At 62.2% G+C, this 57671-nt stretch carries 53 protein-coding genes and 1 riboswitch (2 of these 54 only partly in view); of the genes, 11 read left to right on the top strand and 42 right to left on the bottom strand.

Annotation, left to right across the window (positions count from 1 at the left end; all coding sequences use genetic code 11):
- The 6 genes from HMPREF0291_RS06450 to lspA all read right to left on the bottom strand — a co-directional run.
- A protein-coding gene (locus HMPREF0291_RS06450) for an ABC transporter permease (protein WP_040423604.1) crosses the window boundary here: on the bottom strand, positions 1-1096 show its 5' portion. The gene continues 203 nt to the left of window position 1, outside the view; only the first 1096 of its 1299 coding nucleotides appear in the window; it begins with the start codon at positions 1094-1096; its stop codon lies beyond the left edge, outside the window.
- Positions 1083-1772 (bottom strand): ABC transporter ATP-binding protein, encoded by a 690-nt coding sequence (locus tag HMPREF0291_RS06445; RefSeq protein ID WP_040424334.1) that lies wholly within the window; start codon positions 1770-1772, stop codon positions 1083-1085. Before HMPREF0291_RS06445 ends, HMPREF0291_RS06450 begins: the two co-directional genes overlap by 14 nt.
- A 71-nt stretch (positions 1773-1843) precedes the next feature.
- A complete protein-coding gene (locus HMPREF0291_RS11310) occupies positions 1844-3319 on the bottom strand; it encodes an efflux RND transporter periplasmic adaptor subunit (protein ID WP_156774821.1) in 1476 nt (491 codons plus the stop codon).
- 66 nt (positions 3320-3385) lie between these two features.
- The gene (locus HMPREF0291_RS06435) at positions 3386-3910 is read right to left on the bottom strand and encodes a hypothetical protein (RefSeq protein ID WP_005289611.1); all 525 of its coding nucleotides are present in this window, start codon (positions 3908-3910) and stop codon (positions 3386-3388) included.
- Entirely contained in the window at positions 3907-4830 is a 924-nt protein-coding gene (locus tag HMPREF0291_RS06430) for an RluA family pseudouridine synthase (protein ID WP_005289610.1), read from the bottom strand. The genes HMPREF0291_RS06435 and HMPREF0291_RS06430 overlap by 4 nt, the downstream gene beginning before the upstream one ends.
- Positions 4823-5353: a signal peptidase II gene (gene lspA, locus HMPREF0291_RS06425; RefSeq protein ID WP_040423602.1), complete on the bottom strand. Its 531-nt coding sequence runs from the start codon at positions 5351-5353 to the stop codon at positions 4823-4825. Before lspA ends, HMPREF0291_RS06430 begins: the two co-directional genes overlap by 8 nt.
- A 44-nt stretch (positions 5354-5397) precedes the next feature.
- Between lspA and HMPREF0291_RS06420 the strand changes: the two genes are divergently transcribed.
- Together HMPREF0291_RS06420 and HMPREF0291_RS06415 are read left to right on the top strand one after the other, a co-directional pair.
- Entirely contained in the window at positions 5398-6282 is an 885-nt protein-coding gene (locus tag HMPREF0291_RS06420) for a hypothetical protein (protein WP_156774820.1), read from the top strand.
- Between the two features lies 1 nt (position 6283).
- The gene (locus HMPREF0291_RS06415; RefSeq protein ID WP_005289607.1) at positions 6284-7963 is read left to right on the top strand and encodes an ABC-F family ATP-binding cassette domain-containing protein; all 1680 of its coding nucleotides are present in this window, start codon (positions 6284-6286) and stop codon (positions 7961-7963) included.
- On the opposite strand, the gene HMPREF0291_RS06410 is transcribed toward HMPREF0291_RS06415, so the two are convergent.
- On the bottom strand, positions 7960-8667 hold the full coding sequence (locus HMPREF0291_RS06410; RefSeq protein WP_005289606.1) for a WKL family lipoprotein: 708 nt from the start codon (positions 8665-8667) through the stop codon (positions 7960-7962). The two genes, HMPREF0291_RS06415 and HMPREF0291_RS06410, sit on opposite strands and share 4 nt — an antisense overlap.
- An 87-nt stretch (positions 8668-8754) precedes the next feature.
- Between HMPREF0291_RS06410 and HMPREF0291_RS06405 the strand changes: the two genes are divergently transcribed.
- From HMPREF0291_RS06405 to HMPREF0291_RS06395, 3 genes are all read left to right on the top strand, one after another.
- Positions 8755-9666, top strand: coding sequence for an asparaginase (locus HMPREF0291_RS06405; protein ID WP_005289603.1), 912 nt, complete (start codon positions 8755-8757; stop codon positions 9664-9666).
- Between the two features lie 252 nt (positions 9667-9918).
- On the top strand, positions 9919-10893 hold the full coding sequence (locus tag HMPREF0291_RS06400; protein WP_156774819.1) for a hypothetical protein: 975 nt from the start codon (positions 9919-9921) through the stop codon (positions 10891-10893).
- A gap of 14 nt (positions 10894-10907) precedes the next feature.
- The gene (locus HMPREF0291_RS06395; protein ID WP_156774818.1) at positions 10908-11105 is read left to right on the top strand and encodes a hypothetical protein; all 198 of its coding nucleotides are present in this window, start codon (positions 10908-10910) and stop codon (positions 11103-11105) included.
- A gap of 1344 nt (positions 11106-12449) precedes the next feature.
- Here HMPREF0291_RS06395 and HMPREF0291_RS06385 read toward each other — a convergent pair.
- Together HMPREF0291_RS06385 and HMPREF0291_RS06380 are read right to left on the bottom strand one after the other, a co-directional pair.
- Positions 12450-13292, bottom strand: a complete 843-nt coding sequence (locus HMPREF0291_RS06385) for a trypsin-like serine protease (protein ID WP_005289594.1) — start codon at positions 13290-13292, stop codon at positions 12450-12452.
- Complete coding sequence (locus HMPREF0291_RS06380) at positions 13289-14218, bottom strand: hypothetical protein (protein ID WP_005289592.1); 930 nt, start codon at positions 14216-14218, stop codon at positions 13289-13291. The genes HMPREF0291_RS06385 and HMPREF0291_RS06380 overlap by 4 nt, the downstream gene beginning before the upstream one ends.
- 51 nt (positions 14219-14269) lie before the next feature.
- On the opposite strand from HMPREF0291_RS06380, the gene HMPREF0291_RS06375 reads away from it, so the two are divergent.
- On the top strand, positions 14270-14941 hold the full coding sequence (locus tag HMPREF0291_RS06375) for a response regulator transcription factor (RefSeq protein WP_005289590.1): 672 nt from the start codon (positions 14270-14272) through the stop codon (positions 14939-14941).
- The gene (locus HMPREF0291_RS06370; protein ID WP_005289588.1) at positions 14932-16002 is read left to right on the top strand and encodes a sensor histidine kinase; all 1071 of its coding nucleotides are present in this window, start codon (positions 14932-14934) and stop codon (positions 16000-16002) included. The genes HMPREF0291_RS06375 and HMPREF0291_RS06370 overlap by 10 nt, the downstream gene beginning before the upstream one ends.
- Here HMPREF0291_RS06370 and HMPREF0291_RS06365 read toward each other — a convergent pair.
- The 23 genes from HMPREF0291_RS06365 to HMPREF0291_RS06255 form a co-directional block, all read right to left on the bottom strand.
- Positions 15947-17338, bottom strand: a complete 1392-nt coding sequence (locus tag HMPREF0291_RS06365; RefSeq protein WP_005289586.1) for a DNA polymerase IV — start codon at positions 17336-17338, stop codon at positions 15947-15949. The genes HMPREF0291_RS06370 and HMPREF0291_RS06365 overlap by 56 nt on opposite strands.
- Positions 17335-18156 carry a hypothetical protein gene (locus HMPREF0291_RS06360; protein WP_156774817.1) on the bottom strand — a complete coding sequence of 274 codons (822 nt, stop codon included), beginning with the start codon at positions 18154-18156 and terminating at the stop codon, positions 17335-17337. The genes HMPREF0291_RS06365 and HMPREF0291_RS06360 overlap by 4 nt, the downstream gene beginning before the upstream one ends.
- Before the next feature lie 48 nt (positions 18157-18204).
- Positions 18205-21378, bottom strand: a complete 3174-nt coding sequence (ileS, locus tag HMPREF0291_RS06355; RefSeq protein ID WP_005289582.1) for an isoleucine--tRNA ligase — start codon at positions 21376-21378, stop codon at positions 18205-18207.
- A 461-nt stretch (positions 21379-21839) separates the two neighbouring features.
- Complete coding sequence (gene wag31, locus HMPREF0291_RS06350; RefSeq protein ID WP_005289580.1) at positions 21840-22697, bottom strand: DivIVA-like cell division protein Wag31; 858 nt, start codon at positions 22695-22697, stop codon at positions 21840-21842.
- A 117-nt stretch (positions 22698-22814) separates the two neighbouring features.
- Positions 22815-23102: a YggT family protein gene (locus tag HMPREF0291_RS06345; RefSeq protein WP_005289578.1), complete on the bottom strand. Its 288-nt coding sequence runs from the start codon at positions 23100-23102 to the stop codon at positions 22815-22817.
- Positions 23103-23119: 17 nt separating this feature from the next.
- A complete protein-coding gene (locus HMPREF0291_RS06340; protein ID WP_005289575.1) occupies positions 23120-23554 on the bottom strand; it encodes a cell division protein SepF in 435 nt (144 codons plus the stop codon).
- Between the two features lie 53 nt (positions 23555-23607).
- Positions 23608-24312 (bottom strand): YggS family pyridoxal phosphate-dependent enzyme, encoded by a 705-nt coding sequence (locus HMPREF0291_RS06335; RefSeq protein WP_050748802.1) that lies wholly within the window; start codon positions 24310-24312, stop codon positions 23608-23610.
- Positions 24312-24977 carry a peptidoglycan editing factor PgeF gene (gene pgeF, locus HMPREF0291_RS06330; protein WP_005289572.1) on the bottom strand — a complete coding sequence of 222 codons (666 nt, stop codon included), beginning with the start codon at positions 24975-24977 and terminating at the stop codon, positions 24312-24314. Before pgeF ends, HMPREF0291_RS06335 begins: the two co-directional genes overlap by 1 nt.
- 33 nt (positions 24978-25010) lie before the next feature.
- A complete protein-coding gene (gene ftsZ, locus HMPREF0291_RS06325; RefSeq protein ID WP_005289571.1) occupies positions 25011-26300 on the bottom strand; it encodes a cell division protein FtsZ in 1290 nt (429 codons plus the stop codon).
- A 148-nt stretch (positions 26301-26448) separates the two neighbouring features.
- Positions 26449-27102 carry a cell division protein FtsQ/DivIB gene (locus tag HMPREF0291_RS06320; RefSeq protein WP_232210288.1) on the bottom strand — a complete coding sequence of 218 codons (654 nt, stop codon included), beginning with the start codon at positions 27100-27102 and terminating at the stop codon, positions 26449-26451.
- A gap of 5 nt (positions 27103-27107) precedes the next feature.
- Complete coding sequence (gene murC, locus HMPREF0291_RS06315; RefSeq protein ID WP_005289567.1) at positions 27108-28505, bottom strand: UDP-N-acetylmuramate--L-alanine ligase; 1398 nt, start codon at positions 28503-28505, stop codon at positions 27108-27110.
- Positions 28502-29590 (bottom strand): UDP-N-acetylglucosamine--N-acetylmuramyl-(pentapeptide) pyrophosphoryl-undecaprenol N-acetylglucosamine transferase, encoded by a 1089-nt coding sequence (locus tag HMPREF0291_RS06310; protein WP_005289565.1) that lies wholly within the window; start codon positions 29588-29590, stop codon positions 28502-28504. The genes murC and HMPREF0291_RS06310 overlap by 4 nt, the downstream gene beginning before the upstream one ends.
- A 21-nt stretch (positions 29591-29611) precedes the next feature.
- Positions 29612-31075 (bottom strand): FtsW/RodA/SpoVE family cell cycle protein, encoded by a 1464-nt coding sequence (locus HMPREF0291_RS06305; protein WP_156774816.1) that lies wholly within the window; start codon positions 31073-31075, stop codon positions 29612-29614.
- Positions 31076-31102: 27 nt separating this feature from the next.
- Positions 31103-32533, bottom strand: a complete 1431-nt coding sequence (gene murD / locus HMPREF0291_RS06300) for a UDP-N-acetylmuramoyl-L-alanine--D-glutamate ligase (RefSeq protein ID WP_005289560.1) — start codon at positions 32531-32533, stop codon at positions 31103-31105.
- Positions 32530-33639 (bottom strand): phospho-N-acetylmuramoyl-pentapeptide-transferase, encoded by a 1110-nt coding sequence (gene mraY / locus HMPREF0291_RS06295; protein WP_005289559.1) that lies wholly within the window; start codon positions 33637-33639, stop codon positions 32530-32532. Before mraY ends, murD begins: the two co-directional genes overlap by 4 nt.
- Entirely contained in the window at positions 33639-35156 is a 1518-nt protein-coding gene (locus HMPREF0291_RS06290; RefSeq protein WP_005289557.1) for a UDP-N-acetylmuramoyl-tripeptide--D-alanyl-D-alanine ligase, read from the bottom strand. Before HMPREF0291_RS06290 ends, mraY begins: the two co-directional genes overlap by 1 nt.
- Positions 35153-36649, bottom strand: a complete 1497-nt coding sequence (locus HMPREF0291_RS06285) for a UDP-N-acetylmuramoyl-L-alanyl-D-glutamate--2,6-diaminopimelate ligase (protein WP_005289555.1) — start codon at positions 36647-36649, stop codon at positions 35153-35155. The genes HMPREF0291_RS06290 and HMPREF0291_RS06285 overlap by 4 nt, the downstream gene beginning before the upstream one ends.
- Before the next feature lie 18 nt (positions 36650-36667).
- Complete coding sequence (locus HMPREF0291_RS06280) at positions 36668-38617, bottom strand: peptidoglycan D,D-transpeptidase FtsI family protein (RefSeq protein WP_370687004.1); 1950 nt, start codon at positions 38615-38617, stop codon at positions 36668-36670.
- 191 nt (positions 38618-38808) lie between these two features.
- Entirely contained in the window at positions 38809-39504 is a 696-nt protein-coding gene (gene ftsL, locus HMPREF0291_RS06275) for a cell division protein FtsL (RefSeq protein ID WP_050748800.1), read from the bottom strand.
- Between the two features lie 11 nt (positions 39505-39515).
- A complete protein-coding gene (gene rsmH, locus HMPREF0291_RS06270) occupies positions 39516-40517 on the bottom strand; it encodes a 16S rRNA (cytosine(1402)-N(4))-methyltransferase RsmH (RefSeq protein WP_005289550.1) in 1002 nt (333 codons plus the stop codon).
- A 165-nt stretch (positions 40518-40682) separates the two neighbouring features.
- On the bottom strand, positions 40683-41117 hold the full coding sequence (mraZ, locus tag HMPREF0291_RS06265; RefSeq protein WP_005289548.1) for a division/cell wall cluster transcriptional repressor MraZ: 435 nt from the start codon (positions 41115-41117) through the stop codon (positions 40683-40685).
- A gap of 455 nt (positions 41118-41572) precedes the next feature.
- Positions 41573-41965 (bottom strand): DUF3040 domain-containing protein, encoded by a 393-nt coding sequence (locus tag HMPREF0291_RS06260; RefSeq protein ID WP_040423594.1) that lies wholly within the window; start codon positions 41963-41965, stop codon positions 41573-41575.
- 114 nt (positions 41966-42079) lie between these two features.
- Positions 42080-42517 (bottom strand): SAV_6107 family HEPN domain-containing protein, encoded by a 438-nt coding sequence (locus HMPREF0291_RS06255; RefSeq protein ID WP_005289544.1) that lies wholly within the window; start codon positions 42515-42517, stop codon positions 42080-42082.
- Between the two features lie 157 nt (positions 42518-42674).
- On the opposite strand from HMPREF0291_RS06255, the gene HMPREF0291_RS06250 reads away from it, so the two are divergent.
- Genes HMPREF0291_RS06250 through HMPREF0291_RS06240 form a run of 3 tightly spaced genes read left to right on the top strand, consistent with a single transcriptional unit; the run spans position 42675 to position 45767 of the window.
- Complete coding sequence (locus HMPREF0291_RS06250) at positions 42675-43262, top strand: GNAT family N-acetyltransferase (RefSeq protein WP_005289542.1); 588 nt, start codon at positions 42675-42677, stop codon at positions 43260-43262.
- Positions 43256-44362 (top strand): polyprenyl synthetase family protein, encoded by a 1107-nt coding sequence (locus tag HMPREF0291_RS06245; RefSeq protein ID WP_005289540.1) that lies wholly within the window; start codon positions 43256-43258, stop codon positions 44360-44362. Before HMPREF0291_RS06250 ends, HMPREF0291_RS06245 begins: the two co-directional genes overlap by 7 nt.
- Before the next feature lie 10 nt (positions 44363-44372).
- Positions 44373-45767, top strand: coding sequence for an alpha-(1->6)-mannopyranosyltransferase A (locus HMPREF0291_RS06240; protein WP_005289537.1), 1395 nt, complete (start codon positions 44373-44375; stop codon positions 45765-45767).
- Here HMPREF0291_RS06240 and HMPREF0291_RS06235 read toward each other — a convergent pair.
- Positions 45739-46113, bottom strand: a complete 375-nt coding sequence (locus tag HMPREF0291_RS06235) for an Rv2175c family DNA-binding protein (protein ID WP_005289534.1) — start codon at positions 46111-46113, stop codon at positions 45739-45741. The genes HMPREF0291_RS06240 and HMPREF0291_RS06235 overlap by 29 nt on opposite strands.
- A 52-nt stretch (positions 46114-46165) precedes the next feature.
- Between HMPREF0291_RS06235 and HMPREF0291_RS06230 the strand changes: the two genes are divergently transcribed.
- Positions 46166-47476: a protein kinase domain-containing protein gene (locus tag HMPREF0291_RS06230; RefSeq protein WP_005289532.1), complete on the top strand. Its 1311-nt coding sequence runs from the start codon at positions 46166-46168 to the stop codon at positions 47474-47476.
- A gap of 7 nt (positions 47477-47483) precedes the next feature.
- On the opposite strand, the gene HMPREF0291_RS06225 is transcribed toward HMPREF0291_RS06230, so the two are convergent.
- From HMPREF0291_RS06225 to qcrA, 9 genes are all read right to left on the bottom strand, one after another.
- Positions 47484-48872, bottom strand: a complete 1389-nt coding sequence (locus HMPREF0291_RS06225; RefSeq protein ID WP_005289530.1) for a class II 3-deoxy-7-phosphoheptulonate synthase — start codon at positions 48870-48872, stop codon at positions 47484-47486.
- Positions 48873-48905: 33 nt separating this feature from the next.
- Positions 48906-49421: a polyadenylate-specific 3'-exoribonuclease AS gene (locus HMPREF0291_RS06220; RefSeq protein WP_005289528.1), complete on the bottom strand. Its 516-nt coding sequence runs from the start codon at positions 49419-49421 to the stop codon at positions 48906-48908.
- A 3-nt stretch (positions 49422-49424) separates the two neighbouring features.
- The gene (locus HMPREF0291_RS06215) at positions 49425-50177 is read right to left on the bottom strand and encodes a lysophospholipid acyltransferase family protein (protein WP_005289525.1); all 753 of its coding nucleotides are present in this window, start codon (positions 50175-50177) and stop codon (positions 49425-49427) included.
- Between the two features lie 8 nt (positions 50178-50185).
- Positions 50186-51124: an ROK family protein gene (locus tag HMPREF0291_RS06210; RefSeq protein WP_005289522.1), complete on the bottom strand. Its 939-nt coding sequence runs from the start codon at positions 51122-51124 to the stop codon at positions 50186-50188.
- A gap of 6 nt (positions 51125-51130) precedes the next feature.
- Complete coding sequence (locus HMPREF0291_RS06205; protein WP_083770277.1) at positions 51131-52273, bottom strand: glycosyltransferase family 4 protein; 1143 nt, start codon at positions 52271-52273, stop codon at positions 51131-51133.
- A 19-nt stretch (positions 52274-52292) separates the two neighbouring features.
- Positions 52293-53321 carry a C40 family peptidase gene (locus HMPREF0291_RS06200; protein WP_408639918.1) on the bottom strand — a complete coding sequence of 343 codons (1029 nt, stop codon included), beginning with the start codon at positions 53319-53321 and terminating at the stop codon, positions 52293-52295.
- A 225-nt stretch (positions 53322-53546) separates the two neighbouring features.
- Positions 53547-54290: a C40 family peptidase gene (locus HMPREF0291_RS06195; RefSeq protein ID WP_005289516.1), complete on the bottom strand. Its 744-nt coding sequence runs from the start codon at positions 54288-54290 to the stop codon at positions 53547-53549.
- Positions 54291-54299: 9 nt separating this feature from the next.
- Positions 54300-54466: riboswitch (cyclic di-AMP (ydaO/yuaA leader) on the bottom strand.
- A gap of 367 nt (positions 54467-54833) precedes the next feature.
- Positions 54834-56465: a cytochrome bc1 complex cytochrome b subunit gene (qcrB, locus tag HMPREF0291_RS06190; protein ID WP_005289514.1), complete on the bottom strand. Its 1632-nt coding sequence runs from the start codon at positions 56463-56465 to the stop codon at positions 54834-54836.
- A protein-coding gene (qcrA, locus tag HMPREF0291_RS06185) for a cytochrome bc1 complex Rieske iron-sulfur subunit (RefSeq protein WP_005289512.1) crosses the window boundary here: on the bottom strand, positions 56465-57671 show its 3' portion. 17 nt of this gene lie beyond the right edge of the window; 1207 of the gene's 1224 nt are visible here — the last part of the coding sequence; its start codon lies beyond the right edge, outside the window; the stop codon is at positions 56465-56467. Before qcrA ends, qcrB begins: the two co-directional genes overlap by 1 nt.

Raw genomic sequence — 57671 nt, 5'->3', positions numbered from 1 at the left:
GCACGCCAATGATTCCACCGAGCAGACACACCATCACTGCCTCTACGATGAACTGGGTGCGGATGTCGCGGCGGGTCGCGCCGAGCGCCTTACGCACACCGATTTCCCGGGTGCGTTCGGTGACGGTGATGAGCATGACGTTCATCACGCCGATTCCGCCGACGAGCAGAGAAATACCACCGATGGACGCGATCACCGAGCTAATGGCGCCAAAGATGGCTGTGAATCCCTCGAGGGACGACTCCATGTCGATGACTTGCGCTTCGGCGTTGTCATTGTGCGCGTACTGGCGGTCCATGTAGCTCTGCAGCTCGTTGCGGAACTCAGCCGGGTCCTCATCACCCGTGGTCTGCACGATGAACATGTTGACGCTTTCAATGGGTTCGGCGATCCGCTCGAGTGAGCTCAACGGGATATAGATCTGACCATAGGCCTGCATCTGACCGAAGCTATCGGCATTTTCTTCCTCGGCTTCGGCGACACCGATCACGGTGAACACCCCGGTGGAATCGCCTTCGATATCGATGCGCTCACCGAGGGCGGCGGCTGCGTCGCCGTCAAAGAATGCGTCGACAAGCTCCTGCGAAATCACCGCGACGGGACGCTCGGTATCAATGTCCTGTTGCGTCACTCCCCGACCGAATTCAACGTTGATGGCGCGAACGCCCAAGGAATCCGCAAGCACCGGATTGATATCGGCAGATGCTGTCTTCTCGCCGTATTTCGTCTCCGCAGGAACCATCTCGGAGATATCCACACCGATGACCCGCTCACCGAAATGCTCCCGGATCTCGCCGAGCTCGTCGATAGAAACCATGTCGGACTCATCATCGACCGGCATGTCCATGCCGCCGGAGAACTCGTCTTCCGGCATCGCTTCTTCTTCGTCTGGAGTTTGGGCGATCATCACCACGTGCCGGGACGCGCCAATGTCTTCCAGACCACTCATCACCTGGTTCTGCAGGCCGCGGCCGAGCGTCATGATGATGATCACGGCCATGATGCCGATGATGATGCCCAGCAGGGTCAAAATGGAGCGCAGTTTATTCGTGCGCAGGCTGCTTGTGGCCAGGTTGATTGATTCACGCAGCTCCATGGGCACCTCCTGCGCGCACATCCACAACGTGGCCGTCCTTCATTTCCACAATCCGCTGCGTCTCTTCGGCTAGGTCTGGGTTGTGGGTAATGAAGACGATGGCTTTGTCGTAGTCCTGATTGAGACGGTGGAAAAGATCCATGACCATGCGTCCGGTTTGGGAGTCGAGGGCACCCGTCGGTTCGTCCGCAAGCAGCAAATCCGGGTCGTTCGCCAGACTGCGCGCAATGGCCACGCGCTGCTTCTGACCACCGGAAAGCTCATTCGGTTCATGCGTGAGGCGGTCACCCATGCCGACAATCTCGAGCAGCTCTGCGGCGCGTTCTTCGCGCTCGCGCTTGCCGACGCCCGCGTACATCATCGGCATGGCAACATTTTGCAGCGCATTGATGCGGCCGACCAAGTTGAAGTTCTGGAAGATGAAGCCGATGTTTTGGGAGCGGTACGTCGCCAGTTCCGTGTCGTTTTTCTGGAAGACATCTTCACCGTTGAAGGCGTAACCGCCGTGGGTGGGCTTATCCAGCATGCCGATCAGGTTCATCAGGGTCGATTTACCGCAACCGGACGGGCCCACAATGGAGACGAACTCACCCTGTTTGGTGTCGAAGTCGATGCCGTGAAGCACCGTGAGCTCGGTGTCTTTGCCCTCGTTGTACTTCTTGATGATGCCGCGCATGAAAATGAGCTGGTCAGGATCGATCTTGACCAGCTGCGGCTGGTCAGCTGCGGGAGTTTCCGTCACGGTGGTTACTCCTGCGCGGACTTATCGGCGGGTTTGTTACCGGACTTGTCAGCGGATGTGTCATCGGCGATGGTCACTTCTTCACCGATGCGATCGCGATAATCGTCCGGCCAGGCGATGACCGTGTCGCCCTCCTTCAGGTCTCCTCCGGTGATAGCGATGTCGGTGTCGTTCTTCACACCGGTTTCCACAGTGCGCTCTTCGATCTTGCCCGTGGTGGCGTCCTCGTTCTCGCGGGCGAGCACGAGCACCTTGTTGCCGTCGAACACAGCGTCGCGTGGGATGCTCAATCCATCCGGGCTTTCATCGGTGATGATCTCCACCCGCGCGGACGCTCCCAAGCGCAAGTCCTTGGTATCGCCAGTGACCTCAATCTCCACCGGGAAGGTGACACCGGTGTCCTTCTTGTCGCCGCCCTGGCCCTGCATCGCACGCGCGGCGGCTTCAGCACCCGCGCCGGCGGGATCCCCGTCAGCCATAGGGGCGACACGGCGCACGCGGCCCTCAAACTCCTTGTCATCCGTCACCGGGGTGGTGAAGGTGACGCGGTTTCCTTCGCGCACATTGGCCACATCGGACTCGCGCACGTTGGCGCGGACGAGGAAGCGCGAGGTATCGGACACGGTCATCAGGCCACCCGCGGCCGGCGATCCCTCCTCCGCCTCGATCTTGGTCACCACACCGTCCATGGGGGCGTAGATTTCTGGATCTGGCGTCTCGTATTCCTGGATGCTTTCTTCAGCCTGGGCCTGAGCCTGCTGCTGCATGAGCATTTCTTGTGTGGCCGGATCAGCTGCCGGATCGCCCATTCCTGGGCCAGGAACGCCTGGGGCACCTGGGGCACCCGGAGCCCCCTGCGCGTCCATCATCTGCTGCTCAATGGCCTGCTGTGCTTCGCGCTGCCCCTGCTCGCGGCCTTGCGCGTGGGCTTCACCCAGCGCACGCTCGACCTCTTCCCTGCTCGGACCAGAATTGCCCGGCTGTGCCGGCTGTCCCTGCGGGGGCGGAGGCGGGGCGCACGGTTTACCGGGTTTCGGGTGGCCCGGCAGCAACGGTTTCAGGCAGTCCTCGATGGCACTGCCGGCATCCAAGAGGGTCTCGTGCAGGCTGCCCGCAGCATCCATTTCAAGTGCTTCCGCCCCAGCACCCTGGCTTTGCAGCTGCGGGCCGGCAGAGGTGTCCATGGTGACCAGGAGCTGGCCCTTTTTCACCTTGTCGCCCAGCTGCACGTGAATTTTCTCAACGGGTGCTGCCATAGCGGAGGAGATGCCAGCCTGCTTGATCGGCGCGACGGACCCGTCGACGACAATGCTGTTGACCACGCCTTCTTTCGCAACGACCTGGTAGTCGCCGGAGCCGAGGTCACCGGAGGCGGCATCTCCCCCGCCGCCCATGCCGCAGGCCGAGGCAAAGAATAGGGTCGAGGCAACAGCCAGGGACACTCCAGTTTTACGGGCAGTGCGGAAAGAAGACAATGTCATCTCCTGATCATCGATCAAACAGGGTCGCTTGGGCTTCAAGCTCTTCTTGACATTACACCGTCATCCTTATAATTCACCCCCGAGAGTATCGACGGGGCGAATGGCAAAGGCTCCCCACACGGCATCGGGAGGAAGCGCCTCGACGGACCACACCCGCTCGTTGTCGGCGAGCTGGCGCAACGCGTCGCCGGTGTCCCACACGACTACTCCAGCAAGGTCTTCTTCGGTTGCCACGGTGAAATTGTGCGCGCGGTCGCCCTCCCCGACAGGCAGCGGATGCGACTCGGGCGGCAGAATCGCGTTCACTCGACCAATGGGCTCCAAGACATCCGCGGCCTCTTCCGCGCTCAACGCCGGTGAGAACGTGACCAGGGCGAAGACACGCTCGTCGCCCGGAGCGCTGCGCATGCTTATCGACGCTCGCTGCGCATATTCCTGCGCACTCTCCCCCGCGTCTGGACCGAGCTGGTCGCCTTGGGGCGCCGGTTCAAATCCGGTACGGGTTCCCAACAGCCAGATCCCGGTGATGAGAACCACCGAGACAGCGAGCACCCCGATGACGGCGGTCAGTGCAGTGGGGAACTTTCTCATGCCCGCAGCACGTCCACTGCGTGCTGAAGGTCGGGTGGATAGGGTGACTCCACTTCCATCCACACACCGGTGCCGGGGTGGACGAAACCGAGTGCAGTGGCGTGCAACCACTGCCGGATCAGCCCCAGCCGCTTGCCCAAGTTCGGGTCGGAGCCGTACATCGGATCCCCCACGCAGGGGTGGCCCACCGAGGACATGTGGACGCGGATCTGGTGCGTGCGTCCCGTTTCCAAGTGGACTTCCAGCAGGCTTGCTTCCCGGAACGCCTCGAGAACCTCGTAATGGGTGACTGAGTGACGCCCGTCTGCGGTGACGGCGAACTTCCACCCCGACGACGGGTGCCGGCCAATCGGCGCGTCGATCGTTCCCACGATCGGATCGGGCAAACCCTGCACGACGGCGTGATAAGTCTTCTCCACCGTGCGCTCTTTGAACGCGCGCTTGAGCACCGAGTACCCCGGGATCGAGTTGGCCACGACCATGACACCCGAGGTACCCACGTCGAGCCGCTGCACAATGCCCTTGCGCTCCGGCGGGCCTGCATCGGGCAATTGGTAGCCCATGGCTTGCAGCCCGCCCACCACCGTGGGGCCGTCCCAACCCAGCGTCGGGTGCGCGGCAACGCCGACGGGCTTGTCCACGACAATGACGTCATCATCGTCGTACAGCACCGTCAGACCTTCAACGATCTCCTCCTTCGGCATCGGCGCCTGCTTCGGCTCCGGCAAGGTCACCTCGAGGCTATGCCCGGTGGAGACGCGGTCGGATTTCGTCACTCGGGAGCCGTCGATAAGCACCTCGCCCGCTTCAATGAGCTCAGCCGCGACAGTGCGCGACAGACCGAATGCTTTGGCCACGGCAGCGTCGACACGCATGCTGTCGAGCCCCTCCGGAACAACGAGCGAACGGTACCTACTCATTGCTGCCCCCGTCTTTGTCCTCATCCTTATCTTCATTGTTGTCCCCCAGGAACAAGGAGAGCACGAAGACCGCTACCCCGACATTGATGGCGATGTCCGCGACGTTGAACACCGCGAAGCTGCCGACGGAGATGTAGTCCACCACGTGCCCGAACCAGAATCCCGGATCGCGGAACAGGCGGTCGATGAGGTTGCCCAGCGCGCCGCCGGCGATGAGCGCGATGCCCAGCGCCTCCCACTTATCGCGGATCCGCGGGGCCACAAGGAGCGCGCCGACAACGAAGACGAGCTGGATCGTGGTGAAGATCCACGTGGAGTTTTGGCCCATGGAGAAGGCCGCGCCGGGGTTGAACAGCAGGTAAAGACGGAACCAGTCGCCGATCAGATACACCGGCTCACCCGGGGTGAGCACCGTGACCATGGTCTGTTTGAGGATTTGATCGATCACACCGACCGCGGCCATGACGCTCACGATGAGCGGAACATAAGGGCGGGTGCGGGTAGCTCGGCTTTCTGTGGTCATCGTCGCCTTACTGTAGTCGCTTGGCAGTGCGGTAGGTTCGATGTGTGAGATATCGGTTCCTTTCCCTGCTGCTTGCCGCATCGCTCGGGCTGAGCGCATGCGCGAAAACCGACCCGATGGACGATGTCCCAGCCTTCGAGGTCGACACCGCCACCGTGACTCTGGAAGACCAGGGCGACGGTGAGAAGCGTCAGCTGGTGTATTCAGGCGGGGAGCAAACCACGACCGTTGAGGTCTCCTACGGCGTGGCTCAAGGCGCAGTAGCCACCGACAGCGTCGACCCCGAGGCCCCGGCCGGCGGTGACGTGGACAAGGTCACGCTGCCGTTGACTATCTACATCGCAGACGATGCCTCCGAGGCGAGGGTCGGTGAGCCGAAGCATTCGAACTTGGATGCCGGCACGGACTCCCTGACTGCGGAGGACTTCCGCATGCGGTGGCAGCACGACGTCCACGGCAATATCCAGGACATCAAGCTGCTTCCACCGGAGGGCAGCTCCGACGAAGGGCGCGCGATTGTTGAGGGTGCTCTGCTCCAGGTTCTTGCCGCCCAACCGGTGTTTCCCATTGAGCCCGTCGGCGAGGGAGCGACGTGGACTGTGCAAACGCGCACGATCGGCGGTGCCCACATGCTGCGCACGACGCGCTACACCGTGGACTCCCTCGATGGTGACACCGTCGTCCTGTCCCTCGACATCGAAGACGAGCCGACGGAGACAGAGCTCACCATCGACGACACCCAGGCCGGCGGCACGTTGACGGCTGATGAGTGGTCGACCACGTCCGACGCGACCATCACAGTGGACCTCACGAAACCGCTGCCCACGCAGGGCCAGAACGCCGCGACGACCCGCACCGTCTACAACGGCCCCAACCCCGATTTCAAAGTGGTCCAGGACGTGACCACCGCAACGACCTACGGGAAATAACATGCCTGCCCCGCTGCACATCGGACTTGACGGAGTCTCCTTTTCCTACCCCGACGGCCACCGCGTACTCACCGATATCTCCTTTGCAGTGCCGTCCGGTTCTGTCACGGGGCTGATCGGTGAGAACGGCTCCGGCAAGTCGACGTTGCTCTCCCTTATCGCCGGCGATAACAAGCCGACCGCAGGCACGATCATCACCCCACCTGTGACGGGGTTCATCGCCCAAGAGACTTCACTGCCGTTCACGTCCCCCGCGTCGGAGCTTATCGACGCCGCCGTGGACGAACTCCGCGGCGTTGAGCGCGAGATCGGAGCCTTGTCGGAGCAAATGGCGGACAACCCCGCTGATGCCGGTCTAGCGGAACGCTTCGATGTGGCTCTGACACGCGCGGAGAATTCCGGCGTGTGGGAACTGGATGCGCGCATTGCCACCGTGCTGGCCGGTTTAGGTCTGGCAGGGGTAGATCTGGCGACTCCGCTCGGCGAGATGTCCGGCGGGCAGCGACGCCGCTTCGCGCTGGCCACATTGCTGCTGCGCCCGGTGGACGCCATGGTTCTCGACGAGCCAACGAACCACTTCGATGACGAAGCAGTGGACTTCCTCGTCGACGAGCTCACCTCATTCAAAGGGCCTGTGCTGGCTGCTTCCCACGACCGCTACTTCCTGGACACCGCCTGTGACAGCTTGGTCGATCTCGACCCTGGGCTCGGCCCTGAAGGCGGTATGGGTGAAGAGACAAAGCAGGGAGCGAAATTCTCCGGCTCCTTCTCCGATTACCTCGAGGCCCGCGAGAAGCGCCGCGCCCGCTGGGCCACCGACTACGCAGCTCAGGAACACGAGCGTGAGCGGCTGGAAAAGGCCGCCCACCAAACCGAGGACGACGTGTTCCACTCGCATGAAGCTAAGACGGAAACCCGCGCAGCCGCGAAGTACTACGCTGACAAGGCTGCGAAAACGGTGGGAAACCGACGAAAAGCAGCCGAATCGCGGCTGGAGAAACTCGAGCGCTACCAAATCCCGGCACCGCCGAAGCGGCTGCGCTTCCAGGGCCTGCCGGAGCACACCGCGACATCGCTGGGAGTCCCTGCCGTAGTGACGAAGAACCTCTCCGTCCCGGACCGGCTCGCTCCGCTGAGCATCAAAGTTCAGCCGGGCCAGCAGCTACTTGTCGAAGGCCCGAACGGGTCGGGCAAGTCGACGCTGCTGAAAATCATCGACGGCGAACTCACCGACTACAACGGCGAAATCATCATGCCCGATGAAATGACTGTTGCACGCCTGGAGCAGGACGACGACTGGACCGATCTGTCGCGCACCCCCGCCGACATTCTGCCGAACATCGTCGAGATGGGACTGATGACGGAAGACCAGGCCGCACAGCCCCTCGACGACCTGTCCCTGGGTCAACGCCGCCGTGTTTCGCTGGGCCTGATCCTGTCCAACCCGCCGGATCTACTGCTTCTCGACGAGCCGACCAACCACCTCTCCCTCGTCCTCGCCGAAGAACTCGAAGAGGCATTGCTGGATTTCGAGGGCACAGTCATCATGACCTCCCACGACCGGTGGGTCCGCCGCAACTGGCGGCGGCGCATTGAGCAGAAAGACAATCGCGCCACGATCCTCACCCTGTCCACGCTGTGGACGGAAGAGGTGTGGCGCGAAGAAAACCCGGAAGCTTAGAGGGCCGGTGCCGGAGCACCTTCAGGAGCAGGTGCCGGTGCCGGAGCACCTTCAGGAGCCGGTGCCGGTGCCGGTGCGCCGCCTGGTGCGGGTGCCGGCGCACCCTCCGGAGCAGGTGCAGGCGCACCCTCCGGAGCAGGTGCAGGCGCACCCTCGGGCGCAGGTGCCGGAGCAACGCCCTCACCTTCCGGAGTTGCCTCGCACATCTGCGGGACCTGTTCCGGGGCCACGGTGTTGCGGATCAGAATGCACGCCCACGACTGGGACAGCTTCCAGGCCCCGTTCTCATAGACGAAGGACACGTTCTCTGCGACGGAGGGGCCTTGCTCCGGCTGGGTGAAGTTCACGGCTGCGAGAACTTCGTTCGGGGTGTAGCCGGGCAGAATCGGCTCGACGACCTGGAAGTCGGCGCCGGACTCCTGCTTGGCCTTCGTCATGACGTCGAACAGCTCGACAGCGTTCTCGCCGCCCTGGACGGTGCGGGTGCGCTCCTCCATCGGCAGGTTCGGGTCGGTGGCGCGGGCCAGGATCTCGTTGAGCTGCACAGCATTGGGCATCTCAGCAGGAGCGGCCTGCTCGGTGGCCACGTTGGTTTCGGTGGCCACGGCAGTCTCTTCTGCGCCGTTCTCCTCGTCGGAGCAGGCTGCCAGGCTCAACGCTGCACCGAACGCGGCGGTGACGGCGATAAGTTTGCGTGCTTTCACTATCTCTCCTTCTGTTCCCTTAACTGGGTCAACGTTACCGCTTGTGCATGCCAGCTCAAATTGGCACGCCTGTGGCAACCTTGAGATATGAGCACAATTGCCGTGATTGCCACCGGCGGGACGATCGCCTGCGTCCCGGATGAGACCGGCGCGCTCGTGCCCAAGCTGACCGCGGCGGATCTCATCGAGCGTGCCGCGCCGAACATCGAAGGCGTATGCCGCCCGGTGGATCTGCGGGCGGTGGACTCGTCGTCGATGACGTTGGAAGACGTGGACAGGCTCGTTGCGGAAGTGCACGCGCAGCTTGACGACGCCTCCGTGAGCGGCGTCGTCATCACCCACGGCACCGACTCTTTGGCCGACACGGCGATCGTGCTGGACATGTTCCACACCTCGGACAAGCCGCTTGTGGTCACGGGCGCAATGGGTGCCGACGACGGGCCGGGCAACCTGCGCCGAGCAATCGAGCTGGCTGCGCGGGATACCGTGGCGGGTGATGCCGAGGGTGTCACGGTGTGCGTGGGCGGCGTGCTCCCGGCGCGGGGGTTGTTCAAACAGGACACGGCGGCGATGATCCCGTTCGCGCTGAACCCGGCCACCCGCCCGCAACCAGTTCCCCCGGTGGCATTGGCTGGCGTGAACATCCCCATTGTGCGGGCGTGGCCTGGCGCTGGCGGTGAGCTCATCGACTACGCGGTGAACTCCGGCGTAAATGGCGCGGATGGCGCGGACGGCCTTGTGGTGGAAGCGCTCGGCGCCGGCAACGTCTCCGACGAGATGGGCGCGGCGATTGAAAGAGCACTGCGGACGATCCCGGTGGTGGTCACCACCTCGGTGCCGTTGGGCTCCGTCGAATTCGCCTACGGCGGGCCCGGTGGCGGCAGCACCTTAGGCGCGTTCGGCGCGATCCCGTCCGGGCCCCTGCGCGCAGGCCAAGCCAGGATGGCCTTGGCGGTCGCGCTGCGGGTGGGGTTGGACCCTACGAGCGTGCTGGGCTGAAAACCTGCCAACGCTTAAAAACAATCTCGAAAAGCAACTCGCCCCCTCACTCAACCGATGCTCCAGTGGCGAGTTTTCATATTTCGTCTCGAACACCACTTCGAACCTTCAACACCACCGCAAAACTACCCCTCAAGATCACCCCCATACTAAATTAGTTTTCTCAAGCTACTCTTTGTCGCGCACCAATCGTTTAACATCTTACATAGTTTGGTTTTTTCGACCAAACTAGTAGAGGCCAGAAAGGGACCAGTGATGGTTATGTTTCCGTATCGCACATCTGCCACAGTGTTGGCAATAGGCTTGACCTTTACCACGGTGCTCGTTCCAATCGTTTCAGCCAGCACACCAACACCGGAGGTTGAAGCGCAGCACCCATACATGTCAGAAGCCCACGAGAGCGTGCTCAAAGTCAAAGATGCCAACGATACCGCCGCGGACCCGTCAGCAACAGCGGGGCTAGAAAACGGAGTGATCACAAATCTCGCGATTGCGGACGACACTCTGATTGCTGAAACAAGCTTCGGCGAAATTCGGGTATCCAACCCTGAGGGGGTGCACCTGGAACAGGTTAACTCCCAATACTCATCGAATGGCCAGGTTGTTTTGGAGCAATCAGACGAATACGTCGCCGGTTATCAGATCCTCCAGCCTGGTGAGCACAAAGCTGAATGGAATTTCGATTTGCCAGAGAACGTCAGCCTTGGTCAGGGAGAAGACGGTGCTATCGATTTGGTCTACACAGATCCATACGAAGGAACGATGAGGGTTCAGTCGTTCATTGAGCCGCCTACCGCCGTTTCAGTCGACGGGGATTTGCAAGATACTAGCTACCGTATCGAAGGGGACAATCTTCTACAGATCACGGAAAACGGAGCTTCCGAAGTGGTGGCAGATCCCAAGTTAACTTTTGGTCGGAATATTTACCTTAACCTTTGGGGATATGAGGCCGAAGGAGCGGGGAGAATGCTAGCAACTCTAGGGTTCGGGGCCCAGATCGCACTATGCACTGTCGATGACAAGATTCCTGGCATATACGGGAGAGCCGCCAAAGCGCTTTGCTACGCGGTCCCTGGAATGACGTTCGGGCACTTCAAACGCATCATAACCGCACCTTCTCGGTTCGACTTTCGCAGCTGCTACCAAATCCCGCTGGTAAATTCTCCACAGCGCAGGTGGGTTAAAGTGGACAAGAAGAACTGCAGTCAACCGTCAGCCTACCGATGAAAGATGGCAGATCGATGAAGCGTGATAAACCGATGAAAGCAATCGTTATAGAACGTTTAGCCATTGGATTCTCGCTCATCGCCTTGGCTCTTCTGATAGGGATATTGTCCGACAACCTGCGATTAGCCGCCCAAATTAGCGCCTACGCCGGCCTAATCTGGGCGTTATCGCTGGTGCTCAAGTTGGCGATGAAGAAAAACGCGGAAAGATGATCGGGCGTTAACCCTGCTCGCTTCCTTGGCCCCTAGCTCAACTAGGTTCGAACGCCCGCCCCAAGCAACCACCGTGAAACCAAAGACAGTGTTTACGGCTAGAAAAATCGCAGGTGTCTCTTTACACTTGTAAGGTTTTAGGGAATTGGTTCCAAGGAAGAAATCACGCCACCAGTCCGCCCCGCTTGGCTCGCCTAGAGGATGCGAGCGTGTTTAGTCTCGCTCACCATTTGGACTACTGGTCTCGGTCAACGGCCCGGCGAACGTACAACGTTGGTAGTACGGCCATCTGAGAAAGTCGTAGTATCTCTCATCCCTATCCTGCCTCAAAAACCGGCCAGGCTCTATCGCTCAAGTTGGGTTTTATGGTGTCCCCCAGCGGGCCGCGCTCGAAGAGTCGCTTCCTCGCGAACGCGAAGACGGCGATGTCGCTGACCAAGAAGCCAGCTGGAAACCCCATCCACTGCGCGGTGAGGATGTGCAGGTGGTAAACCGTTAGTGGCATGGACCCGAGCGGCTGCAGGAAACGGGGGTTAGAGGGAAGGAGAGACTGTAAGCCGCCGCGTCCAAGTGCAATGGTCCAATGTCCAGTACGCCACCAGTGTGACCGAGGGGTTCGAGCCGATGGAAGGGTCCACTCAGATCGAGCTAGGATCACGCGAGGATGTTGCCCCCACGAGCGCACCGCCGAACACCCTACCGAGCACGCATTGGAGCAAGGGGGGTAGGTGCCAGCGAGTACGCATGCCCGCCACCATGCGCAGAGCCAACACCGCCGCAGGTACGGGTGACCGTGGATGTCCACGGGCGCGAGCACGAACCGTCAGATAAGCGCGGACACCGCGATGAACGACAAGCAACACGGTGAAATCGCGCGATGACCGTGTTGTTACCCGCCCCAAGGCGATCATGCAGAGCTGGAAGTGAAGCAGGAAAAGGGAAATATCGCACGAAAACTGCAGCAGCACTAGGTACAGAGCAATGAGACCAGCCCGCACACGGTGAACTTCAGCGGGTCAGCCGTCATGAGCGTCATCTGATTCCGGCCAGCACCACAAACAGCACTGGGGAGAACCTTAGAGCAATTAGCCCACGATCCTGAGCGTCAGCGCCAAGTGCGCGGAGTGAAGTCCCTCTAGCCGTTTCGCGATGGTTCTCAGCGCGCCTCCAATCAATCCTCCCACGCTAACGAGTTGACCGGATGTGCGCCCATTCTCCAATGAAATCACCCATCCAATCTTTTTCGGATGGGCTACTTTTCGAGGAGCGTTTTGGGCTACTTTTCAAAGAGCGCTGACAGCGGGTTTCAAACCGCACGGTGACAAACCCTTGGCCCGCTCGACCCTAGGACCGTGTTCGGCTAATCCCGAAGGCCGCCAGGGCGGCGACGAAGACGCCGAAGGCGATGACCACGCCGAGGGGGAACTTGCTTCTCTCTTCTTCCGGCATACGCTCCTCCGGGCTGGGCTCGGGGGCGGAGATCACGCTCTTGATCCACTCCACCTGGCTGGCCACGGGTGCCACGGCGACTTTGGGGTTGCTCAGCAGCTCCTCTTCGGAGGGGTTGTCGGGGTTGGTGAACAGGCCGGCGGACATGACGGCGGCGATGCGCCCGTCCTGGAAGATCGGGCCGCCGGAGTCGCCCGGCTGGATGCGCGCGCCGTTGGCGAGGGTGACCACGGCGGCTGAGGGGGCGTCGAAAAGCGCGGGCGCTTCGTCGCTGACCTCCGAGGTGCCTGTGGCTACCGGCAGTTTCTCGGATCCGCCGGAGCCGTCGGAAGACCAGCCATAGACGGTGACCTCCCCGTTGGCCAGCTCAACGTCGGGCAGCGTGGCGTAGGTGCGCAGCTGCATGTCCTCCACGGTGTGGATGAGCCCGATGTCGCCGATGGGCGCTTTTTCCCACCGGTCCACGGCGTAGGTGCGCTGCTGGTCGCCCTGGAGGGTGCGCACGCTGCCGCCGGGTGTGTCGAACATCTCCATGCAATGGCGCGCTGTGAGCACCCAATGCGGGGCGATCGCGGTGCCGGTGCAGGTGCCGTCTTCCGGTTCGTCGTCCTGCATGCGCAGGGACACGACGGTGTCGGCTTCGGGGGTGTCGCCGGCGAAGTCGGTGCTTTCCATCGCCAACGCGGCCGACGGGTTGAGCAGTGCTGCGGTGATGATGGCCGGCAGAATCTTCTTCATTTCTTCTCCTGTTCAGGTTGGTGGGACGTGGTCAAAGGGGTATGCGGGGTGAGGTCGGTGATGCGCTTGACGGCTTCTTCCAGCGGGCCACGGTTAAAGAAGTGCTTCCAGGCGAACGCGAACGCTAACGCGGTGATGACGCTGATTAGGAAACCGCCCGTGAACCCCATCCACTGCATCCACTGTGCGGTGAGGATGTGCAGGCTGTAGATAGTCAGCGGCATCGACCCCAGCGGCTGCAGGAAGCGGGGGTTGAGCAGGCAGCAGAGGCTGTAGACTGCCGCAGCCATTCCGATGGAGCCGATGATGTTCAGCACTCCGCCGGTGTGGCCGAGGGGTTCGAGCCACTGGAGGGCTTCGCCCGGGACGAAGTAGTACCGTGCGACGATGTTGCCTGCGACAAGCGCACTGCCGACCACCAGGCCGAGCACGTAATGCCGCACACTGTGCAGGTGCCGGCGCATGAGCATGCCCGCCACCATGAGCGTGGCCCACACCGCCAGCGGGTACGGGTAACCGAGGATGTCCACGGGCGGAACCACGAACTGGTGGATGAGCGCGGACGCCGCGGTGAGTGCGACAAGCAGCACCGCGAGATTGCGCGACGGCCACGCAGTCACCCACCCCAGCACGATCATGCAGATACCGAAATTGAGCAGGACCACATAGATGTCGCCCGAAAACAGCTGCAGCACGAAGTGCAGCGCGATAAGCACCAGACCGCGCACGGTGAACTTCAGCGGGTCCGGCTGCATGAGCGTCATCGACATTCCGGCGAGCACCGCGAACAGCGCTGAGGGAAAACCGTAGAGCAGCTGGCCCACGATCCCGAGCGTTTGCGTGCCCGCCAGCGTCAGGTGCGCGGCCATCATCGCGATGATCGCCACGGCACGTGCGGCGTCGAGTCCCACTATCCGTTTCGGCATGGTCCACAGGGTAAAACGGCCGATGTTGCGAGAGCGTTAAGATCGGCAACCATGAATCTGAGCGTGCTCATTGTCGACGACGAGGTCTACCTCGCCGACGCCCTCCAGGTCGCGTTGAACAGGGAGGGCATGAAGGCACATGCGCTTTACGACGGCACCTCGGCCCTGCTGTACCTCCACGCCCACGCCCCGGATGTGGATGTGGTCGTCCTCGACCGCGACGTACCCGGCGTGCACGGCGACGACATCTGCGCCCGCATTGTGGCCGACTACCCGCACCTGCGGGTGATCATGCTCACCGCCGCGGGCACCTTGGACGACCGGTTGAGCGGCTTCGGTGCGGGGGCCGACGACTATCTGCCCAAACCGTTCGACGTCCCCGAGCTCATTGCTCGGGTGCGTGCTCTGGGCCGGCGCTCGTCCCCGGCGCGCAGTACGGTGCTGGTCTGCGGCGATGTGCGGCTGGACACGGCACGCCGGCGCGTCATGCGCGGTGAGGAAGAAATCGCGCTATCGCCGAAAGAGTTCGCGGTACTGGAAGTGCTCATGGAAGAAGACGGCGCCGTGATCTCCGCCGAGGAGCTGCTTGAGCGCGCCTGGGACGAAAACGCCGACCCCTTCACCAACTCCCCGCGTGTGACCATTTCCTACTTGCGCAAGAAGCTCGGGGAACCGCAGATCATCCGCACCAAGCCCGGTGAGGGGTATTACGCATGTCCTTGAGAGCCCGCATCGCAGCCATGTTCGTGCTCACCACGTTTCTCGCCGGTGCGGCATTGACCGCCCTGGTGTACGCCTACTTGAAGCTCACCCCGGTGCCGTTCCGGGCTGAATTCCCCGGCGGGGATGCAGGGGATGCAGGGGGTGCAGAAGGTGCTGCGGGTGCCGTCATCGACGGGGCGGTGCCCGTCGCCGACGAAGTGTTGCGGGTCGTGCTCATTGTCTCCGTTGTGGGCCTTCTGCTGCTCACGGCCTTGTCCGGCCTGATCGGCTGGTTCGTGGCCGGTTGGGTGATCACTCCGCTATCCGGCCTGGCGCACACCGCACGCCAGGTCACCGCGGGCGATCTGGAGCAGCGCACCGGGTATGACGGCGCCGACGACGAAGTCGGCGACCTCGCCTCCGCCCTCGACACGATGCTTGATTCGCTCGAGGACTCGATCACCGCCCAGAAGCGGTTCGCGGCGAACGCCTCCCACGAGCTGAAAACGCCGATTGCCACCATCCAGACTGTCGCAGACGTCGCGCTGGCTACCCCTGAGGATGCCGAGCATCTGCGCACAGCCCTGACCCAGATCCGTTCCGTCAACGCCGACAACGCCGCGATGGTCAGTGCGCTTCTCGACCTCGCACGAGCGGAGAACCCCGAACTCGCCCCCGTCGACCTCGGTGAGATCTGCGGGGGCGACGACCACGTGGCCGTCATGGGCGACGCCGTCCTGCTGCGCCACGCTGTGTCGAACCTGGTGCGCAACGCGCAGACTCACGGTGAGAACATGCGGCTGAGCTTGACCAGCGACGGCCATGAAGCCCGCGTGGTGGTGACGAACGACGGCGCTGTGCTCGACCCTGATGCCGTCGCGACGTTCACTGAACCGTTCACCCGCGGCACCAACCGCGTCGGCGACGGCCACGGACTCGGCCTTGCGCTCACCGATGCAATCGCCCGGTCCCACGGCGGCCGCCTCGAACTCCACGCCCGGGCAGAAGGCGGGCTGACCGCCGGTCTTATTCTCCCTGTTGCTCCTGCAGCTCCAGCCACTCCTCCCACGCGAGAGAATTGACCGGGTCAGCAGGAACAAGATCCGGGTCGTCCGCACGGAAGTTCTTCACCTTCCCCGGGCCCGTGGCGCGGGTTTCAAACCGGACGGTGACAAACCCGTGGCCTGCCCCTTGGATCCAGCCGTGGCCGTACTCGGGGTGGAACACATCCTGGGTGGCCGCCCAACCGGTTTTCGCCGCCTCCTCAAATGCGGGCAAGGGTGCGTCGGCAAGGTCACTCACTCCCGTTTCTTCCGGGATCACCCGGTGCGGGATGATCGCCTGGTCCAACTCCGGGAACAACGTGTCCTGCATGACGTCCTCCAGGCCAGAAAAACCCACGCCTACCAGCCGGATCGGTCCGAGCTCGTCCGGGTAGCGGGCGATACGAAAGGCCGCCGCAACCAAGGTTTCCAGGTCGTCCGTCGCGTACGGCAGCGTTGTTGAGCGGGACTCAATATGAAAGTCGGCCATTTTGAGTTTGACGGTGGCGGTGCGGGCGCCGCGGCCGTCGATAAGCAAACGGCGGTGCGCGTCGGATGCCGCGCGCCTGATGGCGGCCTCAACTTCTGCTGTGGTGGTCAGATCCTGCGGATACGTGTGCTCCGCGGAGATCTGCTTCGACTCGGCGCGCGGTTTGACGTCGCGGTCGTCGATGCCGCGCGCCAACATCCACAATTGCTTGCCGACGACTCCCCCCAGAGCAATATCCACCTCCCTTTCCGTCATGGCCGCGAAGTCTCCGATGGTCTCGATGCCAGCGCCAGTGAGCTTCGCCCCTGTCACCGGCCCTACACCCCACAGCTCCTTGACGGGCAAAGGGTGGAGGATATCCGTTTGCTGGGCTTTCGGAATGATGTACGTGCCGTCGGGTTTGGCCAGGCCCGAGCCGATTTTGGCGTACTGCTTGCCGCTGCCGGCACCGATCGAGCTGGGCAAACCAGTCTCCTCGCGGATCTGGTCGCGCAGGGTGTTCGCCCAGTCGCGGACCTCATCAGGCGTGGCGCCTTGGAGCTCGTGCGGCTCCATGAATGCCTCGTCGATGGACAGCTGCTCCACGACGTCGACGTGGCGGGCGATGATCTCGAACACGCGCCGTGAGGCGGTCGTGTACACCTTCCTTCGTGGTGTGACCAGAACTGCCTGCGGGCCGACGAGCCGGGTGGCGCGGTAGGTGGGCATGGCGGAACGCGCCCCGAACTTGCGGGCCTCGTAGCTCGCTCCGGCAACCACTCCCCTGCCCGTGACACCGGCGACAAGGACGGGCCGGCCCTTGAGCGTGGGACGGGTCAGCTGCTCGCACGACGCGTAGAAGGCGTCCATGTCGATGTGGAGGACCCAGCGGGAGTGTTCTGTCATCCTTCAGGCAGGTGGTACTCGAATTCGGAAGTGGTGAGGTCTGCATCCAGCGGGTGCCAGTCCGGCAGGATGCGCATGTTGTCATCGGGGCTGACAACAACGAGGTCGGTGGTCTGCTCGCGTGCGCTGGCCAGTTCAGACGGTACCAAGTGGATCGCTTGAGTGTCGGACGCTTTGACCATGACACGCTTTTCCTCCCCGTCCTTCCGGCACAGAAAGTTATGCGGGTGGCCGACGTGAATGACATTCCATCCCTGCGACTCGTAGTGGGCCCGCGCTTCATCCTCGGCGCGGGTCACCAGCGTATCGATCGCGCGGAACGGGAATGATTTCGCGCGCTCCAACTCCGCCCAACTTCCGAACCAGAAGTTTCTGGCGACGGTGTCGAGATCCTTCCGGGAGGCCTCGACCTTGCGAGGGGTGGCGTTTTTGCCGGAGCGGCGGAGAGCGTCAAAAAGCGGGGCGAGCTTAGTCGCGTCATTGTCGCGCTGCTCCGCGAAAAACGACACCGGCACCCGGCGGATGTACTTCCGCTTGCGTTCTTCCACCTCAGACGGCCACGACAAATTGACCGGCGGGATCTCCTTGTCGGGGTGGAAAGGCGCGCTCAAAACGGAGGCGACAAGAACGTGCTCGACGGCCTTGCGTTTACCTCCCTTCACACCGGCACACAGCATGAGGATGTCGCCCACCTCAGGCTGGTCCCGAAAACGGCTGGCGAAGCCGAGCACCGAATGCTTGCGCGCCCACTGGAGATCCTTGTGGGCCCGCGCGTCGTCCGGGAGGTTGACCACGAACAAAGACGGAGACCTACCCATGCCGCCATTCAAGCAGAATTCAGCCCGCTCATGGCTCGCCGCGGTCACTTAGCCGTTCTTAGCCACCGATGCTGTGACGCCGTCGAGCACCTCGTGGGCACCGGCACCGTCGGTAGCGACAGACAACTGCGTGGCCAAGGTCTCTGCCGCAATGTGATCGGCGTGCTGGTTCGCCCACTGCTCCTTATCGGCCGGAACGTAGAGCGTGACGGTGATCCGGTCGGAAACGTCCAGTCCCTCCTTCTTGCGGGCATCCTGCAGGCCACGGATCACGTCAGCAGCCCAGCCTTCGGCCTCGAGCTCTTCCGTGACCGTGTCATCCAGCACCACGAGCCCGTCCTTGCCCTCGATGCGTGCGGTCGAATCCGGGTCCGCAGCAACAAGACGCTCGGTGTAGAGCTCTGGAGTGAGCACGATATCGCCGTCGACAACGACGTTTGCGCCGTCGTGAACGTAATTGCCGGCCTTGACGTTCTTGATCGCGCGTTGCACATCCTTGCCCAAGGTCGGGCCCGCCACCTTGGCGTTCACGACGACTTCGAACGAGCCTGCAGAGTCGACGTCCGTGGTCAGCTCGACGTTCTTCACGTTGACTTCGTCGCGGATCACATCAGTGAACGGCTCCAAGGACTTCGCCTCCGGTAGCGCCACCTTCAGCGCAGGCAGCGGCAGGCGGTTGCGCAGCTTCTTCGCCTTGCGTAGCGACGACGCCGCCGAGCACACCGAGCGCGTCGCGTCCATTGCAGCAACGAGCTCGGCATCGGCCGGGAACTGGTCCGCGTCCGGGTAGTCGGTGAGGTGGACCGAACGCTCGCCCGTGAGACCGCGCCACATGACCTCCGTGATGTACGGCAAAAGTGGGGCAGCTGCCCGGCACAGGACCTCCAGCACCGTGTAGAGCGTGTTGAATGCCTCCGGGTGCTCGTCCTGGCCCGCCCAGAAACGGTCGCGGGAGCGACGGACGTACCAATTGGTCAAGGTGTCGGCGAAGACGCGGACCTCATCGCACGCGCCAGAGATGTCCGTTGCGTCAAGCGCTGCGCGCACGTTGCCCACCATGTCGTGGAGCTTGGCCAGGATGTAGCGGTCCAGCACGTTATCCGAGCTGGTGTCCCACTGCGCCTCCCGATCAGAGTAGAGCTGGAGGAAGGTGTAGGCGTTCCAGATCGGCAGGATTGCCTGGCGCACGCCGTCACGGATCCCTTGCTCGGTGACAATGAGGTTGCCGCCGCGCAGAATCGGCGAGGACATGAGGAACCAGCGCATGGCGTCAGAGCCGTCGCGGTCGAAGACCTCGTAGATGTTCGGGTAATTGCCTTTCGACTTGGACATTTTCTGTCCGTCGTCGCCCAACACGATGCCGTGCGCAACGACCTGTTTGAACGCGACTTGATCAAACAGTGCGGTAGACAGCACGTGCTGGACGTAAAACCAGCCGCGGCTCTGGCCGGAGTATTCGACGATGAAGTCGGCCGGCTGGCGGGTGTCGAACTCTTCAACGTTCTCGAACGGGTAGTGGTACTGCGCAAACGGCATGGAGCCGGATTCGAACCAGCAGTCGAGTACATCCGGTACACGACGCATCGTGGACTGGCCTGTCGGGTCGTCCGGGTTCGGGCGGGTCAGTTCGTCGATGTACGGGCGGTGCAGCGACTCGGGGCGCATGCCGAAGTCCGCCTCCAACTCGTCGAGTGAGCCATAAACGTCCACACGCGGGTAGTCCGGGTTGTCCGAGACCCAGGCGGGCACCGGGGAGCCCCAGTAACGGGTACGGGAGATGTTCCAGTCGCGTGCGCCTTCCAGCCATTTACCGAACTGGCCGTCGCGGACGTGCTCCGGGATCCATTCGATGGTCTGGTTCAGCTCCACCATGCGGTCACGGATGTCGGTGACCTTCACAAACCACGCAGGCAGCGCCATGTAGATCAGAGGCTCACCGGAGCGCCAGGAGTGCGGGTAGGAGTGGACGATCACCTTGTCCTGAAAGACGCGGCCGCGAGCCTTCAGATCGCGGATGATGTCACGGTTGGCGCCGAAAACGAGCTGGCCCTCGTACTCGGGCACCTGGCTGGTGAACTTGCCATCGGCGTCAACGGGGATGACCAGGCCGATGCCGTACTTCTCGCAGGTGATCATATCGTCCTCACCGAATGCCGGGGCCTGGTGGACGATGCCCGTGCCGTCCTCGGTGGAGACGTAGTCCGCAACGAGGATCATGAACGCGTTCGGCTGATCGGCGAAGTAGTCGAAGACCGGCGTGTACTCCAGCCCCTCGAGCTCCGCGCCCTTGAACGTCGCGAGGACCTCCGAGTCCTCCCCCAGTTCCTTTGCATACGAGCCGATGAGCGAGGTCGCGATGAGGTACTTTTCTTTCTGTGTGTCGCCGTGTGCGACACACAGTGCGTATTCGATTTCCGGGCCGACAGCCAACGCGAGGTTCGAGGGCAGGGTCCAGGGGGTGGTGGTCCAGGCGAGCGCGTTCGCGTCGATAAGCTCTGGGTGCTCAGCAAGCGTCTGCTCCGCCTTGAAGCCCGCGCGTGCACCGGCGATGGGCAGCGTGACAGTGACGGTGGGATCCTGGCGCTCCTTGTAAGAATCGTCGAGACGCGTCTCCTGGTTCGACAGCGGCGTGTGCTCAGCCCAGGAGTACGGCAGGACACGGAAGCCCTGGTAGATCAGGCCTTTGTCATAGAGCTCCTTGAACGCCCACATGACGGACTCCATGTACTCGATGTCCATCGTCTTGTAGCCATTCTCGAAGTCCACCCAGCGTGCCTGGCGGGTGACGTAGTCCTCCCACTCGCCCGCATAGTGCATGACGGACTGGCCGCAGTACTCGTTGAACTTGGCCAAGCCCATATCTTCGATCTGAGCCTTATCGGTGATGCCCAGCTGCTTCTCCGCCTCGAGCTCAGCGGGCAAACCGTGGCAATCCCAGCCGAAGACGCGCGGCACGTGGTAGCCGGTCATCGTGCGGAAACGCGGAACGATGTCCTTGACGTACCCGGTGAGCAAGTGGCCGTAGTGCGGTAGACCGTTGGCGAACGGGGGCCCGTCGTTGAAGACGTACTCCTCGCAGTTTTCCCTGTTCTCCAGGCTGGCTTGGAAGGTGGAGTCCTTCTGCCAATAGTCCAGAACGATGCGCTCCATGTCGGGGAACTTGTTGGATCCCCCAGTCATATCCACCTTGGGGTACGCACGGCCGGCGGTGTTGCTGCTCATAATCCGATCCTTCACTCACACTGTTGCTGCCGTGCGGGGACGCAGATCACTGAATCACTGCGCGGTACCACCCCGCTTGGAACCCAAGTACGGGCTCCCGCTTCGTTTGTGGTGAAGTCCGGGTCTAGTGAGCTGTGAGCTTTAGTAGCCGCGGCCGTTCTTCCGGAACGCTCCCCGGTGATGGCCGGATCATTGCGTGTCTCTTTCTGGCGCTCATTGTAGCCACCCACAAGAAGATGTGCGCAATTGTGTGGGCCTATTTAGTGGTGCCGCTGGGGGGCTGTGCGGAAAAGTTGACATATTGGCTGACCGGGAACGCAATAAACCCAGGTCACAGAAACCGGGATATCAACTTTTCCGCACGGACCGCTCAGACCCGCGCCAAGCCGAAGCCAGCCGTGCGCGCGACGAAACCCCGCGCCACCGAATGGTGCGCGGGGATGGAGCCCTAGTGCAGGGCTTTAGTTTTCGCCGGACGGTGCGGAAGAACCGCGCGTCTCCAGCTCCTCGAGCTGGGACTCGAGCAGGGTCTTGAGGCGGGTACGGTACTCGCGCTCGAAGGTGCGCAGCTCGGCGATGCGAGCCTCCAGTGCGGACTGCTGTTGCTTCACCGTGTTCATGATCTCGGTGTGCTTGCGCTCGGCATCTGCCTGCAGCTGGGCTGCCTTCTCCTCTGCCTGGCGGATCTGAGCCTCGGCACGGGAGTTTGCTTCGTTGGTGGTTTCCTCGGCGCGACGCTCTGCGTCGCTGACAAGCTGGTTGGCGCGCTGCTCGGCAGCCTGGGTGGTTGCTGCAGCACGGCTCTCAGCCTCGCCGACCTGCTGGCTAGCGCTGGTGCGTGCTTCCTCGAGCAGGCGGCGGGATTCTTCCTCGGCCTCGCGGGTAACGCGCTCGGCGGTTTCCTGAGCCAAGCCCAGAACGCGTGCTGCCTGCACGTTGGCTTCTTCGGTGGCCTGTGCCGACGGGTCGATCTTGGTGGACGCAGATGCGGCAGCACCTTCGCGGGCGGTGCGTGCCTCGTTCTCTGCGCGCTCGCGAGCCTGCTGAGCCTCGCGGAGACGGCCTTCGTACTCTTGGCGCAGCTCCTGCTCGATCCGGCGGCGGATCGCGCCTTCATCTGCCTGCGGGGCACCCTGAGCCGGGGCGGAGCCGCCCTCCTCGAGACGAGCGCGCAGATCGTCGTTCTCATCCTGCAGCTGGGCGAGTGTGTCCTCGACGAGGTCCAGGAACTGGTCGACCTCGTCCTCGTTGTATCCACGCTTCCCAATCGGCGGCTTGCTGAAAGCGACATTGTGCACGTCTGCTGGTGTCAGCGGCATTTGCGTTCCCTTCGAGTTAATGGTCCGGGGGTTTTGGTTTACCGAGGTAAATAATAACCCACGTTACTTGTACCCTCAATCTTTACCAGAGGGTAAGTATTAACGCGCAATGATTGATTAAATCCCGAAGATGGTGACGATCAACGCAGAAAGGATCATTAGGCCTATGAACAGCACAATTACGCTGACATCCAAGGCCACCCCACCGAGCGGAAGTGGCGGAATATAACGGCGCAGGAAGCGGATCGGCGGGTCTGTGGTGACAAAAAAGACCTCCGCAGCGACCATGAACCACGACGGAGGATCGAAGTGTTTAGCGAAAGACTGGATCATCTCGATGATGAGCCGGACGATCACCATGAGGGTGTACAAACCCACAAGTGCATAGAGAATGGCGCCGATCATAGTCACGGCACTAAACCCTAACGCAGGTGTGCTGCGCGCTCCAGCTCGCCTACGGTGGTGCGGGCGTTCTCCGGAACGATAGCGAAAACCAGGTGCTCATCACCAGTGCGGGAGAGCTTGTGCATCTTGCCGCGGGCAGCGAAGCACAGGCCTGCGGCAAAGTCGATCAGCCGCATCGCGGTCGGCTTGTCCACGGCGGAGAGGTCCATCACCACTGCGTCGCCGTCACGGAACGGCTCGCCGATCTCCTTGGCGTCGTTGTAGTTGCGCGGGCGGACGCTGATGATGGCTGCGGTGTAGTCGCGCTGTTCGTAGTCGCGCTCTACGTAGCCGCGGGCGCTGTAGGACGTGGAGCCAGCTTCCTCGTAAGCCGGGTCATCGTAGTACGGGTCGACGGCCGGATCGTACTGGCCGAGGCCGAAGAATTCCTTCAGGCTGTTCGAGAAAGACATGGCTTAAGTCTCCTGTTCGCGGGCGGTTTTGAGGATTGTTGATGCGTTGTCCGTCAGCCTACGGGCCGCTGTCCCAGCAGCCGTGTTCCGACACGCACGATGTCGGATCCACAGGTAATTGCCTGCTCAAAATCATGTGACATCCCGGCAGATAGCAACATTGGGCGACCCAAGCGCCCAGCGTAGTCATCCGCGATGCTTCTCGACGCCTCAAAAACCCGCGCAGGGTCTGCATCGATGGGAGGCACGACCATGAAGCCGTCGACAAGCACATGCTCTAATTGCTCGGCTTCCGCGACGAGTTCCGCGAGGTCGGATTCGCGCACCCCTCCCCTGTTTTCATCTTCGTCGAAGGAGAGCTGAATGAGGCAGGGCAGCTGATCGCTCGTCCTGTCGCCGCGCTCGAGCGCAAGCGCCACACCGCTATCCAGCGCGCGGGCGAGTTTGACGGAGTCGAGTGAGTGGACTTCGCTGGCCCACCGCGCGACCGAGTTCGCCTTCTTCGTCTGAATTTGACCGATCATGGCGAACCGCATGTTGGGCAGCTCCGCCGCCTTCTGCTTCGCTTCCTGTTCCCGGTTCTCACCGACGGTGGCGATGCCGAGTTCCGCAAGCAGCGCCACATCAGATGCGGGGTGGAACTTCGTCACCGGGAGAATGGCTACGCTGCCGTCTTCGCGCCCGGCCGAGCGTTCAGCGGCGCGGACATCCTTACGGAGTCCTTCCAGATTGGCGGCTAGTTCGTCTTTGCGTGTCATCATGCTCCCGTCAGCCAGATGATGCCGGCTTGGCGGCCGGTTTGCCCTTCGCGGCGGTAGGAAAAGAAGTCGGGGTCGGTGATGGTGTCGCGCGGATCAGCGTCAATGTGTGTCACGCCGAGGCCAAGCAACTGGCGCACCAGGCCTGCGCGCACGTCAATGCCCGGTGTGCCCTGCTTTGTGCGGGTGCGCGAGCCAGGCAAGTGCTTTTCGACGTCATCAGCCATATCCTGCGGAACCTCGTAGGATTCCCCTGCCGCAGCCGGTCCGAGAAGAGCCTGGATATTCGCCGGGGTCGCGCCGAGTTCGACCATTGTCTCCACTGTGTTGCGGACGATCCCGTTGCGCGCACCCATGCGGCCCGCGTGCGCGGCGGCGATCACGCCAGAGGCATGGTCGGCGAGCAAGACAGGCACGCAGTCGGCGACTTTCACGCACAGCGCCAGTTTCGGGGTCGTGGTGACAATCGCGTCAGTCGCTTCAACCGGGGAAGCCGTGGCGCCGTCCACCACGGTGACGGTATTGGTGTGGAGCTGCTCCATCCACACCTGACGCTCGATGCCGAGCTTCTCCCCCAGGGTGCGGCGGGTGTCCTCCAAAGACAAATCCCCGGCCGCGCGGCCTGTGAAGACCATGCGGACGGGGCGGGAAGTGGTGTCAATCATGACACCCCAGAGTACTCCTGTTTTTCGCTCGACTTAGCGGAGGAAGTCCGGCACGTCGAGGTCGTCGTCCAGACGCTCCTCCCGGCGGCGCGGGCGGTACTCTTCGCGGCTGCGGCTGGTACGGGAGTCGGTGAACAGCCCGCCGCGGTCATCGTCGTAGCGGTGGCGCGGAGCGGGGGCTTCGTACTGGGGCTCTGCCGGCTGCGCGGGCTGGGCCGGCTGAACGGGCTGGGCGGGCTCGCTGTCGTAGTCGCGGGTCTCTTCACGCGGTTCGAACAGGGAGCTCGAGGACGGCGCCGGGGTCGGGGTCTCCTGCGCCGGTTCGGCCTCGACGACCACCTGCTCCGGGGCACCGGTGCGGTCCGGGCGGGCGTTGGCCTTCTCGTCGAAGCCAGTGGCGATGATGGTCACGCGCACCTCGTCGCCCAGGTTGTCATCGATGATCGTGCCGAAGATGATGTTGGCGTCGTCGTCAGCCTTCTCCTCGACGATCGATGCGGCGTTGTTGACCTCCATCAGTCCCAGGTCGGAACCACCGGCGACGGAGATGAGAACGCCCTTCGCGCCCTCCATCGTCGTTTCCAGCAGCGGGGAGTTGATGGCCTGCTCGGTGGCGGCCATGACACGGTTCTCTCCGCGTGCGGAGCCGACACCCATCAGGGCGGAGCCGGCATCAGCCATGACGGAGCGAACGTCGGCGAAGTCGACATTGATCATGCCCGGGATGGTGATCAGGTTGGTGATCCCTTGGACACCGTTGTAGAGCACCTCGTCAGCGGCGCGGAACGCTTCCATCATGGACAGCTCAGCGTCACCAAGCTGCAGCAGACGGTCATTCGGGATGACGATCACGGTGTCGCAGACTTCCTTGAGCGCCTCGATGCCCTCCAGGGCCTGGCGGGTGCGGCGCTTGCCCTCGAAGGAGAACGGGCGGGTGACAACACCGATGGTCAGCGCGCCCATTTTCTTGGCGATGCCGGCGACGACCGGAGCGGCACCAGTACCGGTACCGCCGCCCTCACCTGCGGTGACGAACACCATGTCAGAGCCCTTCAGGGACTCTTCGATCTCCTGCTTGTGGTCCTCTGCGGAGGTGCGGCCGACCTCGGGGTTGGCGCCGGCACCCAGGCCTCGGGTGGCCTCGCGGCCGATGTCGAGCTTGGTGTCAGCGTCGGTGAACAGAAGTGCCTGGGAGTCGGTGTTGATGGCAACGAACTCAACACCCTTGAGGCCCTCTTCGATCATGCGGTTAACTGCGTTGACACCGCCGCCGCCGACTCCGACGACGCGGATCATGGCGAGGTAGTTGCTGGGAGAGGTCATTGGTGTGGTCTCGCCTTTCAGGGGTAACGGGGAATCGGGTTTCACAAGACGCTTTCCATCATGACCAACCTACCGCGAAAATCGGCGAATTTTTCCGGCGTGTCGGTACCCTCAACCTCTACTTTAGGGTTTGTGACCTGGAGTTATGCTATTTAGAGGTGATTTGCTGCGGGTTGCTCACGTTGAATTCGCCACCCTCGCGCTGCAGAACTGTGTCCAGAGCTAAAGACTTGTTCTCGTTGTCCTCAGACGCGCCCCACACCACAGTTTTGTCTTTGAGATGCAGCACGAAGTCGTACTTCGACCGCGCCTCAATCGAGTCCACGGCACCTTTAGCCTTCTCACTCAAGCTAGCGACAATATCGACGGCATCCTTCCGGACGTTCTCGTCGTTCATACCGCCTGTGAGCTCTACAGCGTTGTCGGGCGGAGTGTCGACGGCGAATTCGCGGCCTTCAGCGTCGATAAGCGTGGCACCCTGCGAGCCCTTCATGAACGCGACTGCGACGTTTTCCTCGACCTTGATCTTGAGCGTGCTGGGCCAACTACGTGAGGCCGTCGCCGACTTCACCCACGGCAAGGAAGCGACCCCGGACGCTGCCTCCCGTGTATTCACCTGCGCGAGCGGGATTCCTGGCTCCACCCCGGTCGCGGAGGCGATGTCTTCGTCTGAGACGTGCTGGTTGCCATCGGCCACCACGTTCTTCACAGTCATCACAGGGGTGAAGTAGATGATCGCCCACGCTACGGCGACGAGGACAAGGAGGGCCGCAATGGCGCCGGCGATTCTCTTCACAGGCATTGCTCTCATGCTCCCGCGAGTGCGTCCAGAATCGGGTCGGCGAGCATCGTCACCGACCCCGCGCCCATCGTCAATACCAGGTCACCAGGGCGCACAAGCTTTGCGACGGCTGCCGGCGCCGCAGAGAAGTTCGGCTCGTACACGACATCTGTGATGGACATGTGGTCCGTAATGATGCGCGAGTCGAGCCCCTCCACCGGAGTTTCGCGGGCGCCGAAGATGTCGAGGACAACAGCGGCGTCGGCAAGCGACAACGCGTCCGCGAACTCGCCGGCGAATTCCTGCGTGCGTGAGTACAGGTGCGGCTGGAAACACACAACAACGCGCGCACCGGTCCCCTTCGCAGCTTTGAGAACTGCATCGACCTCCGTCGGGTGGTGGGCATAGTCGTCGTAGACACGCGTGCCGTCCGACAACTCACCGCGCAGCTCGAACCGGCGGCGCACACCGGTGAAACCGCTCAACCCCTCGGCGAGCGCGAACGGATCCGCACCGGCCGTCACGCCAGCTACCAGAGCTGCGACAGAGTTGAGCACCATGTGCTTTCCGGGGATGGACAGGTGGTACGTCATCTCCGTGCCGTTGAGGTTGACCTTGACCACGCTGAGGTCGTTCTCCGTGCGCCAGTCCACGACATGCGCTGCGTTCGGGATCGAGGGGTGAGTCATGGTGCCGTAACCGACGACAGTCACACCCCGCTCCAGGGCGCGCACGCCGCATTCGGCGGCGGACTCATCATCAAGGCACACGATCAAGGTGCCGGTGTCGGTGATGCGGTCAGCGAAATCGTCGAAAACCTTGTAGTAGGTCTCGGCATCGCCGAAGTAGTCGAGGTGGTCCGGCTCAATGTTCGTGATCACAGCGATGTCGGGCCGGTAGCGCAGCAGCGACCCGTCGGACTCGTCCGCTTCCGCCACGAAGACAGCGCCGCTGCCGTGGTGGGCGTTGGTGCCCGCGCGGTTGAGCTGGCCGCCGATGGCGAAAGAGGGGTCCTCCCCTGCGGCTTGGAGCGCCACGACAGCCATCGACGTCGTCGAAGTCTTACCGTGGGTGCCGGCGAAGAGCATTTGGGTGTAGCCCTCCATCAGCTCACCCAGCAGGTCGGAGCGGCGGATGACAGGAATACCGTGTTCGGCAGCACCGACAAGTTCCGGGTTGTCCTGCGGGATGGCCGCGAAACTGGTCACCACGACCGTGGGCAATTCACCGGCCAACTCGAGGTTCTCGGCCGCGTGACCGACGGCAATGTGAGCGCCTTGGGCTTGCAGTGCCCGCACCGGGCGGCAATCCTTCACGTCGGACCCCGTGACCACGCTGCCACGGTCGAGCAGAATGCGGGCTACGCCCGACATGCCGGATCCACCGATACCGATCAAGTGGACGCGGGAGAGATCAATGCTCATGACTTCCTTCCTGCAGCTGCGACAATCCGACGGGCAATTTCTTCGGCGGCATTACCGGCGCCGGACCCCTGAAGAATGGCGCGCATCTGTTCTTTCGCCCCGGCATCGCCGAGAATCTCCACGACGGCGCCGACAAGCGCGTCGGCGGTCAGATCAGCGTCGTCGATACGCTTTGCTGCACCTGCCTCGACGAGGTGGGCAGAGTTCAATCCCTGCTCACCATTTCCGTGTGGCAGGGGGATATATATCGCCGGTACTCCGGCTGCGGAGTTCTCGGCGACAGTCATCGCACCAGAGCGGCAAATGACCACGTCTGCGACTGCGTACGCTGCTTCCATGTCGTCGATGTACGGGACGGCCGTGTAGTGCTCGTGCGGCTGCGGCGCGTCGTTCTTCCTGCCATACGCATGAAGGACTTGGTAGCCGGACGCTGTCAGCCTGCCCACCGCGCCAGCGAGAGCCTGGTTGATGCTCTGGGCACCTTGCGAGCCTCCGGTGACCAGGATGGTCTCGCGGGCTGGATCCAGGTTCCACATCTTGTATCCGCGCTCGGCTTTCACACCATCCGGATCTTGGCCGACACCAGGACGCACGGGAATGCCCAGGACATCACCTGGCATGCCTGAGTTCGGCACGGCGTTAATGCCCGTGCCGCCGAGACGAGTGCCCAGCTTGTTCGCCATGCCTGTCAGAGCGTTGGTCTCCAGGACGAAGAACGGAATGCCCAGGCTTTTCGCGGCCAGGTAAGCCGAAGCGGCAACGTAGCCACCTGTGCCCAAAACGGCGTGAGCCTGAGTCTCCTTCAGGACTGCACGGGTCTGGTTGACCGATTTCAACAGCTTGCCCGGCACACCGAGCAGCTTGAGGGGCTGCTTGCGCGGAATCGGAACAGGGTCCACCAAGCGGAGGGGAAAATCACGGGCAGGGACAATAGACGTCTCCAGGCCCTTTTCCGTACCAAGCGCCGAGACTACAGCGCCGTGATTGTCGCGCAGCACCTCCGCGACAGCAAGAGCCGGCTCAATGTGGCCGGCAGTTCCACCACCGGCCACAACGATATTCACCGGGGCATCATTATCGTTCATATTGTGCAGTGCACCGCCTTGTTAACTAGCGCGACGAACTTCTTCCCGGCCATCGTAACGCGCGGCCGGGCGGCGCTGTGGGGCTGGTCGGCGCTGCGGTGCCGGACGTGCGGTAACCGGGGTTCCGTAGTCACGTTCGCGGCGGTCCTGGCGGCGGATGTTGCGCTGGTTCGGGGTTCCGGCGGCGTTTCCAACGACGCGTGGTTCGCGGAGGAAGAAGACCCGGTCGAACATCGGGCGGCCGTAGTTCTGCATCGCCGATACTGCGTCCGGTTCATGGCGGGCGACCGAGGCGACCAAGCCCATCGCGCCCAGGGTGATCACGGCGGAGGTGCCTCCGGCGGAGATCATCGGCAGCTGAATACCAGTCACCGGCAGCAGGCCGACAACGTAGCCGATGTTGATGAAGGCCTGGGAGACGATCCCGGTGGTAATCGCCGCTGCCAGGAGAGCTTGGTACTGGTTCTGGGCACGGCGGGCCGTGCGCAGACCGAAGTAGAGCAGCATTGTGAACAGGGTGATCACCAGTGCCCCGCCCCACAAGCCGAGTTCTTCACCAATGACAGCGAAGATGAAGTCGTTTTTCGCTTCCGGCAGGTAGAACCACTTCGCGCGGGACTGGCCCAGGCCCACACCGAAAAGGGAGCCGTCGGCAAGCGACAGGAAGCCTTGGTAGGACTGGAACGCCGTGCCGCGCGTGTCCTCGAAGTGGCCGAAGAGCGCGTCGAAGTAGACATGGAAACGCTGCGAACGGTAACCGCCGGCTGCCATGACCGCGACGAGCAATACCGCGCCGAAACCGGCTGCGACGCTGATGATCTTCCACGGGACACCTGCGAAGACAAGGATGAAGGCGACAACAATCGCAAACGACACCATCATGCCTAGGTCGCCCTGGGCGCCGATGAGGAACATACACAGCGCAGCGACGCAAATGAACGGAACGTACCCGTTGGTGAGTTCGAACATCCTCCGCGGATTCTTGTTCGCCAGAATCGAGGCGCCCCACACACAGATAGCTACGCGGGCGATTTCCGACGGCTGAAGTTGGAATCCGCCAATGTAGATCCACGACTGTGAGCCCACTTCCTCACGGCCGGTTCCGATGCCGGGAACAAGCACCGCAACCAGCAGCAGTACCGAGCCCACCATGAGCAGCGAGGCGCAACTACGGAAGCGCTCAGGCGAAATCTGCAGCGCGATCCAGAACGCGAGCAAACCAAGCGCCACGACGATGCCCTGCTTGAGAGGCTGCGCCCACACAGAGGAGTCATCGAGAACGGACCACGTCATCGACGAGCTGGTCACCATGATCACGCCCAGTCCCGCAAGAACGAGCACGATGGTGCGCGTCATGGTGTAGTCCAGCAACGGCCGGGCATCCATCCATTCGTTCAGGCGCGCCAAGCGACGAGCCATGCCGGAGGAGTACTGGCTCGGCTTCTTTTGCTGCGGTGGCCGCTTGTTCGCGGCAGGCCTCGTCATCGTCACAATTTTCACATTGCCTTACGGCTAGCCGTTTTCGGCGAGGGCGCGCGCAGCGTCCGCGAAAAGATTTCCGCGTTGAGCCATGCCGGAGTACATATCCAGGCTCGCCGCGGCGGGAGCGAGGATGACACTGTCGCCTTCTTTTGCCTGCTCAGAGGCAAAACGGACGACATCATTCATGGCGGTAACAGGGTCGCTCGAGTCCGTCACGAACACATTCACATCAGGCGCATTTTTATCGACGGCCCCAGCAATCACATCCCTATCCACCCCCAACAGAGCGACCGCTCTGAATTGGTGGGCGTGGTCGCGCACGAGCTGATCGACATCCGCGCCCTTGAGTTGACCGCCGGCGATCCATACGATCTTGCCGGCCGTGCCGTTGAGGGCGGAATCAGCCGCGTGAGGGTTTGTCGCCTTAGAGTTGTCGATCCAGGCGACACCGCCTGCCCGGTGAACCACTGCTCCCCTGTGGCCGGAGACCTGATATGAGTGCAGTGCCCGGTCAATCTGCTCCGGGCTTGCCCCACGGGTGACAGCGACGGCCGTGGCGGCAAGTGCGTCGAGGATGCCGGCTTCGCCGGCGGGCTCGATGCCGTCGATAAGCGAAATGCGCGTCGGCGTATCCCCGATGCGGGACACGATGTTTCCGTCAATGACGCCGACCTGGTTGTCGTCCGGCGCGTTCAGCGTGAACCCGATGATGTCACTGCGGCCGGTCTGTGCTGCGAAACGGACAACCTGCTCATCGTCGACACCGGCGACCGCGGTGGAGGCGCTGAAGACTTTCGCTTTTGCCTCAGCGTACGCGTCGAAGCTGCCGTGCCAATCGATGTGGTCGTCAGCCAGGTTGAGTAGCACTCCGGCGTCTGGGGTGAGTTCGTGGGACCAGTGGAGCTGGAAGCTCGATAGCTCGGCGACAAGCACGTCGATGCGTGGTGTCTGCATGAGTGCGTCGGCGACGGCGATGCCGATGTTGCCGCACGCGGCCGCGCGTTTACCTGAATAGGAAGACGCCTCTTCCATGATCGCGGCGAGCATGCCTGTCGTGGTGGTCTTGCCATTCGTTCCAGTGACCACGAGCCAATCACGTGACGGGCCGAAGAAACGGTGCTGATCGAGTAAGTAGCACAGCTCCACATCACCAATGACGGTGCAATTGACATCGCTGGCGGCGACGAGGAGCGGCGAATCCGGGCGCCATCCCGGGGATGTCACCACAAGGGGAAACTCGGTCGCGCGCTGCGCAGCTTCCGCCGTGTCCATGGTGGCGCAGCCTGTTTTTTCCTGCACAGCGGCACGCTTAGTCGCATCATCGTCGGCGACAGCGAAGTCCACTCCCGCAGCGCGGAGCAGCTTCGCAGTGCCGAGCCCCGAGACACCAGCCCCAGCCACGAGTACTCCGCCAGAGAGCATGGGGGTGAAAGGGTCGCCGGCCTGCATGTTTACGCTCATGCCAAGGTCACTCCGGTTGCCGTGAGCCACTCGGCGTAAAAGACCGCCAGACCGATGACCACGGCGATACCGCAGATCAGCCAGAAGCGGATGACCACCGTTGTCTCAGCCCAGCCACCATTTTCAAAGTGGTGGTGGAACGGGGCCATGCGGAACACACGCTTACCGGTGGTCTTGAAGGCAGCAACCTGGATGACCACGGAAGTGGCTTCCATGACGAAGAGAGCGCCGATGATCACCATGAGCACCTCGGTGTGGCTACTGATGGACACGCCAGCCACGAGTCCACCGAGTGCGAGCGAACCGGTGTCACCCATGAAAATCTTCGCCGGGGCGGCGTTCCACCACAGGAAACCGGCGCACGCGCCCATTCCTGCGGCACACAAGATGGCAAGGTCGAGCGGATCGCGGACGTCGTAGCACCCCGGTCCTGGAGTCACGGAGCACGAGTTCCGGAACTGCCAGAACGTGATCACCATGTAGCCGAACATGACCAGCGCTGTAGAACCCGCCGCCAAACCGTCGAGACCATCAGTGAGGTTGACAGCGTTAGACCATGCCGCGATGAGGAAGTAGATGAACACGAGGAAAAGGATCGTGCCCACGACCGCTCCACCGATCGCAATGTCGAAGGTCTCAATGTCGCGGATGAAGCTCAGGTGCGTCGAGCCCGGAGTCAGTCCACTGTCATTTTCAAACTGGAGCAGCAAGTACCCGAAGATCAGGGCAATGGCGAGCTGGCCGGCAAGCTTGGCCTTCTTGTTCAGCCCAAGGTTGCGGTTGAAAAAGAGCTTCATGCCGTCATCGGCGAAACCGAGGAGGCCCAGGCCCATAGTCAGGCCAAGGACGAGCAAACCCGAGGCCGTGAAACCGCCCTTGCCGGTGACAGAACCCCAGATGCCCACAATTACATAGGCCGCGACAATGCCCAGCAAAATGGCGATGCCACCCATCGTGGGTGTGCCGCGTTTGCGGATGTGCGACTTCGGACCGTCCTCACGGATTTCCTGGCCCTGGCCGTGGTTGGTGAAGTAGCGGATGAGCAGCGGGGTGGTGAAGATGGCTACGAGGAAGCTAATGACCCCCGACATGATGATCTGCGTCACTATTGCTTTCCTCCGTCTAACAGTCGTTCCGCTACCCTCCACAGACCGGCAGCGTTGGAGGCTTTCACCAACACAACGTCGCGGTCGGGACGGTCGCGCCAGTTCTCCTCGCCGAGCGGTACCGTGCGCAGGATCTCACTGACCCGTTCCGTTGCGTCCTCGATGTCGAGGGCGCTGACACTTTCAATTCCCCGCTCCGCAGCGCGGCTGAGCAGGGCGGCCGTTTCAGCGCTCTCGCCGACGACAACGAGGTGCGTCACACGATAGCGGGCGAGCTCATTGCCCAACGCGGTGTGTGCTTCCACCGAGTCCTCGCCGAGCTCACCCATCTCCCCCAGCACCGCGATGGAGCGGACGCCGGGGCGGCCCGCAGCAGTGTACCCCAGGGCGGCGATGCCAGCGCGCATGGAGTCCGGGTTAGCGTTGTACGCATCGTTGATCACGGTCACGCCGTCGGCGCGGGTATTCACGTCCATGCGGTTAACGGACAAACTATGTGCGTTAGACAAAGCGCGGGCAACGGTGGCGGCATCCATGCCGGCTTCCATCCCCACCGCTGCTGTGGCCAGGGCATTGGAGACTTGGTGGGCCCCGAACACTTTCAATCTCACCTGCTGGGGTTCGCTGTTGGGCGAATGCATGGTGAAGGAGGCACGTGCGACGTCGTCAAGCGTGATGCCCTCGGCGACATACTCCGCGTTGGAGCGCGGGTCAGTGGAAAAGCACACGACGCGCGCTTTCGTGCGAGACGCCATGCCGGCAACTAGCTCGTCGTCGGCATTGAGGATCGCGATGCCGTCGGCTGGAAGCGCTTCGACGAGCTCGCCCTTCGCCTGCGCGATGTTTTCGCGGGAGCCGAATTCGCCGAGGTGGGCGCTACCGACATTGAGTACCACGCCGATCTGCGGCGGCGCGACGTGAGTGAGTTGCGCGATGTGCCCGATCCCGCGAGCGGACATCTCCGCGACAAGGAAGTCCGTGTCCTCCGTACAGCGCAAAACGGTGTAGGGCAAACCGATCTCATTGTTAAAAGAACCGGGCGGTGCAACCGTTTCGCCGGCATCCGCAAGCACGCTGGCAATGAGGTCTTTAGTGGAGGTCTTTCCAGCAGAACCAGTGATGCCCGTGATGCGCAGCTGATGCTTATCGACGAGCGTCGTCGCCACATGCGCCGCCAACTTCGCCATCCCCGCGACAACTGCGCGGGCGGAACCATCCGGATCATTAGCGGCCAAGTCCGAATTATCACCCTCGATCTGCTCGACGGGCGGAAGAATGACAGCGGGCACCCCTACGTCGCGGGCAACCAGGGCTCCCACAGCACCGCGGTCGATCGCGGACTGCGCGAAGTCGTGGCCGTCCACGTTCGCACCGGGAAGTGCGACGAACAACCCGCCTTCGGTGATCTTCCGCGAATCGAACTCAACATAACCAGTGACGGTGGCCTCTGGATCTGCGCCCGGGCTCAACTGCCCACCTGTAACGCGGGCAATGTCGGCGAGTGTTATCTCGATCATTCCTTGACCTCCTTGCCCTCTCGACGCGCCAGGGCGAACGCGACTTCTTCACGATCATCGAAGTGGTGCGTGGTCTCCCCAATGATCTGCCCGACTTCGTGCCCTTTACCCACGACGATAATGGCATCTCCGGGTTCTGCCCATGCAACCAGGTCCGCGATTGCCTGTGCACGGGAGGCGACCTCGCGAATGTCCGTCGCGGCACCGTCGATGACGCTTTCAGCACCCTGCTTTACAGCCGCACGGATTGCTGCCGGGTCCTCGGTGCGGGGGTTGTCGTCGGTGATGATCACCAGGTCTGCCCGTGTTGCTGCCTCTGCACCCATGAGCGGGCGCTTCGAATGGTCGCGGTCACCACCGGCACCGACAACGACACCGATCCGACCGTCAACCTGCTCGCGCAAGCTGTCCAGCGCAGCTGCGACAGCAGCGGGCTTGTGGGCGTAGTCGACAACAGCAACGAACGGCTGCCCAACGCTCACGCGTTCCATGCGCCCCGGGACTCGGGCCGCGTCCAGCCCCTGCAGGAAGACCTTCGGATCGATGCCCACCGAATCGGCGAGAGCTGTCGCCAGCGCAGTGTTAGCGATGTTGAACGCCCCCGGCAGAGGGATGCGCGTGGAAATGTCCTGCCCGCCGATGCGCACAGTGATGTCCTGCGCACCGGACTCAGTCACACTATCCAGCCGCGCCGTGCAATCGGCGCTGGTGTTATGCACCCCCACGGTGACAGGTGAGTGGGCGCGCTGCGTCATCTTCTGGCCCCATTCGTCGTCAATGCACACGACGGCTTTCTCTGCCCGGTCGAAGAGGATGGCCTTGGCCTCGAAGTAGTCCTCCATCGTGGGGTGGAAGTCCAGGTGGTCCTGGGAGAGGTTGGTAAACCCGGCCGCCGCAAACTTCGTGCCATCGACGCGGCCCAGCACGAGCGCGTGAGAGGAAACCTCCATGACCACGTGCGTCACGCCGCGGGAGACCATGTCCGCGAACAGCTCTTGAAGTTTCGGAGCTTCAGGAGTGGTCAACGATGTGGGCACATCCTCACCTTTGATGCGGGTGCCCGTCGTGCCGATCAACCCGACGGCGCAACCGGCGGCGGTCAACCCGGATTCGAGCAAGTACGTCGTGGTCGTTTTTCCCGACGTTCCCGTCACTCCGATCACCGTCAGGTGCTCAGTCGGGTGTCCGTAGATTTCGGCAGCGACATCACCGAGGATGTCGCGCACACGCTCAACGACGAGTACTGGGCGCTCAAATCCCGTCTCACGCAGGATGTCCCACCCGGCATCATCGGTCAGCACCGCAGAGGCGTCCGACGCGTGCGCGAAGGTGGCGCCGTGCACTCGGGTGCCCGGAAGCGCAGCGAACATCGCACCGCTTTTCACGGCATTCGAATCAAGGCTGATTGCGCTGACGGATAGCGAACTCTCCGGCGCGTTCTCCACGCGCGCGCCTGCGATCTCCGCCAGATTCTCCAGCGAAACCTTAGCCATGGTTATGCACTCCCTTTTCTAACGCGCTTCCAGCACGAACGGCTCACCTGGGTCGGGGCTCTGACCGATGTTCTCGCGGTTGATTAACCAGTTCGCAATCTCGGTGAACACCGGTGCCGCCGACTGGCCGCCAGCGCCGCCTTCGAGCGGACCCCGCTCCGGGTCGTCCAGCATAACCGCGACGACGAAGCGAGGATCATCCGCCGGAGCAATACCGGCGAAAGTGATCCAGTAATCCGAGTTAGAGTATGCGCCCGTTTCGGGGTTGACCTGCTGGGCAGTACCGGTCTTGCCGGCGAGCTGGTAGCCGGGGATCTCGTTGCCGGCAGCAGTACCATTCTGGACACCATTCGGATCATCCTGGAACGGAGAGCGGAACATATTCACAACTGTCTGTGCGGTCTCTTCGCTGGCGACACGGGAGCGGCGGGGCTCGTCTTGCGGCAGCTCCTCCCCGGACTGCTGCACAACCTTTTTGACGATGCGCGGCTCGATGCGTTCACCGTCGTTCGCCAAGGCCTGGTACACGCTGGCGAGTTGGAGGGTGGTCAGGGACATGCCTTGACCGATGGGCAGGTTGGCAAAGGTGCCACCCGACCACTGCTCGCGGGACGGCACGAGACCAGGGGATTCGTTCGGGAGTTCAATGCCGGTGCCCTGCCCGATTCCGAAGCGCTGCAAGTAGTCGTCGAAACGCTCCTCGCCCACCTCCTGAGCGAGCATGAGCGTGCCAACGTTCGAGGACTTACCGAAGATTCCTGTCGTGGTGTACGGCGCATCACCGTGCTCCCACGCGTCTGCGACAGTGACGCCGGACATTTCGATTCGTCCCGGAACTGTGTGCACTTCATCCGGGGTGGTGATGCCCTCTTCAATGGCCGCGGTAGCCGTGATGATCTTGGCCACCGAGCCAGGTTCGAAGGGGTGGGAAATCGACGGGTTATCAAAGCTGCGGCCCTGCGACAGTTGCTTCTCCAAGTCGCCGTTCGGGTCGATCGTGGACGTGTTGGCCATGGCGAGCACCTCGCCGGTGGCAGCATCCAAGACCACAGCCTCGGCGTCCTTGGCCTTCGAGTTCGCCTTCGCTTGCTCCAACAGCTGCTGCACGTAGGCCTGCAGATCCAGATCAATAGTCAGCTCAACGCGCGATCCGTTCACTGCCGGCACAACGTCGCGCAACGTGCCGGGGATGACTTGGCCGTTGGCAGAGACATCTTCGGTGGAGCGGCCGTTGATGCCCGTCAGAATCGCGTCGCTAGAGGCTTCGAGCCCGAACTGGCCCTGCCCGTCCATGGAGACGCGGCCAATAATGTTCTCCCCGATTGCACCGTTGGGGTATTCGCGGATGTCTTGGTGGTCAGCTGCAACACCGTGGAACTTCTGTGCAACCTCAGCAGCGACATCTGGGTCGACATTGCGGACGAGAACCTCATAATCTGTGTCCGCGTGGAGCTTTTCCAGGATGTCTTTGGAGCTCACGCGCGGAGTCTCGAGTTTCTTCTCGTATTTACCTTTTGCGTCCTTGTTGTCCTTACTGTCCTTGTTGTCTTTGTCTTTTTCGGCGTTGTCGTCCGCGTTCTCACGCTCGATGGCTTTCGGATCCTCCCCGACCATGACGGGAATCTCATTAGCCATCTGGCGCAGATAATCCTCTACGCGAGCATCCTGCTGAGCTTCGGCTTCCGCACGGGAGGCACCCTCTTCATACATCTCGTTGCGCACGAGCTCGCCAAGTTCTTTGCGCAGGATCACGGGCGAAACAGTCAGGGAGCGCGCCTGCATCGTGTAGGCAAGATAATTGCCTTCCCGGTCCACGATCTCACCGCGACGAGCGGGATCGGTGAAGGTCCGGGTGCGCTGGTCCGCAGCGACGGTTTGCAGTTCCGGCCCCCACTTGAGCTGCACCCATGCCAAACGCCCAATGAGCACGAGGGCAAGGACCAGGAAAATAGCCGTGAGAATCCGCATCCGGCTGGTGGTAATGACCTTTTGTGCTGGCGCTGCCGGCGGGCGCCGCCGCGGGTGCGGCATTCTCCGCCGTTGCGGGTCCAATCTGCTCACGGCGCTTGTGTCACCTACCTCGCTCACGCCCAATAACTTCAGGGTCTCATCTTGCCCCGCGACGGGGGCTAGGTGATGACCGCCACGCCTTTACGTTTTTACCGAGCGCCAGGAATGCTCGGCAGCGCTGCCGGGGCCCCGCCCGCTGCGGGTGGAGCAGCTGGCGCGGGCGGTCCAGTCGGTGCGCCGTTAGACGTTTGCGGTAAAGCAGACAGATTGTCGGCAACATCGCTCGTCGCGTCACGGTCGCTCGTTGCGCGGTCGACGCGAATAGTCTCTCCGTTGACGTCCACGACCTGGCCGGTTTTCTCCGGGTCGGCCTCGCGCGTCTCGTGGGCTTCGCCCTTCTCATTCACGGCAATAATTCCCGGTTGTTCGGGAACAACGAGACCGGCCGCGTCCGCCTTCGCGGCGATGTCTGCGGCTGCGCGCGCATCCTCCAGGTTGCGGTTGAGGGTCTCAATTTCGTTGCTCAGCGTGCGTTCCTCATTCTGGAGTTGCTGAATGGTGAACGTCTGCTGAGTGGACAGAGCGGAGAGCATCATGGCACCAAAGATGCCCAAAATGAGCAGCGGCAGCGACAGAATGGACAGCTTGGAAAACGTTCGCTTTGCCGCCGTGGTGTTGACCACGCGGCGTCCACGGACAGACACAACCTGCTTCGAACCCAAGCGTCGTGGGCCGCGAGGCAAGTGCGGCTTCAGCCCAGTCGTCTTCGGGCGGGCCGGAGCGGTCTTTGTCGTACGCTCCAACAGCGCCGTCGATCCGGCGGTGAGGTCTCGGCTTGCTCCCATTGTTGTTCCCTTCACTGTTGTTCCAGTTTTTCGACGGCTCGTACACGCACTGGCGCCGCACGCCTGTTGACTTCCACTTCCGCCACCGACGCCTTCTCTGCACCGTGGGTGACCATGCGGAATTCGGCGGCCATGCCCGGCAGTTCGGTCGGTAAACCGGCGGGCGTTTTGGACGTTGTCCACTCCGTGAACGCGCGCTTGACCAGCTTGTCTTCATGCGATTGGTAACTCATGAACACCGCCCGGCCACCGGGGCCGAGGGCTTCGGCGACCATCGGCAGCACGTTGGTGAGTGCGTCCAGTTCGCGGTTGACTTCCACGCGAAGCGCCTGGAATGTCCGCTTCGCCGGGTGGCCGCCGGTGCGGCGGGTGGCGGCCGGAATCACCCGGTAGAGCAACTCCACCAGGCGTGCGGACGTGTCGAAGGGAGCTTTCTCCCGTTCGTCGAGGACAGCGCTGGCGATCTTACCGGCGAAACGCTCGTCGCCGTACGCCTTGAGCACATGCGCGAGGTCACCGTGGCTGTAGGTGTTCAGCACATCGGCCGCAGTAATACCTGCCGACGGGTCCATGCGCATGTCCAGCGGGGCGTCCACGCGGTAAGCGAAGCCGCGCTCTTCCTGGTCGAGCTGCATTGATGAGACACCGAGGTCGAAAAATGCCCCGGCTAAGCCATGCGCGCGTACGGTCTCAAAGACCGGCCCGGTACCGTCGCGCAGCGATTCCGCGAGGCAATCAAAGCGGCCCCGCACCGGCGCGAAACGGTCACCGAATCGCGCGAGACGCTCGCCCGCTTGGGCAAGCGCAGCACCGTCACGGTCAATGCCGATGACTGATGCCTCCGGAAAGGTGTCCAGGAAGTACTCCGTGTGTCCACCGGCACCGAGCGTGCCGTCGACGATGACAGCGTGGGGCCCGAAGCGCTCTACCGCAGGGCGAAGGAGTTCTCCCATGCGGTCGCGCATGACGGGGATGTGGCCGTGGCCGTTGTCGGTTGCTGTTTCCTGTGCCATCGAGTCCACCCCCTTGGAGCGCCCTGGGTTTGAAGTACCTGCAGTTGTTGCCGCGGGGAACGTATAGAGCCCTGCCCGGGGCGGTCATTCTGATATCGGGGAAGTACACCAGAACGACTCGCGCCCCGAGCAGAGTTCGTACACGCTCTCCACTCGCCTGCCCTGTTAGAGCAGACCCGAGAGAATGTCGTCCTCATCAGCCGCCGAGAAGGCAGCCTCGGTATTTTCTTGGTATTTCTCCCAGGACTCCGCGTCCCAGATCTCCAAGAAATCCACTGACCCGATGACCACGCATTCCTTTGAGAGGTTCGCGTAATCGCGGTGCGCCGGCGACAGAGTGATGCGACCCGAACCATCGAGCGCTTGCTCGTCCGCACTTGCTGCCAAGTTACGGATGAAAGCACGCGCCTTCGGATTCGTACGGGAGACCGCTGCCGCCTTACGAGCGCGGGCCGCGAACTCCTCGCGGGGATAGACCGCCAGAGAGTGGTCTTGCCCCTTGGTCACCATCAGACCGTCAGCGAGTCCCTCACGGAATTTCGCTGGCAGTGTCAGGCGTCCCTTGTCGTCCAGCTTGGGAGTATAGGTGCCCAGAAACATCCGGCGCCCTACCTTCCTTCACTCAACGACTCCGGTTGTGAACTTTTATGCAGCTCCACACGACACATCGCGTTTCGCTGGCCCCACTTTAACCCACTTCGTCCCACAAACGCTAGTTTCCGCGGCGTGTTTTCTTAATAAAGTTACTTCACTGCAGGTCACACCGCTTGAATACAGTGGCAGAATCTCCCGCACCCAGCCCCAAAAACGGTCAAAATGCACGAAACATGAATGACTTTAACCTAAATACATCTCTTTAATCACAATGGCACCACCTGGAATATCGGCAATATCCCAGTTCGCAAGAGCCAATGAGCCCGTGTGGGGCAAAGTGGGTGGACGAGGTGGGGCAAAGTGGCAGACATCGCGCATACAAGAAAACCCTCCAAGAACATCAATTCCTGGAGGGTTGAGTACCGCCGTTGATAGCGGCGCGAGGGGTCAGCGGTTAAGCGTCATCTATCTTCGAAACGGCGGCGGAAGTTTTCTTCCATGCGCGAGCTCATGCCATTGCGCTGCGCCTGACTACCTTGGCGCGTTTCTTGCGCCGGCGAAGCGGACTCGTTCGGCGTCTGCAACGCCCACATGCCACCGGCGAACATCACGACGAAGCCAACGATGCTGATGATGACAAACCAGATGCTCTGCGTAGCCAAAGCAACACCACCGATGAGCAGCAGCAGACCCAAAACGATGATGGCGAAAGAGCGAATCGTCAGCTTGCCGGCCGGCTGCTCAGCCCCGTACCCCGCCGAGGAAGCCACCGTCGACCCAAATTTAGGGTCGTCAGCGAGAAGCGACTCCTCAATCTCACGGAGTAACTTCTGTTCTTGCTCTGAAAGAGCCACTTTTCCTCCCAGCCATGTTTGGTCGGTGTCCACTATGTGAGTACAACGCTCAACTACACGGCATTGTTCCCTGGACGCTCACATCATCATAGCGCCTGCACACGCCTGGACATGCTACGCCGCCGCCATACCCGGCCCCTCCCCCGCTACCTCCGCATAGAACGCGGCGGCCCGGTCAACCAGCTCCGCGACTAGTGCACCATCAGGCTTTAGCTCGATGCCCGAGGCGACCCGCCCGCGCAATCGCGAGTAGCCCTCGAACACTTCCGCCCAATAGCCGCCGCGGACACCGGTCAGCTTGAGCTTTGCCCACGCACTGGTTGGCAACCTCTTCCTTTTAGCAATCACCGCCGAATCCGCCACGACTGCGCCTGCCGTTCGCAGTGCTGCGCGGTAGGCGCTCTCCAGCGCAAGATCGGACCGGCCGGCGCCAAGGTGCGCATACGACTCATCCAGCAGAGCTCGAGCGGTGCCGAGAAAATTCTCACTCCGGGAGGCAGCTGGAACCGTTCCGTACACCGTGCCAGTGGTTGCAGAGATAACGCTGTTCATGAGGGGCCTCCTTTGGCTGGCCGTCTCGCCTGTCGGCAGTTCGTTTTGTTGAGTAACAACCTAGGACCCCCACCCGACAAACCGGGCTACCCAATCGAACGCACATTCGAACCCCAAAAATGGCCCCGCACTAACCCCGACGTGATTCGATTAAGACGTGACCTTCACTATCCGCAGGTTGTCCGGTTTTGACTTTGCCCGCATGGCTCCGGACCTGGTTGATCTCTATATCACTGCCATGAAGTACCCGCGCACCCTCCGCGAACAGCGAATCGGGGTATGGCGCCGTGAGACCTCACATCCGGGTTTCACTGCCGTGGCGGCATTCACAGAGACCGGAGCGCTCGCCGGTGTCGCCTACGGTTTCAACGGCACGCCCGACAGATGGTGGGACCAGCAACTTCGTCTGGGTTTGCAGCAACAGAGCATCCCCGACCACATACGGCGCGAGTTGACATCGCATTACTTCGAGCTAGCGGAGATCCACGTTGCGCCTGACCTACAGGGACAGGGCGTTGGACACGCCCTGATTCACGAGCTGCTAGTAGATATAGGTCGCAAGTACGTCCTGCTGTCAACGCCTGAAGTCCCGGCGGAAGCAAATGCCGCTTTCGGTCTCTACCGCTCACTCGGATTCAAAGATGTCCTACGCAACTTCCTCTACGCGGGAGATTCCCGTCCCTTTGCGGTGCTCGGACGCACGCTACCGCTGGGCTCCCAGTCTGTAGAGTGGCCGCTATGGTGACCCATCCCGATAAGGCCGATGTCCCGACTACTGCACAGATCCCCGCGGCTGTGCAACGGGAACTGGAAAAGTTCTTCACCGAGCACGGCCCTTCAGTGGACGTCATCGGTCCGCCGGTATCGGAGGCGGTAGAGCACCTTCGCACCTTCGTTCTCGGGGGTGGTAAGCGCATTCGCCCCACATTCGGATGGGTCGGGTTTGTCGGTGCGAACGGGCTGGAGAATACGGAGGAGGATCCGGCAGCTGTGCTCTGCGCGGTGAGTTCCTTGGAATTCATTCAGGCATGCGCACTCATCCATGATGACATTATCGATGCATCTGCGACCCGGCGCGGAAACCCGACCGTGCACGTCGCCGCTGCGCACAGTCACCGCGAACACAACTGGCTCGGAGATTCCGACAAGTTCGGGGAAAGCCTCGCCATTTTGGTCGGTGATTTGGCGCTCGTGTGGGCAGACGACATGTGGCACCACTCCGGCCTGAGCCATGCGGCTCTTCTCCGCGCTTCCGAGCCCTGGCGAGGCATGCGCACGGAGGTCATCGGCGGCCAGATTCTGGATATTTCGCTCGAAGCCGCCGGCTGCGAAAGCGAAGAGCTTGCAAATGCAGTCAATCGTTTCAAAACTGCCGCATACACCATCGAGCGCCCCCTCCACTTGGGCGCAGCAATCGCGGGTGCGGACGATGACACGATTGCTGCTCTGCGGCGTTACGGCCACGACATCGGGATCGCTTTCCAGCTTCGCGACGACATTCTCGGCGTCTTCGGCGATCCTGAGGTCACTGGAAAACCCGCCGGAGACGACCTGCGGGAAGGCAAGCGCACTGTGCTGTATTCCCGTGCGCTCCAGGCAGCCGATGAGCGTGACCCGGCGGCAGCGCAGCGCCTCCGGGACGGCATTGGTACGGCCCTGACCCCCGACGAGATCGCCGAACTCTCGGGGATCATTCGTGAGACGGGGGCGGTAGAAGACGTCGAAAAGCGTATCGACGAGTTGACCGAATCCGGCCTTGCACATGTCCGTGGTGCCGCGTTGTCGCCCGAGGCGGTGGAGACACTCGAGACCCTGGCGGTCAATGCCACCGCGCGGCGCATGTAAGCTCCGCACCATGTCTCCCCGTGTCGTAGTTCCGCTCGGCGTTGCCGGTACCACGCTTATCGCGCTCGGTTCTTTCGGCGCGGGCGCCACCCGCAACCGCGGCGGAATGCTCGACTACTTCGGATGGGCCTTCCTGTCCTACGGCCACGCGCGCGGGCTTGCCGACGTCGCTCTCACTGCCGGGCTTTTTCTCCTCGTTTTCGCGTGGGTCATGCTGCAGGGAGCTCACGTGGAACAGGTCCGCGCTGCGGTATGGGGGTGGACCGCTCCCCTGCTGCTCGCGGCACCGCTGATGTCGCGCGACGTGTACTCCTACCTCATGCAGGGCGCCATGGTGCGCGACGGCTTCAACCCTTACGACGAGGGCGCGGCCGTCAACCCAGGGCCGTACTTGCTGGAGGTCTCGCACGACTGGCGGAATACGACCACCCCTTATGGCCCGCTGCACTTGTGGATCGGCGAAGGAGTGACCACTGCTGTCGGCGACAACGTCATGGCCGGCATCATTGTCTACAAATTCATCTCCTTCGCCGGTTTCGCCGCTATCGCGTGGGCAGTCCCGCGCATCGCGCGTGAGCTGGGTGGCGATCCTGCATTGGCGCTGTGGCTCGGCGTGGCCAACCCAGTGATGATCATCCACATGGTCGGCGGCATGCATAACGAGTCTGTGATGGTCGGCCTGGTCAGCATCGGCTTGCTCGCCTGCCTGCATAGCCGCTTCTTTGTGGGGATCGTGCTCATCTCCGTGGCGGTGTCGCTCAAGGCGACGGCGGCCATTGCACTGCCGTTTGTCGTGTGGATCGCGATGCAGCGTTACGGCCGCCGAGTCACCGTCTTCCTGGCCACGGGAGTAAGCGTCGTCGCGCTGTCCATCGCCGTCGTCGCCGCAGTTACCTGGGCATCCGGCACATCGTGGGGTTGGCTAGCGGAGATCTCGGGCAACTCGAAGGTGGTCAATCCCCTCTCCGGCGCCACACTCATCACAGACTTGGTCACTCCGCTCGTGTGGCTGGTGGATGAGGAATTCCCTTACAACACTGTCCTCGACTTCACCCGCACCATCGGGTCTGTGCTCATGCTGGTTGGTCTCGTCGTGGTGTGGGTCCTCTACCGCCAGTCGCAGCGCCGCGCCGTCAAGGGCGTAGCACTGGCGTACCTAGTGGCGTTCGTGTTCAACGCGGTGACGCTGCCGTGGTACTACGCATCGTCGATCAGCGTTGCGGGAACGTTCGCACCGCCGCGCTGGCTGGTGAAGGTGACCGTCGCTGCGTCAGTCATTGTCGCGCTGTCGTTCATGGGCAGCGGAAACCACCGCTTTTACGTCGGCTGGTGGATGCTGGCGGTCTTCCTTCTCGGCTGGCTTGCAGCCCGGAGCGTTAAAACGCCATTGCCTGCGCGCGCCTGATTACTTCGCGGGCACCATGCCCATGCAACGCATCGATGGGGCGGCCAGGCAGACTGTCGTCGTCAGTGAAGAGGTAGGCGAGGATTTCGTCGGGGCGGTATCCGCCGTCGAGAAGCACCGTGATCGCGCCACCAACGAACTTGGATAGCTCATCACCGCTCAGAAGCGCCTCTGGAATGTACTTCACACCGTCAGCCTTGTGCGCAACGAGTTTTCCCGCACCAACGTAATCGTGGACCTTGGTCACTGGGACACCGAGACGGTCCGCCACCTCAGGGAAAGACAGCAGCGTTTCGCCCTCAAGAAGGGTGTCAAGGTCATATTCGATATCGCTCACGCTCTTCACTGTACGCGCGCTGCTAGCACTTCCCCAGCCTCGTCGGCCATACTTATATGCCATGAGTGACCTTGCAGCTGGCGACGTATTGGAAGGACGTTACGCCGTGGACCGCCCCATTGCCCGCGGTGGCATGTCCACGGTCTACCGCTGCCTGGATACTCGTCTCGACCGCGAAGTCGCCGCCAAGGTCATGCACCCGCGCTATGTCGACGATCCGCTGTTTCTCGACCGCTTCCAACGCGAAGCTCGCGCCATGGCGCAGATGAGCCACCCGAACTTAGTCAACGTCTACGACTTCTCGTCCCACGGCGAGGATGTCTTCCTCATCATGGAGCTCATCACCGGCGGCACGCTGCGCGAGCTTTTGGCCGAGCGAGGTCCCATGCCCCCGCATGCCGCTGCTGAAGTCATGCGTTCGATGCTCACCGGGCTGTCTGTGGCGCACCGCCGCGGGTTGGTCCATCGCGACATCAAACCGGACAACATCCTCATTAACGGCGACAATTCGGTGAAGCTCGCAGACTTCGGCTTGGTTCGCGCAGCCAGCGAATCCCAGCGTTCCACCGACCAGATCGTGGGCACCGTCGCCTATCTCTCCCCGGAGCAAGTCGACGGTTCCGAGCTCACCCAAGCTTCGGACGTCTACTCCGCCGGCATCGTGCTCTTTGAACTGCTCACCGGTACCCAGCCGTTTTCCGGCGACACCTCACTGGCGCACGCGATGGCGCGGTTGCACAGGGATGTGCCGCCGCCATCCTCACGCATCGCGGGGGTGCCCATGCTTTTCGACGAGCTCGTGGCCACCGCCACTGCCCGCCACCCCCGCGACCGCTTCGCTGACGCAGACGAATTCCTCGACGCCCTCGAAGACGTTTCCGCCGACTTGGACTTGCCCGACTTCACCGTTCCGGCACCGACCCAGTCGGCCGCCCACCGTGTGGCCGCCATTCCGACCGGGGTGACGCAGATCGAACAGGACGGGGCAGAGGAACCCGAGCTTGCGCCCGAAACGCGCTTTGACCACCAGCCGGTATACGAACCAGAGCGCGAGCACCTGCAAGAACCAGTACGCGAACCATCGCCTGCGCTGTATCACCAGGACCACCAGCAGCCGTATCGGCCGCAAGCCCCTGCGCCAGTGCCAGCGCATGCACCTGCGCACCCGCCCGTTCCAGCACAGGCACCGGTGCGCGAACCTGAAGCTCCGCGCATCCCCGAACCGGAGACGAACCGCTCCGCAGCGGCAACAGCCGTCATGGTGCTACTCATGATTACAGCCACCGCGGCTGTCGCCGTCGGTGGCTGGTGGTACGGCTCCGGATGGTACGGGGAGATCCCCGAGATCATCCGGATGCCGGAGTACTACTAAGCGCAACTTAGTTGCGGAGCATCTCCGCGACGAGAAACGCGAGCTCCAGAGCCTGCTCGGTGTTCAGGCGCGGGTCGCACGCGGACTCATAACGGCCCGGCAGGTCGATGTCGGTGATGTCCTGGGCACCGCCGAGGCACTCCGTGACATGCTCGCCGGTCAGCTCGATGTGAATGCCGCCCGGGTGGGTGCCCAGGTGGCGGTGGACCTCGAAGAAGCCCTGCACTTCGTCGATGATCTTGTCGAAGTGGCGGGTCTTGTATCCATTGGACGCGGTGAAGGTGTTGCCGTGCATCGGGTCGGACTGCCAAATGACCTTGTGTCCCTCGCGCTCAACAGCATCCACAATGCCCGGAAGGACATCACGCACCTTGTCGTGGCCCATGCGGGCGACAAAGGTGAGGCGGCCGGGTTCGCGGTTCGGGTCCAGCTTCGCGGCGTAAGCGACGGCTTCCTCCGGGGTGGTGGACGGGCCGAGTTTCAGGCCGATCGGGTTGTTGATCAGCGCCGCGAAGTTCACGTGGAAGTCGTCGAGGCCGCGGGTGCGCTCGCCGATCCAGAGCTGGTGAGCAGACAGATCGTAGAGCTTGGTCTCGCCGTTCTCGTCTTCGGCGAGGCGCAGCATGGCACGCTCGTAATCCACCAGCAACGCCTCGTGGGAAGCGTAGATCTCGGAGGTGCGCAGCTCACGGTCATTCACGCCGCAGGCATCCATGAAGTGCAGGGAGCGGGTGATCTCGCGTGACAGGGCCTCGTAACGGGCGCCGGCAGCGGAGTTAGCCACGAACTCACGGTTCCATGCCTCAACGCGGTACAGGTCAGCGGTACCGGAGGTAGTCAGAGCGCGCACCAAGTTCATGGCGGCAGAGGAGTTGGCGTAAGCGCGGACCATGCGTGCCGGGTCGTGCTTGCGGGACTCTTCGGTGGGTTCCACACCGTTGACAATGTCACCGCGGTAGTTCGGCAGACCGTTCTCGTCCAAGTCCGAGGAACGCGGCTTGGCGTACTGGCCAGCAATGCGGGCCAGTTTCACCACCGGGGTGGACGCTCCGTAGGTGAGCACGACGGCCATCTGCAGCAGCGTCTTGATGTTGGCGCGGATGTGCGGCTCAGTGTTGGACTCGAATGTCTCAGCGCAGTCGCCGCCCTGCAGGAGGAACGCATTGCCCTCAGCGACGTCTGCTAGCTGGCTCTTCAGCTTGTGGATCTCGGGTGCAACCACCACCGGCGGGACCGATTCGAGGATCTTGCGGACGTATACGGCCGCGTTCTCATCCCATGTCGGCTGCTGTTTCGCTTCGAGGCCCAGAACCTTCTGGAATTCCTCATTGATATCGCCGGGCAACGGCGGTAGATCGGGCAGTACTTCTTTGGGGATGTCTACAGTCCAACTCACCCTATAACTTGTAGCACGCCCGAGACGTTTCTCCTACTCAGGGCGGGTAATTCTTCCACGGCGGTCCAATGGCAGAACGTCGTTGCAGGCGCGGAACTTGATCAGGTTGTGTCGAGCGTCCACAAGCGCGTCGTGGGCATCTTTCGGAGCAGGAGGAATCTTCGGGCGGCCAGCCATCTCCCAGTACTGCTTGAGCTCGCGGGTGAACCGCGGCAAGTCCTTAGGCAGCTTCGTCATGTCGCCCCACATCTGCGCGAAAACCACATGATCATAGGCACCCACCCACGCCCACAGCTCAGGCCTCGTGCCGTTTGGGGTGAGAAAGGCATGCACTTCTTCACGGATGCGCGCCAGAGGCTTCCATTCCGGACTGGACGGGTTCGGGAGTTTCTCTAGAACGTTCTCACGCACCCAAGGGTTGGCGCGTGAACCGTTGAAATCCGTGGACACTGCGTAATACTCGCGTCCGTCCTCAGCCACGATGCCGATGGAGATCAGTTCGATGGTGGAGCCATCTTCGATGAACTCCGTGTCATAGAAGTACCGCACGCTTTACTGCAGCCAACCCCACGGCGGCTCGGTGCCCTCCGGGTACCCGTTGCCAGCTTCGAGCGACTTCTTCACGGCCGCCGCGTAGGCGTCGCAGTAGGGGTAGCCGGACAGTTCCTCGAGTTGCTCCATGAAGAAGTCCGTGAACGGGCGCCACACGGCGGAGTCAGACGGGTCGTAGCCGTTGTCGCGGGCCCACTGGTGCGGGTCGATGGGCTCACCGACTTTGATGGTCACCTTGACCGGACGCGGAATCCAGGTGCCAATCGGGTTTGCCTCACGGGTGTCAATCATGGCCACTGGGATGCAAGGCACACCAGTTTCCATCGCGATTCGCGCCATGCCAGTCTTGCCCTTGTAAATGCGGCCGTCCGGGGAACGAGTGCCCTCCGGGTAGATGCAGAACAGGTCGCCGTTGTCGAAGACTTCCTTGGTCACTTTGAGCAAGTTGTCGCCGGCATCTTTCGCAGATCGGTCGATGGGAACCTGTCCCACGGAAGTGAAGAAGAATTTCTGGATGCGCCCGACCAATCCCGGAGCGGTAAAGTACTCCTTCTTTGCGGGGTGCACCAGCTGGCGCGGGCACACCAGGGGAAAGTAGAAGGAGTCCATCACGGCCTGGTGGTTGGACACCATTAGCGCGGGAGTTCCTTCGGGCGGAATGTTGTCCAGGCCGTGCGTTTCAGGCCGGTTCCACAACCGCAGCCAGGGACCAATCAAGATGTACTTGAAAAACTTGTACCACTTGTTGTTCATGTTTTCCCCTAAAGAAGTTTGCGGGCCAAATCAGCAACGCCAATCATACCTGCCTGCGGTCCAAGGTCCGCAGTTTGCAGACGTGGAATCGGGCGGAAGCCGGATCCGACCATGTTGCGACGCATGGCTTCGTGCGCAGCATCGAGGAACAGGTCAGCATCCGCGCTCACTCCCCCGCCCAGCACGATCAACTCCGGGTCGAGCACGTCGCTCACGATGGAAAGACCCTGTCCGAGCCAGCACGCAAAGTCATCCATTGTTGCTAGCGCCAGCGCATCGCCGTTGCGTGCGGCAGCGACAACATCGTTGCCAGTCGCGCGCTTATCGACGGCCCTGCGGTACAGCGTGCAGGGTTCAAATCCACCCTTCGTAGCAATCTCAACGGCGGTGTCCACCAGCGCAGTGCCAGAGGCATAGCGCTCCAAGCACCCTTGTTTCCCGCAGGAGCATGCACGCCCACCTTGGACGACGGTGATGTGACCGAATTCGGGTGCGGTACCAAAAGAACCGCGGTAGATCTCACCGTGATGCATGAGTGTTGCACCAATGCCTGTACCCACGGCAAAGAACACCCACGTGTCTGCGTCCTGGGCGGCACCGTAGCGGTATTCGCCCCACGCCGCGGCGTTCGCATCATGCTCCAGGCATACCGGCAACTCCAGCTCTTCTTCCAGCAGCTGCTTCACTGGCGCGTTGTCCTGCCACGGTAGGTGCGGAGCGAAACGGACCACTTCACAGTCCGGATCCAAGAAACCGGCGACGGCGAGACCGACAGCGCCGATGGAATGCCTGCGGCGCAAAACTTCCACCAGTTCGACGATGGCGTGAGTCAGTCCGTCCGCGTCGTGGGGAGTATGAGTTTCCTCCACGTCCACGATGTCGCCGTGCTTATCGACGACACCAGCGCGCGTATTCGTCCCGCCAATGTCGAATCCGATTGTGACCATGACAGATCATTCTAGACCCAACACACGGACGAGCCTGCTCGTCAGCATCTCCCACGAGAAAGCCTGGCTTACGTGCTCGCGGCCTGCGCGCCCCATGCGTCGACGCCTTTCCGGGTCCGCAAGCAAAGTGAGCACGGCCGTGGTGATCTCTTTCTCTGAATGCCCGTCCACGACAATGCCGCTCTCCGGTGTCACCGTCTCCGGCGCTCCGCCAGAGTCCCCCGCCACAACGGGGATACCGCACGCTTGGGCTTCCAGGTAGACGATGCCTAAGCCTTCGACGTCTAGCCCCCAGCCGCGTGTCCGGGCCGGCATTGCCATGACGTCGGCCGCAGCGAGAAGATCACGCATGTCCTCACGCTCCAGGCGGCCATGGAAACGCACTGAGTCTGTGACGGCGTTTCTATCGGCCAGCTTGCGCAGCGTGTCTTCATAAGGTCCCTGCCCGATGATCGCGAGCTTCGCATCCGGAAAGACCTGCCGGATACTTGGCCAAACGCGAATCAACATGTCCTGTCCTTTGCGCGCGACGAGCCGAGACGGAACAACCACCAACGGGTCTGCCCCGTAGCCGTAACGCTGCCGTGCTGAGCGCCGCTGCGACTCTGAAGCTGGGCGGAAGAAGTCCGTATCCACGCCCGACGGCAACGCGACATACTCCGGGTGCTTCCCGAAGGCGCGTGAGAACCTCCTGCGGGTGTAGTCCGACACGTAAGTCACCACGTCGGAGGAGTTTCCAATCCGCCGTAGTGCCTGGCGCGGCCCTGGGAGCATCGACCACCCGACTTCATGGCCGTGGGTGCTTGCGACAATTCTCTTCGCACCCGCCTTGCGCGCGACCCCGGCCATCAACCCCAACGGGGCGGCGGCGCCGAACCACACGGTGTCAATGCCCTGTTCTCGAATGATCTGGCTCATGCGTTCAGCGGTTCGAGGGGTAGGGAGCATGACCTGCTTCGGCCAGCGAAAGATGGGGATGGCAGAAGAAGCGTCGTAAAGCGATGCTTGCTCATGATCCTGTGTCGATGCGAAAACAACGATGGACTCCGCACCGCAGGTAGCAGCGACAGCGTCGGTGAAATCCCGCAAATACGACTGAATCCCGCCGAAAGTAGGCGGGAAGTCGTTGGTGACCAGGAGAACCTTAATGGCGCAGATGCCTTAGCGCTTAGTAGCGGACAGCGCCCTGAACAGGCATCGAGTTCAACGGCACGACCTGGACCGGAATACCGTAATCGGAGGCGTGCACAACCTGGCCGTCACCGATGTACATGCCCACGTGAGTAATTCCCGGGTAGTAACCGATGATGTCGCCCGGCTGCAGCTCAGACAAAGGCACCGGCGTGCCGCCAGCCAGCTGCGCCTGTGAGGTGCGCGGGATGGTCTTGCCGTTCTGAGCGTAGGACCAGTACATCAAGCCGGAGCAATCGAACTGGTTCGGGCCAGCTGCGCCCCAGCCGTACGGTGAACCAATCTTGGACAAGGCTGCACCCACCACGCCGTCACCATGGGCGGATGCCGGGACGTTGAGAGCTACCGGTCCGTTCTTCGCCTCCCACGCGGCGCGCTGCTCCGGGGTGAACGCATCCACGCGACGCTCGACTTCCTTGACCTTGGCGTCCAGGTCTTTGCGCTCCTTCTCCAGCTTGTCGCGCTTGCCCTCCAGCTCCGCCTTGCGGTAGTTGGCCACAGCCACGGCAATGTTAGCGTCGGTGGCCCGCTGGGCTGCTTGCTTGTTCAACTGGGTGGAGTTATCCAGGGTGCGCTGCGCGGAGCGGCTCAGAGAACCGAGGTAGGAAGCGCGGTCAATAGCCTCCTGCGGATTCATTGCATCGAGGGCATTAAGTCGCGCGTCGTTAGAGACGTTGCGGTACTGCGTACGCGCGTGGCCGTCGACCTCTTGCTGCGCGCCGGACCGAGCGCCTACCGCGCGTTCTGCTTCACGCTTTGCGTCATCAGCTTGCCTCTGCAGCGTCTTGACTTCCTTATCGCCTTTGACGATCTGGTCCTCGATCTCCTTGACCTCTTCGGCCTTCTCGGTGGCCTGGTGGGAGACATCTTCCATCTCCTTGATCATGGTCTCAACGTCCTCGGCATAAGCCGGGGCGGTAGAACCCGCAGCTGCGACGGCTGTAAGTACGCCAGCTGCAACGATCGGACGCGACGTGCGACGGGAGGAAGCGCGGTGCTTGCCCACGAGGACCTCTTTCTGAAAGAACATGAAGGAAAAGATGACAAACCTGTAACAAAGCTATAGCGTCCGCCCGCGCCGGTCAAACACTTTGGACAGACTAAAGTGCCAAAAAGCTCCACTCTGTTACTGTTGTGACAATTGTGCGATAAAGAGCCAAAACCGGCCCGAGCCCCGAGGCTCCAGACCGGTTTTAGGTACGCCGCGGAAGTTCCTGCGGCAGGTGCTGCGCTAGAAGCGGACTGCAGAGTGAATCGGCATCATGTTCAGCGGGCGGTAGCCCACCGGGGTGCCGGAGTTCAGCGCGTCGATGATCTGGCCGTTACCGGCGTAAATAGCAACGTGGGATGCGCCACCGTAGTAGACGACGATGTCACCCGGCTGCAGGTCAGAAATGGCGACCTTACGGCCAGCGTTGGCCTGAGCCTGCGAGGTACGCGGAATCTGCTTGCCTGCCTGAGCGTGAACCCAGGAGGTGAAGCCAGAGCAGTCGAACGCGTTCGGGCCGGCAGCGCCGTAGACGTACGGGGAGCCGATCTTGGACTTTGCGATGGACACGATGCGCTCACCCTGGGACGGCTGGCGCACCGGAGCCGGTGCGGCAGCAGCCTGCGGCTGGCGGTTAGCGACAGGGGCGCTAGCGTACTTCTTCTCGACGCCGTTGATCCAGTCGTTGAACCCCGGAACGTTAGCAACGCCCGGAACAGCCTTCACGGCCGCGATAGCAGAACGGATGTCAGCGTCGCGGTCGGCCTTACCGGCCAGGGACGGGATCCACTGCTCGATGCCCGGGATGCTTGCGATGCCAGGGGTGTTCTCAATGCCCGGGATCTCCGCAGAGATGTTCGTGTTAGGAACGCGAACCTCGGCAGCGTCAGCGGTAGTCGGGGCGATCAGGGTTGCGCCGGCGAGAACGGCGGACGCGGTTGCAACGGTGCGCTTGGTACCGTTTGCCTGGCGGCGGTGCTTAGCCACTTATAAACTCCATATCTCCAGTTGCGCCTACCGGGTTAGCTGTCGGGTTCGGTGCGGGAAGTCACCTCTAGGACGCTCCTGCGCTTGCGCGCTCCTTGCGCCCCGTTCACCCCAGGGAAGTCATGGTTCCCCGGCTTCCGGACCATAGGGGTCCTAGAACTCGGCTCTATGTGGTTCAAATGTCGCTTGCGCCTTCGTGGCTACAAGGTCTCAGCTAGGTTACGAAACGGACACAAGCATTGTCCAACGGCGCGCCCGTTATTTTTTCGTTATTTTCCCCGGCGCCCCGAAAAACCGACGCCTCGAGCCCCTCCATGCCAACCTGCTTTAGCGTGTGACGGCCTACTGCGGGCCTGTCACCAGCACGTTTGCTGCGGAATGACGTTACGTCCAAGGCCGGCAGAAAGCGATGATTGACGCCAAAACTTTCTAATGTGATCCTGCTCACAGTAGATGTCTTTATGGTTTTGTTACAAGCCAAAGGCCCCTCCCCCACCCGCTTTTGGGCAGTCAGAGGGGCCTCGGCGTTATGCGCTAATGGCTCTAACGCTTGCTCTTAGTACCGGCGTCGCGGTCGACAGAGTTCTTCTCTGCCTCCAGCGCACGCAGCGTCTCCACCTCTTCGTGGTGGTTCTGGCGCGCGATCTCGTTGCGGCGCGCAGTGATCGCCGGATCATCCGGGCTGAACGTGCCGGAGGTCTCCGAGTCGGCGTAACCGAGCTGGTTCATCTGCTTCGGAACAACAGCGCCCGCGTACTCGAGCGGGATCTGGTGGCCGTGCTCGTCCACCGGGCCAATCGGCTGGTGAACCTCGACGAAGGCACCATTCGGCAGCTTCTTGATCACACCGGTCTCAATACCGTGCTCCAGGACCTCACGGTCAGAGCGCTGGAGACCGACGCAAATGCGGTAGGTGATGAAGTACGCCAGCGGCGGCAGCACGATCAAACCTATACGGCCAACCCAGGTCATCGCGTTAAGCGAGATCTGGAAGTGGTAAGCAAACAGGTCGTTACCACCGGACAATGTCAGCAGCAGGAAGAAGGTGATGCCCATGACACCGATACCGGTGCGGACAGGAACGTCGCGGGGACGCTGCAAGAGGTTGTGGTGCGCGTCGTCGCCAAGCATCTTCTTCTCCAGGAAAGGATACAGCAGCAACAGCACCACCATGAGGCCTGCCATCAGTGCCACCCAGAACACGCCCGGGATGGTGTAGTTACCCAAGTAGAGCTCCCACGCCGGCATGACACGGGCGGCACCATCCGTCCACAGCATGTAGACGTCAGGCTGAGAACCAGCGGACACCTGCGACGGGTTGTAGGGGCCGAGGTTCCAAATCGCGTTAATGGTAGTGACACCGGCCATCAGCGCGAGGACACCGAAGACCAGCAGGCCGAAACCGACAGCCTTAACTGCGAAGACCGGCAGAATGCGGATACCCACAACGTTGTTCTCGGTGCGGCCCGGGCCAGGGAACTGGGTGTGCTTCTGGAACCAGACCATCAGCAGGTGTCCGGCAATCAGCGCGAGGATGATGCCCGGCAGGATCAGCACGTGCATGATGTAGAAGCGGTCCAGCATGAGGTCGGACGGGAAGTCGCCGCCGAAGATTGCCCAGTGGATCCAGGTGCCGATGATCGGCAGGCCCACGATGATCGCGGACATAATGCGCAGACCGACACCGGAAAGCAGGTCATCCGGCAGGGAGTAACCGAGGAAGCCCTCGATCATGCCCAGCAGAATCAGGACAACACCGATGATCCAGTTGGCTTCGCGCGGGCGACGGAATGCACCGGTGAAGAAGATGCGCAGCATGTGGGCGAACATCGCCATCATGAACATGAGCGCAGCCCAGTGGTGCATCTGGCGGATGAACAGACCACCGCGGACCTCGAAGGAAATGTCCAGGGCAGTCGCGTATGCACGCGACATCTCCACGCCGTTGAGCGGGAGGTACCCGCCGTCGTAGATCACCTTCGTGATCGACGGGTCGAAGAAGAGCGCCAGGTACACACCTGTCAGCAGCAGGATGATGAAGCTGTACAAGGCCATCTCGCCGAGCATGAAGGACCAGTGCGTCGGAAAGACCTTGTTCAGCTGCGGGCGCAGGACACCCGAGATCGTGTAGCGCGAATCAATATTGTCAGCAGCTTGACTGAGTTTAGTGCTCATTAGGACTTACGCTCCCAGAATGCCGGGCCGACGGGCTCAATGAAGTCCCCGCGGGCGATGAGGTAACCATCTTCGTCGATCTCAATCGGCAGCTGCGGCAGAGCGCGCGCAGCTGGACCGAAGATCGGCTTGCCGTGCTGCAGTGCATCGAACTGCGACTGGTGGCACGGGCACAGGATGCGGTTGGTCTGAGCCTCGTACAAGGAGGTCGGGCAACCGATGTGCGTACAGATCTTGGAGTAGGCGTAGTAATCGCCGTAGTGGAAGTCTTCCTGACCTTGGCGCTCCACCACTGCGGCAGCGTCGGAGGAACGCAGGCGGATCAGCATGACCGCATTGCGCGGGCCGTGGATGGAGTGCATGTGGTTCTCGTACACGTCCAGGTCCGGGTTGTAGTCATCGCCGTCGTTAACGTCCTGCTCCAGGAGCGGGAAGACCGTCTCCATGGAAGCTGCGTCCAAGTCCTCGGGGCGCATGCGCACCAGGCGGGACACACCAGCCGTGGTGTAGTGCTTGCCGGCGTCACTGTCGTGCAGCTCGGCGATCGCACCGGTGTCGCGGCCCAGGTAAAGCTTCTTGCCTTCACGCGCCATGGACCAACCCTGGGTCCACAAGGTGCCGTCGCCTTCGTAGTTCATGGCGTGGCGGGGACGCCACGGGTTCTTGATCACGCCGCCGAGCGGGGCGATGATGGCCAGGCCAGCAAGCAGGCCAGCACCACCGAGGAGACCCTGCATCACCTTGCGGCGACCAAGGGTGGAGGTCTGCCATGCATCGTTAAGAAGCGCAGTGGTCGTGCGGCGGTCCAGCTCGGAGGAGCGGCCGTCGTGGCGACGCTGTACCGCGATTTCTTCCGGGATGAACTTCTTGACGTACTGGACGACAGCGAAGCCCAGAGATGCAAGCGCCAGGCCAGAGGTCAGGCCGAGCAAAGGGGTGTACATGGTGTACATCCACAGGCCTTCGTCACCGTGGAAGCGGGGCTCCCACGGCCAGAAGAGGTAAACGCCCAGGAATGCCAGGCCCATGACGATCGAGATGATCAGCCAGACCATGATGCCGCGCGCAGCGCGCTTCTCTGCCGGGTCATCCTCAATCGGCCAGCGTTCCTTGCGGTACGCGACCGTCACGTCGTCGAGCTCGGTGCCCAGGGCAGCCAGCTCGGCATTGCTCATGCGATCGAGCTCTTTGTCTGTGTAATCCTTC

Source organism: Corynebacterium genitalium ATCC 33030, assembly GCF_000143825.1.
GTDB lineage: Bacteria > Actinomycetota > Actinomycetes > Mycobacteriales > Mycobacteriaceae > Corynebacterium > Corynebacterium genitalium.
The sequence above is the reverse complement of the archived record's forward strand: the minus strand, read 5'-3'. Positions and strand labels throughout refer to the sequence as shown.

Excerpts from the sequence above, each read along its gene's own strand:
- HMPREF0291_RS06445 (WP_040424334.1), bottom strand. The coding sequence starts at position 1,772 with ATGCGCGGCATCATCAAGAAGTACAACGAGGGCAAAGACACCGAGCTC.
- HMPREF0291_RS11310 (WP_156774821.1), bottom strand. The coding sequence starts at position 3,319 with ATGACATTGTCTTCTTTCCGCACTGCCCGTAAAACTGGAGTGTCCCTG.
- HMPREF0291_RS06435 (WP_005289611.1), bottom strand. The coding sequence starts at position 3,910 with ATGAGAAAGTTCCCCACTGCACTGACCGCCGTCATCGGGGTGCTCGCT.
- HMPREF0291_RS06430 (WP_005289610.1), bottom strand. The coding sequence starts at position 4,830 with ATGAGTAGGTACCGTTCGCTCGTTGTTCCGGAGGGGCTCGACAGCATG.
- lspA (WP_040423602.1), bottom strand. The coding sequence starts at position 5,353 with ATGACCACAGAAAGCCGAGCTACCCGCACCCGCCCTTATGTTCCGCTC.
- HMPREF0291_RS06415 (WP_005289607.1), top strand. The coding sequence starts at position 6,284 with ATGCCTGCCCCGCTGCACATCGGACTTGACGGAGTCTCCTTTTCCTAC.
- HMPREF0291_RS06405 (WP_005289603.1), top strand. The coding sequence starts at position 8,755 with ATGAGCACAATTGCCGTGATTGCCACCGGCGGGACGATCGCCTGCGTC.
- HMPREF0291_RS06395 (WP_156774818.1), top strand. The coding sequence starts at position 10,908 with ATGAAGCGTGATAAACCGATGAAAGCAATCGTTATAGAACGTTTAGCC.
- HMPREF0291_RS06385 (WP_005289594.1), bottom strand. The coding sequence starts at position 13,292 with ATGAAGAAGATTCTGCCGGCCATCATCACCGCAGCACTGCTCAACCCG.
- HMPREF0291_RS06380 (WP_005289592.1), bottom strand. The coding sequence starts at position 14,218 with ATGCCGAAACGGATAGTGGGACTCGACGCCGCACGTGCCGTGGCGATC.
- HMPREF0291_RS06375 (WP_005289590.1), top strand. The coding sequence starts at position 14,270 with ATGAATCTGAGCGTGCTCATTGTCGACGACGAGGTCTACCTCGCCGAC.
- HMPREF0291_RS06370 (WP_005289588.1), top strand. The coding sequence starts at position 14,932 with ATGTCCTTGAGAGCCCGCATCGCAGCCATGTTCGTGCTCACCACGTTT.
- HMPREF0291_RS06365 (WP_005289586.1), bottom strand. The coding sequence starts at position 17,338 with ATGACAGAACACTCCCGCTGGGTCCTCCACATCGACATGGACGCCTTC.
- HMPREF0291_RS06360 (WP_156774817.1), bottom strand. The coding sequence starts at position 18,156 with ATGGGTAGGTCTCCGTCTTTGTTCGTGGTCAACCTCCCGGACGACGCG.
- ileS (WP_005289582.1), bottom strand. The coding sequence starts at position 21,378 with ATGAGCAGCAACACCGCCGGCCGTGCGTACCCCAAGGTGGATATGACT.
- wag31 (WP_005289580.1), bottom strand. The coding sequence starts at position 22,697 with ATGCCGCTGACACCAGCAGACGTGCACAATGTCGCTTTCAGCAAGCCG.
- HMPREF0291_RS06345 (WP_005289578.1), bottom strand. The coding sequence starts at position 23,102 with ATGATCGGCGCCATTCTCTATGCACTTGTGGGTTTGTACACCCTCATG.
- HMPREF0291_RS06340 (WP_005289575.1), bottom strand. The coding sequence starts at position 23,554 with ATGTCTTTCTCGAACAGCCTGAAGGAATTCTTCGGCCTCGGCCAGTAC.
- HMPREF0291_RS06335 (WP_050748802.1), bottom strand. The coding sequence starts at position 24,312 with ATGACACGCAAAGACGAACTAGCCGCCAATCTGGAAGGACTCCGTAAG.
- pgeF (WP_005289572.1), bottom strand. The coding sequence starts at position 24,977 with ATGATTGACACCACTTCCCGCCCCGTCCGCATGGTCTTCACAGGCCGC.
- ftsZ (WP_005289571.1), bottom strand. The coding sequence starts at position 26,300 with ATGACCTCTCCCAGCAACTACCTCGCCATGATCCGCGTCGTCGGAGTC.
- HMPREF0291_RS06320 (WP_232210288.1), bottom strand. The coding sequence starts at position 27,102 with ATGCCTGTGAAGAGAATCGCCGGCGCCATTGCGGCCCTCCTTGTCCTC.
- murC (WP_005289567.1), bottom strand. The coding sequence starts at position 28,505 with ATGAGCATTGATCTCTCCCGCGTCCACTTGATCGGTATCGGTGGATCC.
- HMPREF0291_RS06310 (WP_005289565.1), bottom strand. The coding sequence starts at position 29,590 with ATGAACGATAATGATGCCCCGGTGAATATCGTTGTGGCCGGTGGTGGA.
- HMPREF0291_RS06305 (WP_156774816.1), bottom strand. The coding sequence starts at position 31,075 with ATGACGAGGCCTGCCGCGAACAAGCGGCCACCGCAGCAAAAGAAGCCG.
- murD (WP_005289560.1), bottom strand. The coding sequence starts at position 32,533 with ATGAGCGTAAACATGCAGGCCGGCGACCCTTTCACCCCCATGCTCTCT.
- HMPREF0291_RS06290 (WP_005289557.1), bottom strand. The coding sequence starts at position 35,156 with ATGATCGAGATAACACTCGCCGACATTGCCCGCGTTACAGGTGGGCAG.
- HMPREF0291_RS06285 (WP_005289555.1), bottom strand. The coding sequence starts at position 36,649 with ATGGCTAAGGTTTCGCTGGAGAATCTGGCGGAGATCGCAGGCGCGCGC.
- HMPREF0291_RS06280 (WP_370687004.1), bottom strand. The coding sequence starts at position 38,617 with ATGCGGATTCTCACGGCTATTTTCCTGGTCCTTGCCCTCGTGCTCATT.
- ftsL (WP_050748800.1), bottom strand. The coding sequence starts at position 39,504 with ATGGGAGCAAGCCGAGACCTCACCGCCGGATCGACGGCGCTGTTGGAG.
- rsmH (WP_005289550.1), bottom strand. The coding sequence starts at position 40,517 with ATGGCACAGGAAACAGCAACCGACAACGGCCACGGCCACATCCCCGTC.
- mraZ (WP_005289548.1), bottom strand. The coding sequence starts at position 41,117 with ATGTTTCTGGGCACCTATACTCCCAAGCTGGACGACAAGGGACGCCTG.
- HMPREF0291_RS06255 (WP_005289544.1), bottom strand. The coding sequence starts at position 42,517 with ATGAACAGCGTTATCTCTGCAACCACTGGCACGGTGTACGGAACGGTT.
- HMPREF0291_RS06245 (WP_005289540.1), top strand. The coding sequence starts at position 43,256 with ATGGTGACCCATCCCGATAAGGCCGATGTCCCGACTACTGCACAGATC.
- HMPREF0291_RS06240 (WP_005289537.1), top strand. The coding sequence starts at position 44,373 with ATGTCTCCCCGTGTCGTAGTTCCGCTCGGCGTTGCCGGTACCACGCTT.
- HMPREF0291_RS06230 (WP_005289532.1), top strand. The coding sequence starts at position 46,166 with ATGAGTGACCTTGCAGCTGGCGACGTATTGGAAGGACGTTACGCCGTG.
- HMPREF0291_RS06215 (WP_005289525.1), bottom strand. The coding sequence starts at position 50,177 with ATGAACAACAAGTGGTACAAGTTTTTCAAGTACATCTTGATTGGTCCC.
- HMPREF0291_RS06210 (WP_005289522.1), bottom strand. The coding sequence starts at position 51,124 with ATGGTCACAATCGGATTCGACATTGGCGGGACGAATACGCGCGCTGGT.
- qcrB (WP_005289514.1), bottom strand. The coding sequence starts at position 56,465 with ATGAGCACTAAACTCAGTCAAGCTGCTGACAATATTGATTCGCGCTAC.